53 protein-coding genes, 2 tRNA genes and 1 pseudogene (1 of these 56 cut by a window edge) are annotated in these 57,223 nt (G+C 59.1%); 30 read left to right on the forward strand and 26 right to left on the reverse strand.

The features are described 5' to 3' along the window. The first annotated feature begins 348 nt into the window (after positions 1-348). On the forward strand, positions 349-1,866 hold the full coding sequence (locus tag C5748_RS17805) for a LysM peptidoglycan-binding domain-containing M23 family metallopeptidase (protein ID WP_105743416.1): 1,518 nt from the start codon (positions 349-351) through the stop codon (positions 1,864-1,866). Between the two features lie 65 nt (positions 1,867-1,931). Here the strand turns inward: C5748_RS17805 and C5748_RS17810 are convergent, their stop codons facing one another. Beyond that, a complete protein-coding gene (locus C5748_RS17810) occupies positions 1,932-2,795 on the reverse strand; it encodes an ATP-binding protein (protein WP_105743289.1) in 864 nt (287 codons plus the stop codon). Positions 2,796-2,974: 179 nt separating this feature from the next. Here C5748_RS17810 and yajC point away from each other — a divergent pair, with 179 nt between their 5' ends. The 4 genes from yajC (at position 2,975) to C5748_RS17830 (ending at position 6,915) form a co-directional block, all read left to right on the forward strand. Then, positions 2,975-3,310: a preprotein translocase subunit YajC gene (gene yajC / locus C5748_RS17815; RefSeq protein WP_105743290.1), complete on the forward strand. Its 336-nt coding sequence runs from the start codon at positions 2,975-2,977 to the stop codon at positions 3,308-3,310. An 86-nt stretch (positions 3,311-3,396) separates the two neighbouring features. After that, positions 3,397-5,655 (forward strand): protein translocase subunit SecD, encoded by a 2,259-nt coding sequence (gene secD, locus C5748_RS17820; RefSeq protein WP_105743417.1) that lies wholly within the window; start codon positions 3,397-3,399, stop codon positions 5,653-5,655. 3 nt (positions 5,656-5,658) lie between these two features. Then, complete coding sequence (locus C5748_RS17825) at positions 5,659-6,048, forward strand: Mth938-like domain-containing protein (RefSeq protein WP_105743291.1); 390 nt, start codon at positions 5,659-5,661, stop codon at positions 6,046-6,048. Positions 6,049-6,072: 24 nt separating this feature from the next. Then, positions 6,073-6,915, forward strand: coding sequence for a phytoene/squalene synthase family protein (locus C5748_RS17830; RefSeq protein WP_105743292.1), 843 nt, complete (start codon positions 6,073-6,075; stop codon positions 6,913-6,915). On the opposite strand, the gene trmFO is transcribed toward C5748_RS17830, so the two are convergent. After that, positions 6,916-8,337: a methylenetetrahydrofolate--tRNA-(uracil(54)-C(5))-methyltransferase (FADH(2)-oxidizing) TrmFO gene (gene trmFO, locus C5748_RS17835; protein ID WP_105743418.1), complete on the reverse strand. Its 1,422-nt coding sequence runs from the start codon at positions 8,335-8,337 to the stop codon at positions 6,916-6,918. Positions 8,338-8,404: 67 nt separating this feature from the next. Between trmFO and C5748_RS17840 the strand changes: the two genes are divergently transcribed. Next, a complete protein-coding gene (locus tag C5748_RS17840) occupies positions 8,405-9,040 on the forward strand; it encodes a hypothetical protein (protein ID WP_245581853.1) in 636 nt (211 codons plus the stop codon). Positions 9,041-9,342: 302 nt separating this feature from the next. Here the strand turns inward: C5748_RS17840 and C5748_RS17845 are convergent, their stop codons facing one another. After that, positions 9,343-9,489: a DUF1127 domain-containing protein gene (locus tag C5748_RS17845; protein ID WP_105743293.1), complete on the reverse strand. Its 147-nt coding sequence runs from the start codon at positions 9,487-9,489 to the stop codon at positions 9,343-9,345. Positions 9,490-9,748: 259 nt separating this feature from the next. On the opposite strand from C5748_RS17845, the gene C5748_RS17850 reads away from it, so the two are divergent. The 8 genes and pseudogenes from C5748_RS17850 to C5748_RS17885 all read left to right on the forward strand — a co-directional run. Further along, positions 9,749-10,861, forward strand: a complete 1,113-nt coding sequence (locus C5748_RS17850; RefSeq protein ID WP_105743294.1) for a DUF2157 domain-containing protein — start codon at positions 9,749-9,751, stop codon at positions 10,859-10,861. Beyond that, positions 10,858-11,442, forward strand: a complete 585-nt coding sequence (locus C5748_RS17855; protein ID WP_105743295.1) for a GDYXXLXY domain-containing protein — start codon at positions 10,858-10,860, stop codon at positions 11,440-11,442. Before C5748_RS17850 ends, C5748_RS17855 begins: the two co-directional genes overlap by 4 nt. Positions 11,443-11,573: 131 nt before the next feature. Next, positions 11,574-11,656, forward strand: a tRNA-Leu gene (locus C5748_RS17860). Between the two features lie 94 nt (positions 11,657-11,750). After that, positions 11,751-13,166, forward strand: a complete 1,416-nt coding sequence (gene tig, locus C5748_RS17865) for a trigger factor (RefSeq protein WP_199194828.1) — start codon at positions 11,751-11,753, stop codon at positions 13,164-13,166. Positions 13,167-13,347: 181 nt separating this feature from the next. Continuing rightward, positions 13,348-14,895: an Asp-tRNA(Asn)/Glu-tRNA(Gln) amidotransferase subunit GatB gene (gatB, locus tag C5748_RS17870; protein ID WP_105743297.1), complete on the forward strand. Its 1,548-nt coding sequence runs from the start codon at positions 13,348-13,350 to the stop codon at positions 14,893-14,895. Position 14,896: 1 nt separating this feature from the next. Beyond that, positions 14,897-15,397 carry a GNAT family N-acetyltransferase gene (locus tag C5748_RS17875; protein ID WP_105743298.1) on the forward strand — a complete coding sequence of 167 codons (501 nt, stop codon included), beginning with the start codon at positions 14,897-14,899 and terminating at the stop codon, positions 15,395-15,397. A gap of 149 nt (positions 15,398-15,546) precedes the next feature. After that, the gene (locus C5748_RS17880; RefSeq protein ID WP_105743299.1) at positions 15,547-15,957 is read left to right on the forward strand and encodes an NADH:ubiquinone oxidoreductase subunit NDUFA12; all 411 of its coding nucleotides are present in this window, start codon (positions 15,547-15,549) and stop codon (positions 15,955-15,957) included. A gap of 239 nt (positions 15,958-16,196) precedes the next feature. Beyond that, positions 16,197-16,544 (forward strand): annotated as a pseudogene (locus tag C5748_RS17885) (DUF2155 domain-containing protein); the annotation flags it as partial. Between the two features lie 557 nt (positions 16,545-17,101). Here C5748_RS17885 and aat read toward each other — a convergent pair. From aat to C5748_RS17915, 6 genes are all read right to left on the reverse strand, one after another. Beyond that, entirely contained in the window at positions 17,102-17,683 is a 582-nt protein-coding gene (gene aat, locus C5748_RS17890) for a leucyl/phenylalanyl-tRNA--protein transferase (protein WP_280953492.1), read from the reverse strand. Between the two features lie 38 nt (positions 17,684-17,721). Continuing rightward, a complete protein-coding gene (accC, locus tag C5748_RS17895) occupies positions 17,722-19,083 on the reverse strand; it encodes an acetyl-CoA carboxylase biotin carboxylase subunit (protein WP_105743302.1) in 1,362 nt (453 codons plus the stop codon). A gap of 16 nt (positions 19,084-19,099) precedes the next feature. Then, on the reverse strand, positions 19,100-19,564 hold the full coding sequence (accB, locus tag C5748_RS17900) for an acetyl-CoA carboxylase biotin carboxyl carrier protein (protein WP_105743420.1): 465 nt from the start codon (positions 19,562-19,564) through the stop codon (positions 19,100-19,102). 38 nt (positions 19,565-19,602) lie between these two features. After that, positions 19,603-20,073 (reverse strand): type II 3-dehydroquinate dehydratase, encoded by a 471-nt coding sequence (gene aroQ / locus C5748_RS17905; RefSeq protein ID WP_105743303.1) that lies wholly within the window; start codon positions 20,071-20,073, stop codon positions 19,603-19,605. Between the two features lie 266 nt (positions 20,074-20,339). Continuing rightward, on the reverse strand, positions 20,340-21,155 hold the full coding sequence (locus C5748_RS17910; RefSeq protein WP_105743304.1) for a DsbA family protein: 816 nt from the start codon (positions 21,153-21,155) through the stop codon (positions 20,340-20,342). Between the two features lie 78 nt (positions 21,156-21,233). After that, the gene (locus C5748_RS17915) at positions 21,234-22,646 is read right to left on the reverse strand and encodes a M48 family metalloprotease (RefSeq protein ID WP_105743305.1); all 1,413 of its coding nucleotides are present in this window, start codon (positions 22,644-22,646) and stop codon (positions 21,234-21,236) included. Between the two features lie 144 nt (positions 22,647-22,790). Here C5748_RS17915 and C5748_RS17920 point away from each other — a divergent pair, with 144 nt between their 5' ends. Then, complete coding sequence (locus C5748_RS17920; protein ID WP_105743306.1) at positions 22,791-23,942, forward strand: pyridoxal phosphate-dependent aminotransferase; 1,152 nt, start codon at positions 22,791-22,793, stop codon at positions 23,940-23,942. Positions 23,943-24,023: 81 nt separating this feature from the next. Here the strand turns inward: C5748_RS17920 and C5748_RS17925 are convergent, their stop codons facing one another. Next, on the reverse strand, positions 24,024-26,927 hold the full coding sequence (locus C5748_RS17925; RefSeq protein WP_105743307.1) for an Rne/Rng family ribonuclease: 2,904 nt from the start codon (positions 26,925-26,927) through the stop codon (positions 24,024-24,026). Positions 26,928-27,445: 518 nt separating this feature from the next. Here C5748_RS17925 and C5748_RS28250 point away from each other — a divergent pair. From C5748_RS28250 to prfB, 4 genes are all read left to right on the forward strand, one after another. Then, a complete protein-coding gene (locus tag C5748_RS28250; RefSeq protein WP_158259885.1) occupies positions 27,446-27,619 on the forward strand; it encodes a hypothetical protein in 174 nt (57 codons plus the stop codon). Between the two features lie 28 nt (positions 27,620-27,647). Beyond that, complete coding sequence (locus tag C5748_RS17930; protein WP_425350274.1) at positions 27,648-28,829, forward strand: N-acetylmuramoyl-L-alanine amidase; 1,182 nt, start codon at positions 27,648-27,650, stop codon at positions 28,827-28,829. A 254-nt stretch (positions 28,830-29,083) separates the two neighbouring features. Further along, positions 29,084-31,549: a penicillin-binding protein 1A gene (locus C5748_RS17935; RefSeq protein ID WP_105743309.1), complete on the forward strand. Its 2,466-nt coding sequence runs from the start codon at positions 29,084-29,086 to the stop codon at positions 31,547-31,549. 128 nt (positions 31,550-31,677) lie between these two features. Continuing rightward, a protein-coding gene (gene prfB / locus C5748_RS17940) for a peptide chain release factor 2 (protein WP_105743310.1) occupies positions 31,678-32,806 on the forward strand; the annotation gives its coding sequence in 2 pieces (ribosomal slippage) (positions 31,678-31,746 and positions 31,748-32,806; 1,128 coding nt in all). Between the two features lie 66 nt (positions 32,807-32,872). Here prfB and C5748_RS17945 read toward each other — a convergent pair. From C5748_RS17945 to C5748_RS17955, 3 genes are all read right to left on the reverse strand, one after another. Next, complete coding sequence (locus C5748_RS17945; protein WP_105743311.1) at positions 32,873-34,180, reverse strand: M23 family metallopeptidase; 1,308 nt, start codon at positions 34,178-34,180, stop codon at positions 32,873-32,875. Positions 34,181-34,277: 97 nt separating this feature from the next. Beyond that, positions 34,278-35,120 (reverse strand): ferritin-like domain-containing protein, encoded by an 843-nt coding sequence (locus tag C5748_RS17950; protein WP_105743421.1) that lies wholly within the window; start codon positions 35,118-35,120, stop codon positions 34,278-34,280. 7 nt (positions 35,121-35,127) lie between these two features. Further along, a complete protein-coding gene (locus tag C5748_RS17955; RefSeq protein ID WP_105743312.1) occupies positions 35,128-35,595 on the reverse strand; it encodes a peroxiredoxin in 468 nt (155 codons plus the stop codon). 158 nt (positions 35,596-35,753) lie between these two features. Between C5748_RS17955 and C5748_RS17960 the strand changes: the two genes are divergently transcribed. Beyond that, positions 35,754-39,179, forward strand: a complete 3,426-nt coding sequence (locus tag C5748_RS17960; protein WP_105743313.1) for a YhdP family protein — start codon at positions 35,754-35,756, stop codon at positions 39,177-39,179. Between the two features lie 155 nt (positions 39,180-39,334). On the opposite strand, the gene tyrS is transcribed toward C5748_RS17960, so the two are convergent. After that, positions 39,335-40,588 (reverse strand): tyrosine--tRNA ligase, encoded by a 1,254-nt coding sequence (gene tyrS / locus C5748_RS17965; protein WP_105743314.1) that lies wholly within the window; start codon positions 40,586-40,588, stop codon positions 39,335-39,337. Positions 40,589-40,863: 275 nt separating this feature from the next. Between tyrS and C5748_RS17970 the strand changes: the two genes are divergently transcribed. Further along, positions 40,864-41,991 carry an anhydro-N-acetylmuramic acid kinase gene (locus C5748_RS17970; RefSeq protein WP_105743315.1) on the forward strand — a complete coding sequence of 376 codons (1,128 nt, stop codon included), beginning with the start codon at positions 40,864-40,866 and terminating at the stop codon, positions 41,989-41,991. 9 nt (positions 41,992-42,000) lie between these two features. Here C5748_RS17970 and C5748_RS17975 read toward each other — a convergent pair whose 3' ends face one another. Then, positions 42,001-42,675, reverse strand: coding sequence for an alpha/beta hydrolase (locus C5748_RS17975; RefSeq protein ID WP_105743422.1), 675 nt, complete (start codon positions 42,673-42,675; stop codon positions 42,001-42,003). Between the two features lie 213 nt (positions 42,676-42,888). Between C5748_RS17975 and C5748_RS17980 the strand changes: the two genes are divergently transcribed. From C5748_RS17980 to C5748_RS18005, 6 genes are all read left to right on the forward strand, one after another. Beyond that, a complete protein-coding gene (locus C5748_RS17980) occupies positions 42,889-44,064 on the forward strand; it encodes a cysteine desulfurase family protein (RefSeq protein ID WP_105743316.1) in 1,176 nt (391 codons plus the stop codon). A gap of 157 nt (positions 44,065-44,221) precedes the next feature. Continuing rightward, positions 44,222-45,748, forward strand: coding sequence for a Fe-S cluster assembly protein SufB (gene sufB / locus C5748_RS17985; protein WP_105743317.1), 1,527 nt, complete (start codon positions 44,222-44,224; stop codon positions 45,746-45,748). An 87-nt stretch (positions 45,749-45,835) separates the two neighbouring features. Further along, positions 45,836-46,591 carry a Fe-S cluster assembly ATPase SufC gene (gene sufC / locus C5748_RS17990; protein WP_105743318.1) on the forward strand — a complete coding sequence of 252 codons (756 nt, stop codon included), beginning with the start codon at positions 45,836-45,838 and terminating at the stop codon, positions 46,589-46,591. Positions 46,592-46,602: 11 nt separating this feature from the next. Continuing rightward, on the forward strand, positions 46,603-47,874 hold the full coding sequence (gene sufD / locus C5748_RS17995) for a Fe-S cluster assembly protein SufD (RefSeq protein WP_105743319.1): 1,272 nt from the start codon (positions 46,603-46,605) through the stop codon (positions 47,872-47,874). Between the two features lie 188 nt (positions 47,875-48,062). Then, complete coding sequence (locus tag C5748_RS18000) at positions 48,063-49,304, forward strand: cysteine desulfurase (protein WP_105743320.1); 1,242 nt, start codon at positions 48,063-48,065, stop codon at positions 49,302-49,304. Beyond that, positions 49,301-49,711, forward strand: a complete 411-nt coding sequence (locus C5748_RS18005) for an SUF system Fe-S cluster assembly protein (RefSeq protein ID WP_105743321.1) — start codon at positions 49,301-49,303, stop codon at positions 49,709-49,711. Before C5748_RS18000 ends, C5748_RS18005 begins: the two co-directional genes overlap by 4 nt. A 164-nt stretch (positions 49,712-49,875) precedes the next feature. Here C5748_RS18005 and C5748_RS18010 read toward each other — a convergent pair whose 3' ends face one another. After that, positions 49,876-50,451 (reverse strand): hypothetical protein, encoded by a 576-nt coding sequence (locus C5748_RS18010; RefSeq protein ID WP_105743322.1) that lies wholly within the window; start codon positions 50,449-50,451, stop codon positions 49,876-49,878. A 140-nt stretch (positions 50,452-50,591) separates the two neighbouring features. On the opposite strand from C5748_RS18010, the gene sufA reads away from it, so the two are divergent. Together sufA and C5748_RS18020 are read left to right on the forward strand one after the other, a co-directional pair. After that, positions 50,592-50,972 (forward strand): Fe-S cluster assembly scaffold SufA, encoded by a 381-nt coding sequence (gene sufA / locus C5748_RS18015; RefSeq protein ID WP_105743323.1) that lies wholly within the window; start codon positions 50,592-50,594, stop codon positions 50,970-50,972. A gap of 23 nt (positions 50,973-50,995) precedes the next feature. After that, complete coding sequence (locus C5748_RS18020; protein WP_105743324.1) at positions 50,996-51,319, forward strand: TfoX/Sxy family protein; 324 nt, start codon at positions 50,996-50,998, stop codon at positions 51,317-51,319. Positions 51,320-51,351: 32 nt separating this feature from the next. On the opposite strand, the gene C5748_RS18025 is transcribed toward C5748_RS18020, so the two are convergent. The 3 genes from C5748_RS18025 to C5748_RS18035 form a co-directional block, all read right to left on the reverse strand. Further along, positions 51,352-51,759, reverse strand: a complete 408-nt coding sequence (locus C5748_RS18025) for an NUDIX domain-containing protein (protein WP_105743325.1) — start codon at positions 51,757-51,759, stop codon at positions 51,352-51,354. A 14-nt stretch (positions 51,760-51,773) separates the two neighbouring features. After that, on the reverse strand, positions 51,774-53,300 hold the full coding sequence (locus tag C5748_RS18030; protein ID WP_105743326.1) for a DEAD/DEAH box helicase: 1,527 nt from the start codon (positions 53,298-53,300) through the stop codon (positions 51,774-51,776). A gap of 285 nt (positions 53,301-53,585) precedes the next feature. Next, positions 53,586-54,359: an NAD kinase gene (locus C5748_RS18035; RefSeq protein ID WP_105743327.1), complete on the reverse strand. Its 774-nt coding sequence runs from the start codon at positions 54,357-54,359 to the stop codon at positions 53,586-53,588. A gap of 124 nt (positions 54,360-54,483) precedes the next feature. Between C5748_RS18035 and C5748_RS18040 the strand changes: the two genes are divergently transcribed. After that, positions 54,484-54,559 (forward strand) — tRNA-Thr (locus tag C5748_RS18040). 64 nt (positions 54,560-54,623) lie between these two features. Here C5748_RS18040 and C5748_RS18045 read toward each other — a convergent pair. The 7 genes from C5748_RS18045 to C5748_RS18075 all read right to left on the reverse strand — a co-directional run. Further along, complete coding sequence (locus tag C5748_RS18045; RefSeq protein ID WP_158259886.1) at positions 54,624-55,661, reverse strand: tyrosine-type recombinase/integrase; 1,038 nt, start codon at positions 55,659-55,661, stop codon at positions 54,624-54,626. A 189-nt stretch (positions 55,662-55,850) separates the two neighbouring features. Further along, positions 55,851-56,081: a hypothetical protein gene (locus C5748_RS28605; protein WP_105743329.1), complete on the reverse strand. Its 231-nt coding sequence runs from the start codon at positions 56,079-56,081 to the stop codon at positions 55,851-55,853. Further along, on the reverse strand, positions 56,078-56,311 hold the full coding sequence (locus C5748_RS29510) for a DUF551 domain-containing protein (protein WP_105743330.1): 234 nt from the start codon (positions 56,309-56,311) through the stop codon (positions 56,078-56,080). The genes C5748_RS28605 and C5748_RS29510 overlap by 4 nt, the downstream gene beginning before the upstream one ends. Before the next feature lies 1 nt (position 56,312). Further along, entirely contained in the window at positions 56,313-56,546 is a 234-nt protein-coding gene (locus C5748_RS18060) for a hypothetical protein (RefSeq protein WP_105743331.1), read from the reverse strand. Between the two features lie 4 nt (positions 56,547-56,550). Further along, the gene (locus C5748_RS18065; protein WP_105743332.1) at positions 56,551-56,820 is read right to left on the reverse strand and encodes a hypothetical protein; all 270 of its coding nucleotides are present in this window, start codon (positions 56,818-56,820) and stop codon (positions 56,551-56,553) included. Then, a complete protein-coding gene (locus C5748_RS18070; RefSeq protein WP_105743333.1) occupies positions 56,810-57,163 on the reverse strand; it encodes a hypothetical protein in 354 nt (117 codons plus the stop codon). The genes C5748_RS18065 and C5748_RS18070 overlap by 11 nt, the downstream gene beginning before the upstream one ends. Continuing rightward, positions 57,160-57,223, reverse strand: partial view of a hypothetical protein gene (locus C5748_RS18075; RefSeq protein WP_105743334.1) — the final stretch only. The gene runs 596 nt beyond the window's last position; only the last 64 of its 660 coding nucleotides appear in the window; its start codon lies off the right edge, out of view — the gene reads right to left on this strand; it ends in the stop codon at positions 57,160-57,162. Before C5748_RS18075 ends, C5748_RS18070 begins: the two co-directional genes overlap by 4 nt.

Here is a 57,223-nt window from a genome sequence, read left to right on the forward strand (position 1 = left end):
AAGCAGTTGGACCAGATGCAACTCAAGCTCTCGTCCTCCTGAAGTCCCATCTCTTGTCCCAAAATCCTTCATAACCGCCTATGGCGGTTCCCCGTCAAACCCCCAGCTCTGCTGGGGGTTATTGGCTCTCCCAGCGTATCGGCCCGAAAACCTGTTGCGGTTTCCGAAAAGCACGACGTGCCAGTTTAAACCTTACAGCGTCCTTTATGCATCCCAGAGGACGCATGGCGCTGTTATGGTATCCGTTTGGTGAATCTTTCCGATAAAAATCCAGCGATTTTAACCAGCAAGTAAGATTAACGCGCTTTAATTCACATACTTCAAGTATCGAGTATGGACGGGTTGAACATGCGTTTCAGGGTTTTGGACCAGACGTCCCAGCGGCTTTTGCGGAATGCCGCGATTGTTGTGATCGCCGGATTTGGCGCTGGCTGCAGCGCTGATACGATGCGCTTCACGGACGGCATCTATACGGGATCGACATCCAATCAGCAGTCGGTGATCAACAGGCCGGTATCACAGCCATATCCGCAAGCTGCGGCTCCCGCAAATGGTGGTTATGCCGGCTCCACCAGTCGTGGCGCGGTTACGCCTGTTACGCAGAGCGCGAGCGTTCAGCGCAGCAATTTGCCGCCGGTATCGTCCGCGCCGGTTGCCGGCGCCTCCAATAATACATCCCAGCAGCCGGCGCCGGTTGCGGCTGCGCCCCGCGTTGTTCGCCCGGCTGCAACAGGTCAGCAGGTGGCAGCCGCCGCTCCGGCAGCCATGAGTGCTTCGGGCGAAACCCAAATCATCGTGGAGCCCGGCGAATCACTTTTCGGCATTGCCCGGCGCACAGGCGTTTCGCCCAATGCGATCATGCAGGCGAACGGCATAGAAGACGCCAATAAAATCCAGGCGGGACAGAAGCTGAGAATCCCGGGGCAGGGCGCGGGTGGTGGGGTCATCGCCGCCAACGGGGTGCGGACATCAGGGCCAGCAACAGGCCGGGGTGAGCCTGAGAAGGTTCTGGGGCAATTGCCGCAGACCCCTCAAGCGCCTGGCAGCCGTCCTGCCAACAGCGGTGTGGCGGTCCTGCCGCAGACGCCGACGATCAGGGAAAAGCAGCCGGGCACGACAGCCTCGGCAGCGGCCGCATCGACCACCACCGCGCCGCCGTCGCCCGGCGGCAGCTACTCGGTGCAGAGCGGTGATTCGCTTTACGGAATCTCGCGGAAGACCGGCGTGCCGGTCGACGCCATCAAGAAGGCCAATGGACTGACCAATGGCGCCATCCGCGTCGGCCAATCGCTGGTCATTCCAGGTGCTGCGGGCGGCGCAACGCAGGTGGCCAGCGCCGGCAAGGTCGATCAGGTGAAAACCGGTTCGACGCCTCCGGCGACGCAACCCGTCTCCCAGGGAGCCAAGCCCTATACGCCGCCTGCGACGAGCAACAAGGTCATCGAGGATGCGGAAAAGGACGTGGCCGCAGCGCCGACGTCGACGGGCATTTCGCAGATGCGCTGGCCTGCACGCGGCCGCGTGCTGAGCGGCTTCGGCCAGCGTAATGGCGGCTCCATCAATGACGGCATCGACATCATGGTGCCCGAGGGGACGCCGGTAAAGGCGGCCGAAAACGGCGTCGTCATCTATGCCGGCGACGGGCTGAAGGAGTTCGGCAATACGGTGCTGGTCCGCCATGAAAACGGGCTGGTGACCGTCTATGGCCACAACAGCAAGATTCTGGTCCAGCGCGGACAGAAGGTGCGCCGCGGCGAGGAAATCGCCCGCTCCGGCATGAGCGGCAACGCCAAATCGCCGAAGCTGCATTTCGAGGTCCGCAAGAATTCCTCGCCGGTCAATCCGACGAAATATCTGGAATCGTAATTCCAGCAATCGATCAACGAGAAAAAAGCCCGCATCGTCGCGGGCTTTTTGCTTTTTCGGCTATCTCAGATGGCTTTTCCGAGCCGTCCGGCCAGATCCTGGATGAACTGCCAGGCGACACGGCCGGAACGGTTACCGCGTGTGGTTGCCCATTCCAGCGCTTCCGCACGCAGCCTGGGCTCCTCATAATCGAGGCCGAAATATTTCGCATAGCCATCGACCATCGAGAGGTAATCATCCTGGCTGCATTTATGGAAACCGAGCCAGAGGCCGAAACGATCCGAAAGCGAAACCTTTTCCTCCACCGCCTCCGACGGATTGATCGCGGTCGAGCGTTCGTTCTCGATCATGTCGCGCGGCAGGAGGTGGCGGCGGTTCGAGGTGGCGTAGAAGATCACATTCGACGGACGGCCTTCGACGCCGCCTTCAAGGGCTGCCTTCAGCGATTTGTAGGAGGTGTCGTCATGATCGAAGGAAAGATCATCGCAGAACAGAATGAAACGGTACTCGGCATCCTTGATGCTGCTCATCAGCGCGGGAAGGCTGTTGATGTCCTCGCGGTGGATTTCGATCAGCTTGAGCGGCGGACGGCCGGGGTTTTCCGCGTTGATGGCGGCCTGCACCGCTTTTACCAGGGATGATTTGCCCATGCCGCGCGCGCCCCAGAGGAGCACGTTGTTGGCGGAAAGGCCGTCGGCAAAACGGCGGGTATTGTCGACGAGGATATCGCGGACGTTGTCGACGCCCTGAATGAGCGAGATATCGACGCGATTGACCTTGATGACGGGATCGAGCATCAGGCGTGCGGGATCCCAGACGAAGCAATCGGCAGCGGTCAGATCGGCTGGCTGGGCCGCAGGCGGCGCGATACGCTCCAGGGCGGCGATCAGCCGGTCCAGCTTTTGCGACAGCATATCTTCAGTTGTCATACGGTGCCCCTTGGTCTCTAGCCCTGGATAATCGCGCTTCGGCGCCGATGGCTTATCACGCGCTTTAGGGAGCGAAAAGTGTGCGGCAGTTTTTTGTCCGGTTGCTTTTGAGACGGTAACCATTGTATTGCGCTGAACTAATTATGCTTGCACGATGAATTTCCACGAGGAGTTTTCGCATGTTTGTTACCCCGGCCTACGCTCAAGCCTCCGGCACGCCTTTCGGCCCGGATGTCCTGATGAGCATCCTGCCCTTCATCCTGATCTTCGTGATCATGTATTTCCTCATCATCCGGCCGCAGCGCACGCAGATGAAGAAACGCGAGGAGATGCTGAAGGCCATCCGTCGCGGCGACAGCATCGTGGCCGGTGCGCTGCTCGCCAAGGTGACGAAGGTTGTCGACGACAATGAGCTCGAAGCCGAGATTGCCGAAGGCGTGAAGGTGCGCGTGCTGCGCTCGATGGTCACAGACGTGCGGGTGAAGGGCGAACCCGTCGCCGACAACAAGAAGTGACCGCACGGTTTCATTTTCTTTGAAGGCGCATGCCGCATCCAGGTGAGTTCATCTGGACGCGGCAGCGTCGGACTGATTGGCCCTTGATGCTCTATTTCTCGCGCTGGAAGTCGGTTCTTATCTGGTTGATCGTGGCGGCGGGTGTCATTCTGGCGCTCCCCAACCTGTTCTCGCAGAACCAACTCGCAGCCTTGCCCGACTGGCTGCCGAAGCGCCAGATGGCGCTCGGGCTCGATCTGGCGGGCGGATCACGATTGCTTCTGCAATTGCCGCCCGAGAAAGCCGCCACGACCGATGCGACGATCGCGGTGATGAAGCGGCGCCTTAGCGAGCTTGGTTATGACAATCCGCTGATCGAGAAGCAGGGCAGGGATCAGATCAGGGTCGAGGTTCCCGGTCTTTATGACGCCCAGCTCCTGAAAGATATCCTGAGCCTGGAGGGTAATTTCTCCATTCAACTGGTCGATCAATCGGTGCCGGTGAATCAGGCGATTGCGGGCACCCCACCCGAGGGCTCCGAAATCGTCTATTCCGCCGATGATCCGCCAGTCGGATATCTCGTGCGCAAGGACGCAATCGTCTCCAGCAAGAATATCATCGACGCAGAGGCCGGGGTCGATACCGGCACGCAGGATGGTATCATCACAATAACGCTCGATGCCGCCGGTAATCAGAACTTTGCCGAAACGACGGAAGCCAATATCGGCAAGCCCATAGCCCTGGTCATTGACGATCAGGTGATCTCTGCGCCAGTTATCAGGGAGCGGATAGATGGCGGGCAGCTGCAGATATCAGGTGGTTTCGACATCCAGGCCGCGAGCAATCTTGCCGTGGTGCTGCGTGCCGGCGCGCTTCCTGCTCCCGTGACGGTGCTCGAGGAGCGCACGGTCGGTTCCGGCCTTGGTGAAAACCAGGCCAGCACCGGCGGGATCGCCATCGTCATCGCCGCGCTGCTGGTTGCGGTGTTCATGGTGCTGTCCTACGGCCTTCTCGGGCTCATTGCCGATATCGCGTTGGTGGTCAATGTCGCGCTGATCGTGGCGGCGCTGTCGATCATCGGCGCACCGCTCAGCCTCGCCGGTATCGCCGGCATCGTGCTCACCATCGGCATGGCGGTCGATTCCAGCATATTGATCTATGAGCGCATCCGCGAAGACAGCCGCAACGGCGCTCCGGTCCAGCAGGCGATCGAATCCGGTTTCTCGCGGGCGGTTTCCACGATTGTCGACGCCAATCTGACGACGCTGATCGCGGCGCTGGTGCTGTTCCTGCTGGGCAGCGGCGCGGTGCATGGCTTTGCGCTTACCGTCGCCATCGGCATCGTCACGACGCTCTTCACGACATTCACCTTCACCCGGCTGATGGTTTCGGAATGGTTCCGGGCGGCAAAGCCGACGCGGGTCCCTGGCCGGTTCCTGAGGCTCGTGCCATCACGTACGAACATTCCGTTCATGCGCCTGCGCCGCCTGACGCTCGGCGTCTCGACGCTGGCGAGCATCGCGGTGATCGCTCTTTTCGCCATTTTCGGCATGAATTACGGTATCGATTTCCGCGGCGGGGCGCTGGTCGAGCTTCAGGCGCGGCAGGGAAATGCCGATATCGCCGATATCGAGAACCGCCTGGCGGAGCTCAATATCAGCGAGGCCAAGGTCGAACCGCTCTCGCCCCGTTCGGTGCTGATCACCGTCGGCAGCCAGGAAGGCGGCGAGGATGCCGAGCAGACCGTCGCCGTCAAACTGCGCGGCGAACTGGAGGAGGATTACAGCTTCCAGCGCGTGGACGTGGTCGGGCCGACGGTTTCGTCGCAATTGTCGCGGGCAGGAACGCTTGCCATTATCCTGTCGCTGCTGGCGATCTTCGCCTATGTCTGGCTGCGCTTCCAATGGCAGTTCGCGCTCGGCGCAGTGCTGGCGACGATCCACGACGTCATCCTTCTCGGCGGCGTCTTCATCGTGTTCGGGCTCGAATTCAATCTGTGGAGCGTTGCCGCGATCCTGATCGTGATCGGCTATTCGCTGAACGATACGGTGGTGGTCTATGATCGGGTGCGTGAAAATCTGAAGCAAAACAATGTGGTGTCGCGAACAGCGCTTGTCGACGCCTCGATCAACCAGACGCTGTCGCGCACGATCCTGACCTCGGTCGTAACGCTGCTGGCGCTTATAGCGCTTTATATCTTCGGCGGCGCCGATATGCGTTCGTTTGCGTTGACGCTCGGCATCGGCATCGTCGTTGCGACCTATTCGTCCATCTTCATTGCCGGGCCACTTCTGGTCATCCTGGGCGTGAAGACACGTTCAGGGCCGCAAGGTGGCACGGCGCAGCCAGCCGCGCCGGAAATCTGATCTATGGCTAAGGGCATCGAATTTCGCGACGCGCATTTCCCGGGACGTGTACCGATTGACGCCTATGGCAATGGGGGTTTTCGCTTTGCCGACATGTCGCATCGCGGCTCGATCCTTTGCCTGCCGTCCGGCATCTATGGCTGGGAGCCGGTGACGCCGCCGGTGCCGGGCCTCGGTGATATCGGCAAGATCATGGAGGAGGCGGATCAGATCGAAATCCTGCTGGTGGGAACAGGAACCGATCTGCGCCGGCTGCCGGAAGACCTGCGCGCCGTGTTGCGTGAACATCGTATTTCCGCTGATCCGATGAGCACGGGGGCTGCGGTGCGCACCTATAATGTGCTGCTCGCCGAAGACCGGGCAGTCGCTGCGGCTCTGATCGCTGTCGATTAAGACAGTTTGCTGTAAGCTTTCCCGATGGATGCCAACGAAACCCACTGCATGGATTTTTTGCGCGATGCAGACCGCGACCGCTACCTCTCGGTGCTTTATGCGCCTGAGGAAAAGCGTGGGGGACTTGCCGCGCTCTACGCCTTCAATGCGGAGGTGGCGCGCATCCGCGATCTGGTGCACGATCCGCTGCCCGGCGAGGTGCGGCTGCAATGGTGGCGCGATCTCGTCAACGGTACCGAACATGGTGCGGCGGCGGGGCACCCGATTGCCGCTGCCCTGTTGAAGACGATCGACCATTATCAATTGCCGCGCACGGCATTCGACAATTATTGCGAAGCACGGATATTCGATCTCTATGACGATCCGATGCCGAGCGGCAACGATCTGGAAGGCTATTGCGGCGAGACCGCATCGGCATTGATCCAGCTTGCAGGCCTCGTCCTGGACGGCGAGGCAGCACCGCGCTTCGCCGAGCTTGCCGGGCATGCGGGTGTTGCCCAGGGCGTGACGGGGCTGTTGCGGCTGTTGCCGTTGCACCGCCGGCGAGGCCAGGTTTTCGCGCCGGCGGATTTGCTGAAAGCTGTCGGCGCGAGCCCGGAGGCGCTATTGGCCGGTACCGACAAAGATGCTCTCAATCGGGTCGTGGCGGCGATGGCCGCGCTGGCGCAGGAGCATCTCGCCGCATTCGACAAGGCTAAGGGTGTGCTGCCCGCCGCACTCAAGCCGGCCTATCTGCCGGTTGCGGTCGTACCGGCCTATCTCAAGGCGGTCATGCGCAAAGGGGAAGACGCAGCAACGCAGATTGTCGAGATATCGCCGATACGGCGGCAGTGGATCATGTTTCGCGCGGCTATTGGCGGGGTGTGATCACTCCGCCGCCACAGCCACCGCGGGCAGGCCGAGCCAGGCGCGACAATCGGCAAGCGCGCGGGCGCTCAGTGCGCGTTTCTTGGCGCTGGTCTTTTCCTTGCCGCGCAGGCGCTTTCCCTCGGTTTTCGGTGTTTCAATCGGCGGAAACAGGCCGAAATTGACGTTCATCGGCTGGAAGGAACGCTTGCCCGGTTCGTCCTGGGAAACAAGGTGGCCTCCGGTGATGTGGCCGAGCAGCGCGCCGAACGCCGTCGTTACCGGCGGCAGCGAAGGCTCATTGCCGAAATGTTCGGCGACCGCGAAACGCCCGGCAAGAAGGCCGATGGCTGACGATTCCACATAACCTTCGCAACCGGTGATCTGTCCGGCGAAGCGCAGGCCCGGCCGCGATCTGAGTTGCAGCGATGCGTCGAGCAGCACCGGCGAGTTGAGATAGGTGTTGCGGTGCAGACCGCCAAGCCTTGCGAATTCAGCGTTTTCAAGACCCGGGATAAGCCGGAAGATCGCGGTCTGCGCGCCATATTTCAGCTTGGTCTGGAATCCGACCATATTGTAGAGCGTGCCAAGCGCATTGTCCTGGCGAAGCTGCACCACGGCATAGGCTTTCACCGCAGGATTATGGGCGTCGGTCAGCCCCATCGGCTTCATCGGCCCATGACGCAATGTTTCGGGGCCGCGCTCGGCCATGATCTCGATCGGCAGGCAGCCGTCGAAATAGGGCGTGCCTTCCCATTGCTTGAATTCGGTCTTTTCGCCATCGATCAGCGCCTGGACGAAGGTTTCATACTGCTCCTTCGTCATCGGGCAATTGATGTAGTCCTTGCCGGTGCCGCCCGGTCCCACCTTGTCGTAGCGCGACTGGAACCAGCAGACATTCATGTCGATGCTGTCGAAATGGACGATGGGGGCGATGGCATCGAAGAAGGCCAGCGCATCGGCGCCTGTCTCGGCGCGTATGGCCTCGGCGAGATCGGGCGCGGTCAGCGGGCCGGTCGCAACGATGGTGGCGCCCCAATCGGCGGGCGGCAGGCCGGTGATTTCGCCGCGCTCGATGGTGATCAGCGGATGGGCCTCAAGCTTGGCGGTGACGCCTTGCGAAAAACCGTCACGGTCGACCGCCAGCGCACCGCCGGCGGGCACCTGATGCGCATCGGCGCTCGCCATGATCAGCGATCCGGCCAACCGCATCTCGGCATGCAGCACGCCGACGGCATTGGTTTCGGCGTCATCGGAGCGAAACGAGTTGGAACATACCAGTTCGGCCAGCCCATCCGTCTTGTGCGCATCCGTTCCGCGCACCGGCCGCATCTCATGCAGGACAACAGGAATTCCGGCCTGCGCGATCTGCCAGGCGGCCTCGGAGCCCGCAAGGCCGCCGCCAACGATATGTATCGGCTGTTTCGACATTGAATTCGACATATTTGCTTTTGAAATCGACATGGGCTTCACTTAACGCCTTATCGCTCGGGCTTCAACGGCGAACCGCATGTGCGGTTCTGCCATTTTGCTATTCGTCAGGGGTTATAGAACCAGGAGGCGAACACTGTCTGAACGGGCACGGATCGGGCTGTTTGCCGCGGCGGTGATTTTTGCCGGCGGCGCGGACATTGCGGAAGCACAAGGGGCGAGCTTCAGGGTGTGTCATGGCTATGATTGCTACCGTTCGACGCGCGTAACGCTGACCGCAGGTGATTTGAAAAGAATTGCGGCGGCGATGGCGCAGGGCATGAAATCCGCGGAAGCCGAACGCTCCGCCGTGCGCCGTGCGGTAGCAATCTTCGAAGAACGGAGCACTGCCGTCATCGGCGTTCGCGATAAAGCAAAAATGCAATTCGGCAGGGCGCGTATCAAGGGCCAGATGGATTGTATCGACGAATCCACCAACACCGACCATTTCCTGAAATTCCTGCAGAGCACGGGATGGCTCAGACATCACCGGATGGCGCGCAAGACATCGCGCGGCTTCTTCCTCGACGGGCGGTATCCACATTGGACGGCGGTTCTGAAGGATGAACACGGCGTGCTCTGGGCAGTCGATTCCTGGTTCGAGCCCGGCGGCGGACTACCTGACGTGATGAAGCTGTCGGAATGGAAGCAAAGAGGTGTCGGCGGCCAGCGTTGAGCGAAAAGGGCCTTACAAAAACAACACCCGCCGCGGGAGGAGGTGCGGCGGGTGTCGTTTGGTAAAGGCCGACTGGGAGGAGGAGTGCCGGCCTTCGATCGCTTGGGCCTGGGAGGAGGATAGGCCCTCGCGATATTCTTTATTTTTCGGAGTTAACGGCACTCGCTGTGGGAGGAGGTACAGCGAGTGCCATTAGGTAAGGCCGGCTGGGAGGAGGAGTGCCGGCCTTCGATCGCTCAAGCTCGGGAGGAGGATAAGCTTTCGCGATATTCGTTAAGGCGCTCGACGCGTCGTTTGGTTCCTTAGCGGGCGCCGGACTGGCGAGCCACGTAAGGGATGTCGGCGCGGGAAATGCCGAGGTCGCTCAGTTCGCGGTTCGAAAGGCGGTTCAGTTCGCCGACGGTGTCACGGTAACGGCGCCAATTGCTGTAAGAGCGGATCAGGTTCATGTCAGTCAACCTTCTGTTCGATATCTCGATGATCGCTGTCTCGATCGTTGAACTGGATATAGTCCAGGATTCCCCGGGGTTGCAGACCCAAGTTTGCATAGCTGACCTGCAATTGCTGCAATGCATCATCAATCGATTTTATTTGCTGCGATGCACAAATTCGGAATGACTTTGGGCCCGCCGAATCTTGGCGTTTTTGATCTGCCGATCTTGCGGTAGTGTGTGCCGATTTTGCAGCGGCACGAATCAGGAGTTCAGCGTGGCATTTCCCATCCCTGTCCGGGCCTATATAGCCCGCTGGCAAAAGAAGGGCCTTATCGATGACGATACGGCCGAAGCGCTTCTCTCCGATCTCAAAAGCCAGGGCGGCGGATTTGGCCTCGGCAATACGCTGGCCGTTCTCGGGGCCGTTCTTCTTGGCGTTGCCATCATCACGCTCATCGCCGCCAATTGGGAGGCGATGCCGCGCCTGCTGCGGGTTGCGCTGATCTTCGCGGTGATCTGGGGCGGTTACCTCGGTGGCGCCTGGCGTCAAAGCCGCGGCGATACGGTGTTTTCGCCGGCGCTCTATCTCGTTGCGGCCATCGCTTTCGGTGCCGGGATCGCCCTGATCGGGCAGATGTATCATCTCTCGGGCGATGCGGCGTTTGCCGCGCTGGTCTGGACGGGCGGCGTCATGGTCGCTGCCTTCCTGCTCAGATCGGGGACGCTGGCGATAGCCAGCATGGCGATTGCGGGCTTTTACCTTTTTTCCTTTTTGAGCGACGGTTTTTATCCCGACAGGCAGTATCTGTTGATCGCGCCGTTGCTGGCGGCGCTTGGGGCGGGGCTTGCCTGGTACACGAAAAGCCGTGCCGCGGCGGATCTGGTGGCGTTGTTCCTGATCGCCTTCTTCCTGGTCAGCTATTTCGATTTCGACTCACTCATGGTGCTCTGGCTGACCGCCGCAGTTGGGCTTGCGCTTTTTCTTCTCGACGGCTTTCGTCCTGATCTGTCGGGCAGGATCGGCAGCTTCGGTCCGGCGCTCGCAGCCTATGGCCTTGCGGCAGCCCTGCTGGCGCTGTCGGTGATGCAGTTCGAAGACATCATGCGGGACGCTGCCGGACGGGTTATTTTCGGCGTCGTCATTCTCGGGCTTTCAATTGGCGCGCTGGTGCTTTCGGGACGCAGAAACCCATCCGTGCGGTGGATCGCCTATGTCGCGTTCTCGCTCGAGGTGCTCTATCTGGCCTTCGTGACCGTCGGTACGCTGATCGGCACATCGGGTTTTTTCCTCACCGCAGGTATTCTCCTGCTTCTGCTGGCAGTTTTCGTGGCGCGCATGGAGCGGCGGCTTCATGAAAAGAATCCGAAGGCGGTGGCAAGCATATGAAAAACAAGCGTATATGGCTTTTCGCCCTGGCGACGCTCGCCGCACTTTTCCAGTCCGGCATTCTCTATGCCAGCATAGAGAAGCGCGCCTCGGTCCTGCGTGATGGCAGACAAGTGGTGCTTTTGACGCAACCGGTGGACCCGCGCGATCTGATGCGCGGCGATTACGTCACTCTCGGCTATGCCATTTCCTCAATCAAACGTTCCGATATTACCGGCACGCCCGATAATGGAAATTGGGAAAACGGAAATCCGGATGTCTACGTGACGGTGAAACCGGCGGCAGACGGAAACTGGCAGCTTGCGCGCGCCTCATTCCAGCCGATCGAGGATATCGCCCCCGACGAGGTCATGCTCAAAGGACGGACCCGCTACGCCGCGCCATCGCAGCCCAATGCTCTCGTCAGCGTTGATTATGGCATAGAGCGGTACTATGTTCCGGAGGGTGAAGGCGGCGCCGTCGACGATGCGCAACGGCAGCAGAATATCCAGGCCGTCATCGCCGTTTCCGCATCCGGGCAAGCGCAGATCAAGGCGCTGAAGGAGAACGGGAAACCGCTTTACGAAGAGCCACTGTACTGAAAGTGCGGACATTTGCCGAAAAACGGGAGGCGAGGGCTTATTCTCGCCGAAATGGACGGCTTTTTTCCTTTGAACACTGAAAATTGGATGATATAGAGACGCGCGCTTTCGGGGGTGGTTCAGGCTCAGAAGCGGATGTGGCGAAATTGGTAGACGCACCAGATTTAGGTTCTGGCGGGAGACCGTGGGGGTTCGAGTCCCTCCATCCGCACCAGCGAAAGGCCACGAAGGCAAACAGTTTTTCTCCCGCTTACGAAGGCAAAAGGGCCGGTGACGGCGGGACAATGCAAAGAAGTGAAGGTTTGGACATGCAGGTTACCGAAACGCTCAATGAAGGGCTGAAGCGCGAGATCAAAGTCGTGGTTCCGGCCAAGGATCTCGAGGCGAAGCTTTCCGAGCGCCTCGAGAATGCCCGGTCGCGGGTACGCATCAACGGCTTCCGTCCGGGCAAGGTACCGCCGGCGCATCTGCGCAAGGTCTACGGCAAGTCCTTCATGGCCGAAGTGGTCAATGAGATCCTTACCGATACGCCGCGCTCGGTTCTGTCGGATCGCAACGAGAAATCGGCGACCCAGCCCGAGATCGTCATGAGCGAAGACGAGAAAGAGGCCGAAAAGGTTCTCGACGGCGAGGCCGATTTCGTCTTCTCGCTGAATTACGAAGTCCTGCCGAAGATCGAGGTCAAGGATGTATCGGGCATGTCCGTGACGCGCGAGATCGTCGACGTTTCGGATGAAGAGATCGAGGAGCAGGTCAAGCGCGTCGCCTCGTCCGCCCGCAGTTTTGAGCCGAAGAAGGGCAAGGCCGAAGACGGCGACCGCGTCACCGTCGACTATCTGGGCAAGCTCGACGGCGAGCCTTTCGAGGGCGGCGCCGATACGGACGCACAGCTGGTGCTTGGTTCGGGGCAGTTCATCCCGGGCTTCGAGGAACAACTCGTCGACGTCAAGGCCGGTGACGAAAAGCAGATCAAGGTGACCTTCCCCGAGAATTACGGCGCCGAGAAGCTGGCCGGCAAGGAAGCGACCTTCGACATCACCGTCAAGGAAGTCGCCAAGCCGGGCGAACTCGAACTCAATGATGAGACCGCCAAGCAGCTCGGTATCGAATCGATGGACCGTCTGCGTGAGGTGATCCGCGAGCAGATCGAGAGCCAATACGGCTCCTTCACCCGTCAGAAGGTGAAGCGGCAGATTCTCGATGCACTGGACGGCGAATATCAGTTCGAAGCGCCGCAGAAGCTGGTCGATGCGGAGTTCAACAATATCTGGGCGCAGATCAACAATGATCTGCAGGAAGCCGGACGCACCTTCAAGGATGAAGATACGACCGAGGAAGCCGCGCGTGAGGAATACCGCAAGCTGGCCGAGCGCCGCGTGCGTCTTGGCCTGGTCCTCTCCGAGATCGGCGAAAAGGCCGGTCTCGAAGTGACCGAGGATGAATTGCAGCGCGCCCTTTACGATCAGGTCCGCCGCTATCCGGGTCAGGAACAGCAGATCTACGAATTCTTCCGCCGGACGCCTGACGCCGTTGCCAATCTGCGTGCGCCGATCTTCGAGGAAAAAGTCGTCGATCATCTGCTGTCGACGATCCAGGTGACCGACAAGAAGGTCAGCAAGGAAGAGCTGATGGCCGAGGACGAGGCAGCGGAGACTGACACAAAGCCCGCAAAGAAAGCCGCGCCGAAGAAGAAGGCGGTGGCGAAGAAAAAAGACGCTGAATGATCAGCTCATTCAAATCATCAAAAGGCCGCCCTCGGGGCGGCCTTTTCATTTTGAGAGACATGAGCTTCCTGTAAAAGTTTGGAGGCGGGCAGTACTGCGGCTCAATTGCCGTTTCGGCTCTTGCCTCCGCCGATGCTTTGCACTAGCGAATAAAAGACAAATCCAGCAATGACGAGCCAGCATGACACTCATCGATACGCGCACGCCTGAACCCAAACGTCTTATTTCCGGTGCGACCGGTGAATGGGAAGTGATCGTCGGCCTGGAGGTCCATGCCCAGGTGACGTCGAATTCGAAGCTTTTCTCCGGCGCTTCGACCTCCTTCGGCTCCGAGCCCAATTCCAACGTGTCGCTTGTCGATGCGGCCATGCCGGGCATGCTGCCGGTGATCAATATCGAATGCGTCAGGCAGGCGGTCCGCACCGGGCTCGGCCTCAAGGCGCAGATCAATCTGAAATCGGTGTTCGACCGGAAGAATTATTTCTACCCCGATCTGCCGCAGGGCTACCAGATTTCGCAGTTCAAGCAGCCGATCGTCGGCGAGGGCGTCGTCACGGTTTCGGTCGGACCGGATTCGAAAGGTCAGTTCGAGGATATCGAGGTCGGTGTCGAGCGGCTGCATCTGGAGCAGGATGCGGGCAAGTCGATGCACGACCAGCATCCGACCATGTCCTATGTCGATCTGAACCGCTCGGGCGTGGCGCTGATGGAGATCGTCTCGAAGCCGGATATCCGCTCGTCGGACGAGGCGAGGGCGTATCTGACGAAGTTGCGCACCATCGTGCGCTATCTCGGCACCTGCGACGGCAATATGGATGAAGGTTCGATGCGCGCCGACGTCAATGTCTCCGTGCGCCGCCCTGGTGAACCGTTCGGCACGCGCTGCGAGATCAAGAATGTCAACTCCATCCGCTTCGTCGGCCAGGCGATCGAATATGAGGCACGCCGGCAGATCGCCATTATCGAGGATGGCGGCACGATCGACCAGGAGACGCGCCTGTTCGATCCGGTGAAAGGCGAGACACGTTCGATGCGCTCCAAGGAAGAAGCGCATGACTACCGCTATTTCCCCGATCCCGATCTACTGCCGCTCGAATTCGACCAGGCTTTTGTCGATGATCTGGTGCAGCACCTGCCGGAATTGCCTGACGACAAGAAGGCCCGTTTCATGGCCGACTTCGGCCTGTCGGAGTATAATGCTTCAGTTTTGATTGCAGAGGCGCTGGAGGCAGACTATTTCGAAAAGGTTTTGGAGGCAGCGCAATCTGAAGGCGTGAACGTGAGCGAGCCGCAAGGCGTTGGCCATACAGTGGCTCATGGCATTTCGAATATGATAGTAAATGAACTATTTGGTGCACTTAGAGGCGCCAATCTCGGAATTGACCGCTCCCCGATTTCTCCGAGCCAGCTTGCTTCGATTGTTATTCTGATGCGAAAAGGAACGATCTCAAGCAAGATCGCCAAGGATCTGTTCGAGATCGTCTGGAACGAGGGCGGCGATCCGAAGGTGCTCGTCGAAGAGCGCGGCCTGAAGCAGGTGACGGATACCGGCGCTATCGAAAAAGCGGTGGACGAGGTGATTGCCGCCAACCCTGACAAGGTCGAGCAGGCCCAGGCCAAGCCGGCGCTTGCCGGCTGGTTCGTCGGTCAGGTGATGAAAGCCACGGGCGGCAAGGCCAATCCGCAGGCGGTCAATGAACTGGTGAAGGCAAAGCTGGGTATCGAATGAGATGTGGCTGAGAACCGCTACCAAGGACGATATTCCAGCCGTTCGGGATCTTCTGGTCGCGACATGGCACGCGGCCTTCGACGATGTCCTGGGCGTCGAGACGGTGAATGCCATTACCAATAAATGGCATTCGCTCGATGCGTTGAAGAAGCAATTGTCGAAGCCCTATTCGGAATTCGTTCTCGCCGATGACGGGTCCGACCTCTACGGGATGGCGTTTGCGAGCCAGACCGACCAGACACTCGCCAATCTGCACCAGCTCTATGTAAGGCCGGAAAAGCAGGCGCAGGGTATCGGCACCTTGCTTCTCATCGAAATGGAAAGCGCTTTTCCGAATGCGCGCCGGCTGCGGCTTGATGTGATCGAGAAGAACGGCAAAGCCGTGCAGTTCTACGAAGGCAAGGGATATGCCCGCACCGCCCGTACGGAGAACTGGGGCGATCCGGATTCCGGCATCGCGGTGCTGACGCTCGAAAAGGCACTGGCCGATTGGCCTCTATAGGCCCGATTGCCCCGATCTGCCCATATCAGCGTCAACTTGACCCTTGCCTTGACCGGACGATGCGGCCATAAGCAGGGATATTCTTCTCATCGAACTCTCATGGAAGATCATATTTTCGCGAGAGATAACGGTTTGGATTTGGATGCACCATGAAGAGTTTTCTGCTTCAGTTTTTCACCTGGTGGAACGGCCAGACGCTCGGCACGCGCTTTCATACATGGCGCAAGGGCCAGCATGTCGGCGAAGATGAATTCGGCAATGTCTATTATCAGGGCGGAACCGATTCCGAGGGGCGGACACGCCGCTGGGTGATCTATAAGGGCTATGCCGAGGCATCCGCCATTCCCGCCGGTTGGCATGGCTGGATGCACCATCGTGTCGATACGCCGCCGACGCAAGAGGATTACAAGCCGCGCGAGTGGCAGAAGCCGTTTCAGCCCAATCTGACCGGCACGCCTTATGCCTACAGGCCGAAGGGTTCGATTGCCAATGTGGGCGCCAATCTGGGCGAACGCCCGAAGGTAACGGGCGATTACGACGCCTGGACGCCCGGCAGCTGATTTCGGCAGGGCAGGATGATTTTGCCAGCCGACCGCCTTGATCAGCCACATTCCTGGTTTAAAGATATGCTGGCTTGGTTTAAAGACATGTTGGCGATCGGGTTGCTACAAGACCCACCCATCGAGATTATGCGGAAGCTGATTTGACAATGATCCGCCATGCGACGCGAAGCTTCGGCACCCGGATTTTTTCCGGTTCTGCCGCTATCCTGTGCATTCTGGCTTCTCTCATCGTTCCTGCTGTTGCCGAACGCATATCAAATCCGATCGCCGAGTTTTCCGGCCTCGACAAGATCACCGGACGGATAACCACCTTCGACGTCTATATCGACGAAACGGTGCAGTTCGGGGCTTTGCAGGTCACGCCACGGGTTTGCTATTCGCGCACAGAAGACGAGGCGCCGAAGACCGACAGCTTCATCGAAGTCGATGAGATCACCTTGAACAGGAAAATCCGCCGGATCTTTTCGGGTTGGATGTTCGCCGACAGTCCCGGCCTCAACGCCATCGAGCATCCAGTCTATGACGTCTGGCTAAAGGACTGCAAGCAGAGGTCGGAAGTACCCGCGCCAGGCCGGACGAATTGAGCGCTACTGCCTCATTTCGCTAGATCAGTTCACTTTCAGACGGAAACGATGCGTTCAGGCGTTCCTCAATCTTGACGGCGGCAAACGCCCTATTCCAACCATAGCAACAGCGGCATTGTGGAGGCATGGATTCCTGTGACAAGCACAGGAATGACGGAAATGGGGATTTCGCCCCTATGACAACTGTTCTGCAGCGGAAACGCTGGCGATTGACTACCAACACCTAAACTGCCGTCATTCCTGTGCCCGGGCCTGTGCTTGTCACAGGAATCCCCTCGCCATCTCCACAGTTCCGGCGGTGCAGAATGGTGTATGGCTAGAGTCTGTCAGGACTAGCTTGAAACAGCTTCCACCTGGCCGTCATTCTCGGGCTTGTCCCGAGAATCTACCGCAGTCTGATCTGTTCGTACGGTAATTGCTTTTCTTTTTACTTATGGCAGATTCTCGGGACAAGCCCGAGAATGACGACGAGACAAGACCCCTTGTCGTATCAACGATTCAATTAATCCATGACAGACTCTAGACGATTCCATCAAAACAGGAACGCTTTAGATCAGTTAGAAACGCGCCAGGCCGAGCAGTGCTTCCTCCAGCATCCGCTCATATTTCTTTCGCGGCACTTCGATTGCTCCGAAGCGCTCCAGATGCGATGTGGTGAACTGCGTGTCCAGCAGGATGAAGCCGCGCTCGATCAGGTGCTCGGCGAGAAAGGCAAGGCAGACCTTCGAGGCATCGCGTTCCCTCGAAAACATGCTTTCTCCGAAAAACGCCCGGCCGAGCGTCACGCCGTAGAGCCCGCCAACCAAATTGTCCTCGCGCCAGGCTTCGACGGTATGGCAGTGCCCGCGCTGAAAGAGAGCAGCATAGGCCTCGCGAATCGGTTGGTTGATCCATGTGCGCGCGCGTTTGCCGGTTCCGCTTGCGCAGCCTTCGATAACACCGTTGAAATCGGTGTCGAACCGGATCTCGAAGCGACCCTGCCGGATGGTTTTTTTCAGGCTGCGCGGAAGATGGAAGTGGTCGAGCGGTATAACGCCGCGCTTTTCCGGCCTGACCCAGAAAACTTCCGGGTCATCGGCATCTTCGGCCATCGGAAAAACGCCGGTGGCATAGGCGCGCAAAAGGAGATCTGGCGAAATATGATCGTCGTTCGCAGGCGTCCTCCGCGCCACCCCAGTCAGTCTCCCAAATTATCGGCGGCCTGGCTGGCGAGATATTTCTCAAGCCAGTGGATATCGTAATCACCATTGGCGATATCAGGGTTGCCGATCAAGTCTTGAAACAGCGGCAGGGTCGTCTTGATGCCGTCGACGACGAATTCATCGAGTGCACGGCGCAAACGCATCATGCATTCCACGCGATTGCGGCCATGCACGATCAGCTTGCCGATCAGGCTGTCATAATAGGGCGGGATCCTGTAGCCGGAATAGACGCCCGAATCGACGCGAATGCCGAGGCCGCCCGGCGTGTGAAAATGCGTGATGACACCGGGCGAGGGCGTGAAGGTGCGCGGGTCCTCGGCATTGATGCGGCATTCGATGGCATGGCCCGAGAAACGGATATCCTTCTGCGTTACGGACAATCCGGCGCCGGAAGCGATACGGATCTGCTCATGCACGAGATCGATGCCGGTGATCGCCTCGGTCACGGGATGTTCGACCTGCAGGCGCGTGTTCATTTCGATGAAATAGAACTCGCCGTTCTCATAGAGGAACTCGATCGTGCCTGCGCCACGGTAGCCAAGCTCGGCGCAGGCATTGGCGACGATCATGCCGATCTTGTCGCGGGCCTCGGCGTTGAGCGCCGGCGAGTTCGCCTCTTCCCAGACCTTCTGGTGGCGGCGTTGCAGCGAACAGTCGCGCTCGCCCAGATGCACGGCATTGCCGGCGCCATCGCCCATCACTTGAACTTCGATGTGGCGCGGCTTTTCCAGATATTTCTCGATATAGACGGCGTCATCGCCGAAGGCTGCGCCTGCCTCGGAGCGGGCGGTGGAGAGCGCTACGGAAAGCTCTTCGAGCGAGCGCGCCACCTTCATGCCGCGGCCGCCACCGCCGGCAGACGCCTTGATGATGACGGGATAACCGATCTCGGCGGCGATGCGAGCTGCTTCGGTATCGTCGGTGACGCCGCCGTCCGATCCGGGAACGACCGGGATACCCAGGCGCTTGGCGGTCCGCTTGGCTTCGATCTTGTCGCCCATAATGCGGATGTGCGCGGCGGTCGGACCGATGAACGTTATGTCATGCGCTTCGAGGATTTCGGCGAATTTGGCATTTTCCGAAAGGAAGCCATAGCCGGGATGGATGGCATCCGCGCCGGTGATCTCGCAGGCGGCGACGATCTGATGGATGTTCAGATAGCTGTCGCGCGAGGGTGGCGGTCCGATGCACACGCTTTCGTCGGCAAGGCGCACATGCATCGCATCGGCATCGGCGGTCGAGTGCACCGCCACCGTCTGGATGCCGAGCTCCTTGCAGGCACGCAGCACCCTGAGAGCGATTTCGCCGCGATTGGCGATGAGGATTTTCTGAAACATCGTGTCCTATCCGCCCTTATTCGATGACGACCAGCGGCTCGCCAAATTCGACGGGCTGGCTGTCTTCGATAAGGATGGCCGTCACTGTTCCCGAACGGGGGGCCGGGATCTGGTTCATCGTCTTCATTGCCTCGATGATCATCAGGGTCTGGCCATCCGTGACCTTCTGGCCGACTTCGATAAAGGGCCGGGCACCGGGCGCAGGCGACAGATAGGCTGTGCCGACCATGGGCGAGGGAACGGCATTCTTGGAGACGTCTGCGGGCTTGGCCGCTTCCGCCGCGGCAGGGGCTGCCAGCGGAGCCGGGGCGGCGGCCATTTGAGCCTGCGGGGCCGTTCCGTGAACGACGGTGATCTGCCGCGAAACGCGAATGCGCAGATCGCCCTGCTCGACCTCGATATCGGTCAGGTCTGTCTGGTTCAGTATCTCCGCAAGATCACGGATGATCTCCTTGTCGATACCTGCGTTTCTGTTTGCCATCTTCCTGGCCCCTTTACCGCTTTGCCCGTTATTGTTCGTCATGTCTGGGTTTTTCCGGCCTGGGCATCGTCTCGTCCGGCGAATGCCGCAAGCGCGCGCAGCCCCATCACGTATCCGTCCGCGCCGAAGCCGCAGAGGACACCTCTGGCGACGGCCGAGACGAACGAATTGTGCCGGAAGGCTTCCCGTGCATGAATGTTTGAAAGATGCACCTCGACGACCGTGACCTTCGCGGCGCGGATCGCATCTTGAAGCGCGATCGATGTATGCGTGTAGGCGGCAGGATTGATCAGGACCAATGCGCCGCGCTCTCCGGCTTCCTGTATCCAGGTCACCAGATCGCCCTCATGGTTCGATTGCCGGAACTCCAGGCCGAAGCCCAGCGCCGCCGCTTCCTGGCGGCAAGCGGCTTCGATATCGGCCAGCGTTGCGGCGCCATAGATCCCAGGCTCACGCTTTCCCAGCATGTTGAGATTGGGGCCATTGAGGACAAAAATCGTTTGGGTCATTCCTGGTTACTGTACGGCCTGATCTACGCGTGAAGGATTGCCGGCATTCCGGGATATCGAATGAGGATGCGCATCCCATATAGAGGGGATGCACGCAAGGTAAAAGCCTGAAAATGGCGGAGAAAGCAGGATTCCAACCTGTTTCCCCACCGAATTTTCGATCATTTTACAGCGCCGTGCATTCTTCAGGACGCACAGCGCTGTCAGTTATTGAATCTGCGCATGCCGTCACCCCGAAGCCGGTTCCCACTTTCGGGCGACATGCTTTAGCCATTGGCATCGCGCTGTTCGGCGATTTTCTGAGCAAGCCCATCGAGCCCGATCGCACCTGGAACAACTTCCTCGCCGATGATGTAGGAAGGCGTGCCGGTGATGTTGAGCGCGTTGGCGATCTGGTAATTGTCCTGGAAGGCCGTTGCGATTTCCGGCGCCTGCATCTTTTCACGCAATTGTGTTTCATCCGCGCCGAGCTTTACCGCCGTATCGATGGCCGTCTGTTCCGTGGCGCGGCCCTGCTGGCCGAGAAGCGCTCGGTGGAATTCGAGATATTTGCCGGGCATCAGCGACTGGAAGGCTTTCGCGACCATATGGGCCTTGACCGAATCCGGGCCGAGGATCGGGAACTCCTTCATGACGAAACGGACATTCGGGTCGCTTTTCAAGAGCGCATCCATGTCGGGCAGGGCGTGCTTGCAGTAACCGCAATTGTAATCGAAGAACTCGACGACCGTGACGTCACCATCGGGATTGCCGAAAACCGCATCCATCGGCGAGCTGAACAGCTTGTCGGCATTGGCGGTGATCGCCGCACGTTGCCCGGTCCGGGCCGCCGCCGCCTGCTTCGTCTCGAGCGCATTTTGCACGTCGAGCATGATTTCCGGATTGCTGATCAGATAATCCTTGACGATCGCCTCGATGGCCGAGCGGTCGGGAGCGGTATTTGCTGTCTGTGTCGAGGCCATTTGCACCGGAGCTTCGGAAATATCCTGAGATGTGCGTGCGGTCCCTGCATGATAGCCCAGGAAAAGGGCGCCGAGCCCGACCACGCCGCTGGCGATCGTTATGGTGATTGCGTTCTTCATCGTTTTTCCAATCCGGGGCCGATGTTCAAAATATCTGTCTGTTGTATTGATCAACGAGGCGCGTTGCCAGACAAGAACTCAGGGTCGCGGCTTTTTGCTGTTGATGATATCCTGCGCGCGGACCCATTCCGGCGAGCCGCGCTTCAGTTTCTGTTGTGCTCGTGTGGCGAAGATTCTGGCCTCCTGGATGTTACCAGAATAATAATGCATGTCTGCCGTCGCGAGTTCGGCTTCTCCGATATCACCCATCTGTCCATAGGCTTGCGCGAGATACCCGTAGCCGGCCGGGAACTCGGGATCGCGGGCTATGCCCGCCTTGAGCTCGCGAATGGCGGAAGGCATGTTGCTCCGCGCGCCCGTCAGCATCAGTGCGCGGCCATAGCTCATCCGGATCAGGCTGGATTTGTGCGGATCGAGTGCTGCGGCACGCTGGAAGGCTTTGGCTGCGCCCGCCGCATCATTGGCTTTCAGGAGAATTTCACCGCGCATCTCCTGAAAATACGGGTTTTTCGGCTGCTCCTTGATGAGCGTGTCTATCTTCGGCAGGGCGGCTTTGGAAGATCCGTTGAGAAAAGTGGAGATCGCATTGCCATAACGCGCGGCGACGCCACGCGGATTGTTGCGGAAGAGGCGCGAAACACCCCCCGGACCAGCGGTATAGGCGGCGATCTTCGCCCGCATCATGTCATGGCGCAGCTGCAGCGCTTCTGGATCCTTCTTGTCGAAATAGCGGCTTTCATGGGCAAGCGTTTCCAGATTGGCAATACGCTCGCGCGGCATTGGATGGCTGATGCGATAGGGATCGACCCGCGTTCCCGTCAGCGACAAGGCGTTGGCGAAGCGCTCGAATGTCGACAGCATGCCCTTTGCCGATTGGCCGGTCCGCTCGAGATAGGTGATGGCGGAGCGATCGGCGGTGATCTCTTCGGTGCGCTGATAGCTCAAAAGATTGCGCATCGCCATTTCCGTGCCGCCAAGCGCGATGCCGCCGCCCGCACCGGCAACAGAGCGATTGCCGGACGCTGCTCCCGCCGCGGTGGCGCCCATGCCCAACAACATCCCGATGACGGCCATGGTCTGCGCGCGGCGCAACTGTTCGCGCAGGCGATGTTGGTGCCCGCCCGCCAGATGGCCGGATTCATGCGCGATGACGCCGATGACTTCGTTCGGCGTTTCGGCCTGGAGGAGCGTACCTGTGTTGATGAAGATGCGCCTGCCGTCGACAAAGGCGTTGAAGCTGTCGTTGTTGACCAGAACGATGCGGATGCCGCGGCTCTTGAGGCCCGCTACCTTGAAGATCGGCGTCGCATATTCGGAAATGAGCGCTTCGATTTCGGCATCGCGGACGATCGGCAGCGATTTGGACTGCGCGGAAGCCTGGACGACGGGCAACAACCCGACGGCTGCAGCCGTCACGGCGGCGACGAGCTTTCGCGGTATGGCTAAAAACGGACGGGGGACGGAAGATGTCGAAATAGCTGTAAGGCCCATGGTTCGGATCATTGGGTTCGGATCACAGAGTCGGATGGCTGAAGCATCTTATAGCGCGAATGTTGTGAAGCACATAGTAATCGGGCAATTGTGCGGCGTGGACCGGCGGCGGGGATTCGCCGGTTTCTATTCCGGAGGTATGTTTTGACCGCATTTTCACGCCGCAGCGCCGTCGAGCCGTTCCATGCGATGGATGTCCTGGCGCAGGCGAACCGCAGGCGTTCCGCCGGCCATCCGGTGATTTCCATGGCCGTCGGCCAGCCGGCCGATCCGGCTCCCGCTGCCGTACGCGAAGCGGCCGAACGGGCATTGCGTGACGGGCGGATCGGTTACACCGATGCGCTTGGACTGGCGGTTCTGCGCGAGGCGATTTCCGGTCACTATCACGATCATTATGGTGTGAGTGTCGATCCCGCACGCATTGCCGTGACGACAGGGTCATCGGCTGCCTTCAATCTGGCGTTCCTCGTCTATTTCGATCCGGGGGACCGGGTGGCGATCACCCGCCCGGGCTATCCCGCCTATCGCAATATTCTTGGCGCGCTCGGCCTGGACGTCGTCGAAATCGCAACCGGCGGCAGCGCTGATGCTTCGCTGACGGCGGACGCCTTGCGCGCCGCGCATGCGGAAAAGCCGCTGAAGGGCGTGCTTTTCGCAAGTCCGGCCAATCCGACGGGAGCGGTCATCGCGCCTGATGCGCTACGCGATATCGTCGAAACGGCGCGGGAGCTCGGCATCAGGGTCATTTCCGACGAGATCTATCACCGGCTTTGCTATGATAGTGAAGATGTCAGCGCGTTATCGTTTGCCGACGATGTCACCGTGATCAATTCCTTTTCCAAATATTACTGCATGACCGGCTGGCGCATCGGCTGGATGGTGCTGCCGGAAAATGCCGTGCGGCCCATAGAGCGGATGGCGCAGAGCCTCTATATCTCTGCGCCCGAGCTTTCCCAGATCGCGGCGGTCGAAGCCTTCGGCGCAACGGCGCAATTGGAGGCGGTCAAATCGCGTTACCGCCGCAGCCGGGATATTTTGATGCGGCGCCTGCCGCAGATCGGCCTGACGCTGGCCGCGCCGATGGATGGCGCGTTCTATGCCTATTGCGATGTCTCACGCTTCACCAATGACAGCATGGATTTTGCCCGGCGGATGATCGCCGAGACGAATGTGGCGGCGACACCCGGCCATGATTTCGATCCGGTCGAAGGGCATCGCACGATGCGGTTTTCCTATGCCGGCAAGGTCGAGGACATGGAAGAAGCTCTGGAAAGGCTGGCAAACTGGCTGCCGTGACGCCGGCTGCCATAACCGGAAAACATAAACAAAAACCGGCGTTTCCGCCGGTTTTTGCATTTTCTATCTAGCTACGGATTCTCAAAAGAAACCCTTTTTCTGCCACCAGCCGGCACGTTTCGGCTTGGGCTTGTCTTTTTCCTCGGCAGAGTTTGACGTAACGACCGGCTTGCTCGGCTCTGGCGGTGTGATGGCCGGTTCGGTCGGGACGGGTGTCTCCTCCGCCTTTTCCTCTGGCTTTTCTTCGCTCCGGGGCGCTTCCGCCGTCACATCGCTCTTAACGGCTTCGGGGACCTCTGCCACAGGGACGACCTTCTTCCGGCTCTTGCGAGCCGGCTTGGCCGGTTTTTCCTGCGGGGCGGGTTCTTCGGCTAGCGGCGCGTCGAGATCCTCGACAGCCTCCGCAACCACTACTTCTTCCACCGGCTTTGCCTTGGGCGTGCGCCGGCGAACCGGCTTCTTGACGGGCTTGCCCTCGACGGTTGCAGCGGCTTCGGCGTCTTCCTCGGCGGCGGGCAGAGCAGCAGCGGGCACTTCGTCTGGAACCGGCGTCAGGTCGGCAACCGGAGCGGTCGCGCCTTCATCCGTTTTGCTGCGCGCTTCACCATCGGACGAGGCTTCGATGTTATCGTTGGTCTCGTCGTCATTGCGGCGGTTCTTGCGTCCGCCACGACGGCCACGGCGGCGTTTCTTCCGGCGCTCTTCCTCGGCTGCCTCGGCCGACAGATCGGCCTGCTCGCCATCTTCCTGCGATATGTCGCCGGCTTCGCCAACGACGCGTTCGTCGCCGGATGCTGCATCGGCGGCGACAGCGTTTTCCTGGCTGTCACGGTCGCGGCCACCGCGACGACGACGACGGCGGCGGCGTTTGCGTCCGCTCTCGTCGGAATGTTCATCCTTTGCGGCCGAAGTGTCGTCAGCTTCGAATTCCTCGTCCTCGGCAGGAATGTCCGGTTCGTCCAGCGGCTCTTCATCAATGGTGAGGTCGGGATAGGGCAGGGTGACCGGTGCGGGGCTCACAGGGCCGAGCGCAGGCGTTCCCTTGTCGATGGCAAGATGTTGCGAACCGACGCTGTCATCGGCCTCGATATCGATCGTCAGGCCAAAGCGGAGTTCCAGGTCAGCAAGGTTCTTACGCTTGTGGTTGAGCACATAGAGCGCGGTCGAAACCGGCGTGCGCACGATGATATTGTTCTGCGAATGACGCAGCAGATATTCCTCGATGGAACGAATGACATGCAGCGCCACGGAGGAGGCGGAGCGGATATAGCCGGTCCCGCCGCAATGGGCGCAGACCTGCATCGTGCTTTCGAGAACCGATGCGCGGATACGCTGACGCGACATTTCGAGCAGGCCGAAATGTGAAATGCGTCCGACCTGGATGCGGGCGCGATCGTCCTTCAGGCAATCCTTCATCCGTTTTTCAACGGCGCGGTTGTTGCGCTTTTCCTCCATGTCGATGAAGTCGATCACGACCAAACCGGCCAGATCGCGCAGGCGCAATTGCCGCGCCACTTCCTCGGCTGCTTCCAGATTGGTCTGGAGCGCGGTGTCCTCAATGGAGTGTTCACGGGTCGAGCGGCCGGAATTGACGTCGATGGCGACGAGCGCTTCCGTCTGATTGATGATGATGTAGCCGCCGGATTTCAGCGTGACCTGTGGCTGCAGCATACGGTCGAGCTGCGCTTCGATGCCGTTGCGGGCGAATATCGGCACCTGATCGCGATAGGGCTGCACCACCTTGGCATGGCTCGGCATGAGCATGCGCATGAAATCCTTGGCCTCGCGATAGCCATCTTCACCGGCGACGAGGATCTCGCCGATATCCTTGTTGTAGAGATCGCGGATCGAACGCTTGATCAGGCTGCCTTCCTCGTAGACGAGGGCGGGCGCGGTCGATTGCAGCGTCAAAGCGCGGACATTTTCCCAAAGCCGCATGAGATATTCATAATCGCGCTTGACCTCCGCCTTGGTGCGGTTGGCGCCGGCTGTACGCAGGATCACGCCCATGCCCTTCGGCACTTCGAGTTCCTTGACGATTTCCTTCAGGCGCTTGCGGTCCACCGGGCTGGTGATCTTGCGGGAAATGCCGCCGCCGCGTGCCGTGTTGGGCATCAGCACCGAATAACGCCCGGCGAGCGACAGATAGGTCGTCAGCGCGGCGCCCTTGTTGCCGCGCTCTTCCTTGACCACCTGGACCAGCAAGATCTGGCGACGCTTGACGACTTCCTGGATCTTGTACTGACGACGCTGGGTACGCTGGTGGGTCGGCACTTCCTCTAGCGCGTCTTCGGCGCCGACCGATTCGACGATATCGGATTCGTCATGCGATCCATCATTGTCGTCGTCGGCATCCTTGCGGCGGCGTCTCGACGATGGGCGTTTGGCGCGCTCACGAGACGAGGGGGCTTCATCCGAGGTATCCGCTTCGTCCTCCGCCAGGTCGACGCTATCAGGTATATCTTCGGAGATGACGTCGCCTTCGACCGCAGCGGCGATCGTCGTGCCTTCCGGACCGTCGTCATCCTCCTCGTCCGAGCTTGCCTGGTATGGAGCGCCGTCTTCGCCGTCTTCGGCTTTCAAGCCTTCATCTTCGGACCGGCTACGCTTTCCGCGACGCTTGCCGCGGCGAGACTTGTCGCCGCCTCGCTCGCTGCGGCCGCCATTGCCTTCGTCGTCCTCGTCCTCTTCGCTCGCAGCCTGGGCTTCGGCTTCGAGGAGGGCGATACGGTCTGCCACCGGGATCTGATAGTAGTCGGGGTGGATTTCACTGAAGGCAAGGAATCCATGGCGATTGCCGCCATATTCGACAAAAGCGGCCTGAAGCGAAGGTTCTACACGTGTCACACGCGCCAGATAGATATTTCCCTTGAGCTGCTTCTTGTGCTCGGATTCGAAGTCGAATTCTTCAATACGGTTGCCGCGAACCACGACAACGCGGGTCTCCTCCTGGTGGGAGGCATCGATAAGCATTTTGTTTGACATTATTGTTTTTCCCTCCGGCGTAAGGGCGCACGACGAAAGGTCTCGTGGACGCTTCCATAGCGTCCGACCGCATTTCTCTGCGCTTGCCGGATAATTTGGGGCTCGCCGGGACAGTCAGGTCAGCCTTCACGCGCAACTGCCTGTCGGCGATCGCGGTATTTAGGCTGGTACTGGTCAATTCTGCATGACCCATAACTGTTCCGAACGAAACGACCTCATATATGGCCCGGAAACGCCGGACCGACCTTTATGCTCTCATGGAGCAGATGAAGGCGTCTGATCGGCGCTTCATCTTTTTACTGAGCGGAGATGATAAAGATGTTCACCTTCCGCCAAATTCTGTGCCGGTTACCGGACGGCGTTCAGACCGTCCTTGCCGTTCCCTCGCAAAACCTGTGCAACAGATCCCGATCTTTCGAGCGTTGCCGGAATTGATTCCGACGGCAAATTTGTAACCCGACTTCGCTTTTATGACCTGATATGGTCAATGACAAGGCCGAATGTTGCAGAGACGGGGAATGCCGTCGACGGCATGGGCGATGATACCAGACGGGAAAGGCTTCATTAACCGTGACGCATTACTTCTCGTTTACGAATTGCGCTACGATAAGGGTGTGTCGGACGGGCTTGCAGCCGAACAAAAGGGATATGCCGGCATTATTCGTGACGTTGGAGAAAATGAAGATTTTTAGCCGATTTTGGCATTTGCCGGCCGCCTTTTTGCCTTTTCTGCTTGCGCTGACCGTTGTCGCGCAGGCGAGCGGCACGCTTTCGGCCCTGACTTTCCGGATGGCCGGCGACGAATTGCGCACGCGAATCGTCGTCATGTTCGACCGCGAGCCGGAATTATCGACGCTTCTCCTGCAGCATCCGCACCGGCTGGTGATCGATCTTCCCAAGGCGAGTTTCGGTTTCGACAAGAAATCCCTTGAGCCGCGGGGGCTCGTAACACATGTGCGTTACGGTCTGATCGGCGAAGACAGGTCGCGGATGATCCTGGCGCTGCGGGGGCCTTTCAAGGTCGAAGGGTTGCGGGTCCTGAAAAATGAAAACGCGCCGGGCTACCGTATGGTGGCCGATATGGTTGCGACATCCGACCGGGAATTCGCGGAGGCCATCAAGGCGCAGAATGCCAGTACTGGCTCGACGCAAGCTGCATCGAAGGGCGACCGTCTCGGCAAGAACGAGGATCCCGTGCCGCCACATGTCTTCACCGTCATGATCGATCCGGGCCATGGCGGCATCGATGCTGGAGCGGAAAGCCGCAGCGGGATCAAGGAGAAGGATGTGACGCTGGCCTTCGCGCGGGATCTGCGCGACGTCCTTTCCAGGAATACCGGCATGCGGGTGCTGATGACCCGCGACGACGACACGTTCCTGCGGCTTGGCGAGCGGGTACGCATCGCGCGGCAACATGAAGCCGATCTCTTCATCTCGATCCATGCCGATACGATCAATCTGCACAATGTTCGCGGCGCGACCGTCTATACCATCTCGGACAAGGCGTCGGACAGTGTGGCCCGCGCCATGGCTGAGCGTGAAAACAAGTCGGACGCGATTGCCGGTGTCGTCCAGGAGGAGCCGCCCGAGGTGACCGACATCCTGCTCGACCTCACGCGCCGCGAAACGCATGCCTTTTCGCTTAATTTCGCGAGCAAGGTGGTTCATGCGCTTCAGGGCGAGGTCAACCTCATCAACAATCCGCACCGCTCGGCCGGATTTCAGGTCCTGCGGGCGCCCGATGTGCCGTCCGTTCTGGTCGAGATGGGTTATCTGTCGAATCGTGAAGACGAAAAGCTGATCACCGATCCGGCATGGCGAGCGCGTCTCGCCGGCAGGCTAGCCGAGGCGATCAAGAGTTTTGCAGTGTTGAAGACCGGCCATGTTGCCACCAAAGGGTGAGCTTCCGATGCAACACAACGTTCTATTTCGCGTGGCGAATCCCCTGTTATCGTGCTTAAATCTTGAATTACGGCGAAATGACCTTGCCTTTGTCGCATTTGGTTGGTCAGTAGCCTTAATGCGGGGAGGCAATATGCGAGGCGGCATATGGCGTTGTTTCGTAGAATGTGCTCCTGCTCACATGCCGCAACGAGCATTCGTTTCGGCGCGCGAATTGACACACGGATAATCTGAAGGCAGGAATCCGAACACACATGATACGGCTTATCGGATATTTCTTCGGAATCGGCGCGGTGCTCTTCCTGCTGGTTGCAGGTGGAATTGCCCTCTATGTCGGCAATATCAACAAGGATGTGCCGAATTACGAGGTTCTTGCGAAATACGAGCCTCCGGTGACGACCCGTATTCACGCCGCGGATGGCAGCCTGATGGCCGAGTTTGCCAGGGAGCGGCGTCTCTATCTTCCAATTCAGGTCATTCCTGATCGCGTCAAGGCGGCGTTCATTTCCGCTGAAGACAAGAATTTCTACGAGCACCCCGGCATAGACCCCAGCGGACTTGCGCGCGCGGTGATCACCAATCTGCGGAATATAGGCACGGGCCGCCGTCCGGTCGGCGCCTCGACGATCACCCAGCAGGTGGCGAAGAACTTCCTGCTTTCGTCGAACCAGACCTACGACCGCAAGATCAAGGAAGCGATCCTGGCGCTGCGCATCGAGCAGGCCTATTCGAAAGACCGCATCCTGGAATTGTATCTCAACGAGATTTTCTTCGGCCTCGGCGCCTACGGCATCGCCGGTGCAGCACTCACCTATTTCGACAAAGCGGTGCCGGAACTGACCATTTCGGAGGTGGCCTATCTCGCGGCCCTGCCAAAGGGACCATCAAACTATCATCCCTTCCGCCAGACAGGGCGCGCTATCGGGCGCCGCAACTGGGTCATCGACCGCATGGTGGAAAACGGCTACGTGACAGAGGAAGAGGGGACTGCGGCAAAGGCGGAACCACTCGGTGTCACGCCGCGCGCCAACGGCAATTATCTCTTCGCTTCCGAATATTTCACCGAGGAAGTGCGCCGCCAGATCATCGCGAAATACGGTGTCGACGCGCTCTATGAGGGTGGTCTTTCGGTACGCACGACGCTCGATCCGAAGCTTCAGGTCATGGCGCGCGCCTCGCTGCACAGGGGCCTCATCAAATATGACGAGAACAGGGGATATCGCGGCCCGGTGAAGCATATCGAGATCGGCGGCGACTGGGGCGTGCCGCTGAGCGAGATCGAAGCTTTCAAGGATGTGCCGGAGTGGCAGTTGGCGGTCGTGCTCGACGTCAGCAGGGAAGGCGCCGATATCGGCCTCCAGCCATCGCACGAGATTTCCGGTGCGCTCAGCAAGGAGCGTAAGAAAGGTTTCATCGCGGCTGCCGACATGAAATGGGCCATGCGGCTTCTCAGCGAAGATGACAAGCGGAGTTCTGTCAAATCGCCGGAGGGCGTACTGAATGTCGGTGACGTCGTCTATGTCGAGAAGAAAGACGGAAGCGACAGCGCCTACAGACTGCGCCAGCCGCCGAAAGTAGAAGGTGCGGTGGTCGCCATGGATCCGCATACCGGGCGCGTACTCGCGATGGTCGGCGGCTTCTCCTATTCGGAATCGGAATTCAATCGCGCCACGCAGGCCTATCGCCAGCCCGGCTCGTCCTTCAAGCCGTTCGTCTATGCCGCCGCGCTCGACAATGGCTATACGCCGGCATCCGTTGTCCTGGATGGCCCGATCGAGGTGGATCAGGGCGGTTCACTCGGTATCTGGGCTCCCAAGAACTATTCGGGAAAGTTCGCCGGTCCGTCGACGCTTCGCTACGGTATCGAGCAGTCGCGCAATCTGATGACCGTGCGGCTTGCCAAGGATATGGGCATGAAGCTGGTCGCCGAATATGCCGAGCGGTTCGGCCTCTACGACAAGATGCTGCCGGTCCTCGCCATGTCGCTCGGTTCGGGCGAGACGACCGTGCTGCGCATGGTCACCGCCTATTCGATCATCGCCAATGGCGGGCGCAGCATCGTGCCGTCGATGATCGACCGTATTCAGGATCGCTATGGCAAGACGGTCTTCAAACATGATGAGCGCAAATGCGACAGCTGCACCGCGACGGCCTGGGTCAACCAGCCGGAGCCGGAACTGATCGACGATCGCGATCAGGTTCTCGATCCGATGACGGCCTATCAGATCACCTCGATGATGGAAGGCGTGGTCCAGCGCGGCACGGCACAGATCCTGAAGAGCCTCGACCGTCCGCTTGCCGGCAAGACCGGAACCACCAATGACGAAAAGGATGCCTGGTTCGTCGGCTTTACGCCCGATCTCGTGGTCGGCGTCTTCATGGGCTTCGATACGCCGGCGCCGCTTGGCCACGGCTTTACCGGCGGCGGACTTGCCGCGCCGGTGTTCAAGGACTTCATGCAGCAGGCATTGGTCGACAAGCCGAAGGCTGATTTCCGCGTGCCGGAAGGCATGAAACTGATCGCCATCAACCGCCGCAGCGGAATGCGCGCCGATCCGGGCGGGGCGGATGTTTTCATGGAAGCATTCAAGCCAGGCACCGGCCCCGCCGATTCCTATTCCGTCATCGGCATGGACAGCTTCCGTGAAGGGGCTCCGGTACGGCCGCAATCGCCGCAGGCAACCCGCGCGATCACATCGGGTTCCGGCGGGCTTTACTGAAAAATTCCGGCCAGGGTCAGGAGCAGACCAACAGGTTTTGTCCCTGGAGCCTTTACACGCGGCGGGCCCGTCACTATGTTCCGCCGCAACCTCAATCCGCAAATATGACCTGAAGGAACGGATAGCGAATGCGAGCCGAAATCGAGACGCTTGTCGACGAAATCAAGCAGGGCGTAGGCCTGCTGAGGAGGCATCTTTGACTGGGATCAATCCCTGAAAAGGCTGGGATATCTCAACCAGCAAGCCGAAGATCCCAATCTGTGGAATGACGCGCAGGAAGCCCAGAAGCTGATGCGCGAGCGTCAGCAGCTCGAGGACAGCATCGCGGAAATCCACCGCCTGATGCAGTCGCTGGATGAAAGCGTCGAACTCATTGCCCTCGGTGAAGAAGAGGGCGACAAATCCATCGTCGCGGAAGCCGAGGAAGCCATCCGCAGCTTGAAGCGCGACATCGACAAGCGCCAGATCGATACGCTGCTGTCGGGCGAGGCCGATGCCAACGACGCCTATCTCGAAGTGCATTCTGGAGCCGGCGGCACCGAGAGCCAGGATTGGACCTCGATGCTCCTACGCATGTATACGCGCTGGGCCGAGCGCCGCGGCATGAAGGTCGACGTGCTCGAGGTGCATGATGGCGAAGAGGCGGGCATCAAATCCGCGACCATCCAGGTCAAGGGGCACAATGCTTATGGCCTGCTCAAGACCGAATCGGGCGTGCACAGACTTGTGCGCATATCGCCTTACGATTCCAATGCCAGGCGCCATACGTCTTTCGCCAGCATCTGGGTCTATCCCGTCATCGACGACAATATCGAGGTGGCCGTAACGGAAGCAGATGTGCGCATCGACACCTACCGGGCTTCCGGCGCCGGCGGTCAGCACATCAACACGACCGATTCGGCGGTACGCATCACGCATATCGCGACGGGCATCGTCGTGCAGTGTCAGGCCGAACGATCACAGCACAAGAACCGTGCCACGGCGTGGTCGATGTTGCGCGCGCGTCTCTATGAGGAAGAGCTGAAAAAGCGTGAGGAAGCAGCCGACGCCGTTGCCGCTTCCAAGACGGATATCGGCTGGGGGCATCAGATACGCTCCTATGTGCTGCAACCCTATCAGCTGGTGAAGGATCTGCGCACGGGCGTGGAAAGCACCAGCCCGCAAGACGTTCTCGATGGTTCGCTCGACCCATTCATGGAAGCAGCCCTTGCGCATCGCGTCCATGGCGGCGACGTACAGGTCGAGAATATCGCCTGATACATGAAAAGGCCGACTTCGGTCGGGCTTTTTATTTCCATGATGTCGGTAGCGCGAGCGCTTGTTTCAGAGCAGCTTTTCGATTTGGCGGCCCGTCTTCAGGAAATTCGCCGGATTGACGGCCTTGCCGTTGCGGCGGACTTCATAATGCAGATGCGGGCCTGTCGAACGCCCGGTGCTGCCGGCCGCTCCGATGACCGTGCCGAACGAGACTTTCTGGTTTTCACTCACCAGAACCCGGCTCAGATGGGCATAACGGCTGGTGAAGCCGTTGCCATGATCGATCTCCACCATGTTTCCATAGCCGCCATTGCGGCCTGCCTTGGTGACGATGCCGCCGGCCGTCGCCGTCACGCGCTGTCCGATATGTGCGCGAAAATCGATGCCGGCATGAAAAGCCGGCGTTCCGAGCAGCGGGTCGCGTCTCACGCCGAAAAGGCTGGTGACGGGCATTCCGGGCGCGGGATTGGCGAGCGGCAGGGTGCGAACCCTTTTTTTTAGCCGGTCGAGCCGGTCCAATGCCGAATCGAGATCCTGTAGCCGCATCTCGAAATTCTCGACGCTTTCAGCCGGCGAATCCGGTGTGATGAGAGGCCCGCCCATGCCCGTCTCGTCATTCCGATCCTCGACCTTCAGCCCGGCCGCATTGAGCGTATCGGTGATATTGTCGGCCGTTTCAAAGGCGCTTTCCGTCAGATTGCGGACCTTGTGGATCTGTTCGGTCTCTATCTGATGCAGCGAGCGGTTGATGGTTCGAAAAATCTTTTCGGCTTTCTCAGCCGCCGATTCGCCTGAAAGCCCTTCCGATGGGCGCAGTGAATTGGTTTCGGTTTTGGCGGGACCGGTTGGCCCGGTGATGATCGGATCGATGCCGACAAAAACCGCGTCGGCCGGATCATCCGTCGGCAGGAGTTGGGTCTGCTGCTCTAATGCCTCTGGTTTTGCCTGCGGTACGGGCACGCCGCCTGCACGTTTCAACAGGGGAGCCAGCCGTCCGCTGCGCCGGCTCAGCGTCTTTTGCCGCTCGATCAGATCGGCGACCTTGTTTTCCATCGCCCGCTGGTCGAGCAACTGGCGGCTGGTGATCCTGTCCACCTGCGCGCGCAGCGTCGATATCCTGTCTTCATAGAGCTGCTGCATGCGTGCCTGGCGGGCGACGCTCGCCCCGATCAGATCGTCACGTATGACCAAATAGGATGTCGCAAGCAGGTATCCGATCGCAGCAGCGGCGCAGAGCGAACCGCCTATGGCGAGCACCCAGGGACGAATGGTGAAATGGCTGATCGCATCACCACGCGCTATGATGATCGTATGCGGCTCTTTTCGCTTTCCGAAAATAGGGAGGCGGCTTTCATCAGTCACGGGTCTAGCCATACTTCAATGAATGAGAATTTGTGTGATCATTACACTCCGTTAGGGTTAATAAAGCATTGCGTCCAGTACCGGCAGCCCCCCTAAAATTCAGGCGATATCAGGTGGAAAGGGAAGAGAGTGCGCGATAGAAAGACGGCGTGAGACCGGCTTCGGCGCGGGCCAGATCGTTGAAGGGTGGTTTCAGGTCGCCGCGGAAATTGACCCTCACCAGTTCCTGGAAACGTGCGACCGGATCAACCCTGTTGCGCGCGCAGAAGAAGCGGAACCATTTCGCGCCGACGGCGACATGCCTTTTCTCATCATTGTAGATGATGTCGAGAATGGCGACGGTGTCGGTATCGCCGGTTTCCAGCATCTTATCGATCAGGGAAGGCGTGACGTCGAGGCCACGCGCTTCCAGAATGAGCGGCACAACGGCTAGCCGTGCTTCAAGGTTGTTCCGCGTCTGATGAGCCGCCTGCCATAGCCCGTCATGGGCCGGGAGATCGCCATAATCGGCGTTCAGGGCGCGCAGGCGGTTGCGCAGGAGCGTGAAATGACGCGCCTCGTCGTCCGCCACTCTCATCCAGCCGTCGAAGAAGCTGCGCGGTACCGGTTGCCCCGCGAAGCGGGCGACGATGTCGAGCGCAAGATCGATGGCATTGAGCTCGATATGCGCCAATGCGTGCATGAGCGCGATGCGGCCGGCCTGCGTATTGAGCGACCGCTTCTTGAGCATGCGCGGTGGCACGAGCTGCGGCTTTTGCGGTCTGCCGGGCCTTTCCGGGATGGGGGGATCGAGGGGGCTGCGCACTGAAAGCGTGCGCGCGAACCAGCGAGTGGCCGTTTCGCGCGTCAGGCGGACCTTGAGATCAAGGTCGTCCGCGAGGATCGCCCGGATGGCGCCGCCGCGCAGACTTGTCCCTCCGCTGGCCTCCACAGGTTTTCCTTCGGAATTCATCGACATATCACAGGGCTTTTGCTGCTTGCAGCACTTCGGCGGCGTGTCCGGGGACTTTCACCTTGCGCCAGACACGGGCGATCCTGCCGTCGGCGCCGATCAGGAAGGTGGTTCGCTCGACGCCCATATATTTGCGTCCATACATGCTCTTTTCCGCCCATACGCCATAGGCCTGAAGCACCGTCTTCTCCTCGTCCGCGGCGAGATCGACGCTCAGCTGGTGTTTTGTCTTGAACTTGTCGTGCTTCTTGACGCTGTCGGGCGACATGCCGATGACGGTCGCGCCGATCTCGTCGAAATCGCTCTTCAACCCGGAGAATTCTATGGCCTCCTGCGTGCAACCGCTGGTATCATCCTTGGGATAGAAGTAGAGGATGACCGGCTTGCCCCTGAGGGCCGAAAGCGAAAGTGTTCCGCCGCCATCTCGGGGAAGGGAAAAATCGGGTGCGTTGTCGCCAATATCAGGGGCAGCCATATCAATGCCTTTCTTTTGTGGATGTGCGTAGCGTGTTTGATGGTCGCCTCGACAGCGGGGCGCCGTCAGGCTCTATCTTCTGAACGGGTGCAATATATGATGATTGCGGGAATCGTCCATGGTGTCCCGGCAAGGTTCTGATCTATCGGCATGGGAATTTGACTGCGAAGCCCGAAAAAATCCGCTTCAACAAGCGCGATATAAAAGAGTTGCACCTTTATCCCTCGGCTTGCGAACAGGCGGCGCCTCCTGTTCACGGTCCGCGCAAGCGCTCGCTTGTCTGGCTGACCTGCCGTTCCATGCTGTCGATCCTGATTCTCATCGGTATTCTGGCCGCAGCGAGCTTTGCGCTGTTACGCGGCGGCATCAGCGGCGAAATGCTGACGCGGGAGGCGCAAACGGCACTTCAGTCGGTTGTCGGCAGTGATGCGGTAGCCTCGCTTTCCGGCGCCCGCATTGCGCTTGACCAGAACCACCGCATTGCGCTTGGCGCCGAAGACGTCTCCATCTCAAACCGCGAAAGCGGCTTTTCCGTCGATGGAATTCGATCGGTTCGCCTCGGCCTGGCGCCGATGGCGCTTTTGGCGGGAGAAGTCCGCGTCGTGCAGGTGGAAGTCGACGGTGCGGATATAAAGCTGCCGGAAACGAAGCGGGGGCTTCTTGCCTCGCTGCCGCGCGATTCCCGCGGATTGATCAATTTGGGCGCGACTTCGCAATTGTTGTTCGACGTGATGACACAGGGTGTGGCGCTTCTCGATCAACGTTCGACGCGTTCGATCGTCGTCTTGAATACATCCATTCGCTTCAAACTCATGGATGAAGAAAAAACGCTGGATGTCAAAAAGGCGAGCCTGACCGAGAAGAATGGAAGAATAGCGCTGCAGGGAACCTTCAACTGGGAGGGCGAGGCGATCGCGCTGAGCGGCGAGGTGGTGCGCGACGGTGATGGCGGCATTTCCGTCTTCAGCATGAACATCGACGGCATTCCGCTGCATATCGATCCTCCGCCGGAGATCACGGAGGAGCTTGCCGGAGGACGGGTCAACCCAGCCCTTTTCCGGTTTCGCGGCGATGCAAATCTGCGGTTGACCGGCAAAGCCGATGCCGGAGAGCCGGTGCAGATCACCGGCCGGCTGGGCGTCGCGGACGGCAAGATGGATCTTGGCCGCAATGAAGACGTCCCGGCTGGCGCGGTTCTGAATTTCGAGCAGGTAGCGGGTAGTGGAAAGATCGAACTTCAACCGTCGACATTGTCGCTTGGCGGAATGGAGGCGCAGTTCGACGGCGCTATCGGCCCGGAGCCGGCGGATGCCTCGGCGGAGCCTGGCTATCGTTTCGAGATCGTCACCAGTTCTGCGATCTCCGCACCGCAAAATTCAACGGAACCGGCCTTGCCGTTCGGCGTCCGTATCGCGGGCCGCTATCTTGCTGACAAGAATCGTCTTGATTTCAATGATTTGAATGTAAAGACCTCGGGCGGTGAACTCTATGGCCAGGGCCGCATGACCTTCGGCAATGGGACGCCGGAGACGATTTTCGTGCTGCGGATTCCTGAAATGCCAGTGGCGCACGCCAAACAGCTCTGGCCGATCGATGTGGCGGATGGCGCCCGCTTGTGGGTGCTCGCCAATCTCTATGGCGGCAAGCTGACGAACAGCCAGATCGATATCGCGTTTCCCGGCGGACGTTTCAACGGTCCGGGAAGGCCGCCGCCACTGACGCAGGACGAGATAAAAGCCGATTTCTTCATCACGGAAACGCGTTTCGACGTGGTCGGCGATCTGCCGCCGGTGCGCGATGCGACCGGCGCCGTTACCGTTCGCGGAGCACACACCACGGTGACGCTCGAAAAAGGCACGGCCTATACGCCCAGCAACAGGCGGGCGGATGTCTCCAACGGCACTTTGATCATTCCATGGGGGCCGCAACGGCCGGTGTTGGCGGATCTGGATATCACGGTGAAGGGGGATGCGGCGGCCATTGCCGAGATCATCAACTACAAGCCGATCGACGCGCTGAAGCATGCGCCGTTCACGCCGGAGGAAGTGGCCGGTGACGTCTCGTCGCGCATTTTCGTGACGTTTCCGGTGACCAAAAATGCTCCCGCCGGCAGCCTCAAATGGAACGCCGACATCGATTTTTCGGATCTCGACATCAGCAGACCGATCGATGGCCAGACTGTAACGGATGCCAAGGGCACCTTGCACATCACGCCCGCTGTCGCGCTGATCAAGGCGAACGCCAGATTGAACGGCATTCCGGCGACGATCGGCATTACCGCGCCAATCGGCGACAAGACGGTCAAACGGCAGCAGACGGTGAGACTTGAAATCGACGACAAGATACGCGCCAGCGTGTTGCCCGGGCTTAACAGCATTTTTTCGGGCACGATGTATGTGGATTTGGGAATGCCCGTGGGCAATCAGCGTTCCGTGACCGCCGATTTGACCAAAACGGAAATCAACGTTCCCTGGGTCGGTTGGAAAAAAGGCGCGGGCGTTCCTGCGAAGGCCACGCTGACGCTTGTGGCGGACAAGCTGAATGATGATGATATTCAGATCAAGAATCTCGACATATCAGGCGATGCCTTCCGTCTGCAGGGCGATCTCTCGCTTTCCAAGGGGGATCTGCGCGCGGCGACATTCAGGCAGGTGCGCTTCAACCGATCGGATGATATGGCGGTCAAGATCAGCAGGATCAGCGGCGGCGGCTATTGGGCCGACATCAACGGTTCTTCCTTCGATGGGCGCGCGCTTCTCAAGCAGGTTACCTCGAATGGCAGCACCATGGACGCAGATGGAAGCAGCAAGACCCGTACCGTGGTCAATGCCGAGCTTGATCGGATAACCGGCTTCAATTCCGAAACGCTGCACAATGTGTCGGTGTCTTATGAAGGTGCCGGCTCGAGTGTTTCCAGCCTGTCGATCAACGCGAAAACCTCTTCCGGCAAGGCTTTCACCGCGACGAGCAGTGCTCAGAGCGGCGCCAAATCCGTTTCGCTCCAGTCTTCGGATGCGGGAGCGATGCTGCGCTTCTTCGATTATTACGACAAGATGCAGGGTGGGGCAATCAACGTCAATCTGACGGCGCAGGGCGATGGGCCATTGCGCGGGCAGGTTGCCGCAAGGGATTTTGCCATCGTCAACGAGCCGCGCCTGTCGAAGATCGTCTCGAGCCCGCCGCCGAGCGGCGGCACCAGCCTCAATCAGGCGGTCCGCAAGGATATCGATGTCTCCCGCGTCCAGTTCGACCGCGGTTATGTCCAGATCGAAAAAGGCAAAGGCTATGTCTCATTGGAACGCGGCGTAGTCCGCGGTCCGCTTATTGGTACGACTTTTCAGGGAATGCTCTACGACAAGAACGGAAATATGTCGATTACGGGAACATTCATGCCCGCCTATGGACTAAACCGGCTCTTCGGCGAATTGCCCATTCTCGGCATATTTCTCGGCAACGGACGGGATCGCGGCCTGATCGGCATCACTTACAAGCTCACCGGCAGCGCCAAGCAGCCGCAAATCATCATTAACCCGATCTCCGTCATGGCGCCGGGCATTTTCCGCTCGATCTTCGAGTTCCAGTGATTTCCATCCGTCATTCTCGGGCTTGTCCCGAGAATCTGCGACATGAAAAGAAACGCAATTACCGTTCTGGCAGATCATGCCGCCGTAGATTCTCGGGACAAGCCCGAGAATGACGGTGGAGGGGAGTTCGAGGAGGACGAGTGGTGGAAACGCCCTCAAACCGGCCGGACGAGAACGATTCTCTTCTTTCCGAATTGAACTCTAAAGGCGCCAGTCTCGCTTTCAATCTCACTATACGGGAGCTTTGTATCCGGATCTTTGATGATCTCACCATTTATACGAATGGCTCCCTCAGCAAATTTGCGCCGCATTTCCGATTTGGAGGAAAACAAACCAGTCGCAAATGCAATGACTTGAGCAGATCGCTTTTCCCAATCTGCCTTTAATAGATCTACGGTCGGCAGTGATTCGGTCGTAGCGCCTTTCTCGAAGAACGCTTCCGCCGCTTGCTTGGCCTCTTCGGCAGCCTTGCGGCCATGCAGAAGTGCGGTCACTTCCGTGGCCAATATCTTCTTCGTCTCGTTGATTTCAGTGCCACCTAGCGCCGAAAGCCGCGCGATCTCGTTGAGCGGCAATGTCGTGTAGAGCTTCAGGAAGCGCTCGACATCGGCATCTTCGGTGTTGCGCCAGTATTGCCAGAAATCATAGGGGCTGACGAGATCGGCATTGAGCCAGACCGCGCCCGACATGGATTTGCCCATCTTGGCGCCGGATGCGGTGGTCAGCAGCGGCGATGTCAGCGCATAGAACTGGGCATCGAGCATACGGTGGCCGAGATCGATGCCGTTGACGATATTGCCCCATTGATCCGAACCGCCCATCTGCAGCTTGACATCGAAGCGCTGGTGCAGCTCGACGAAATCATAGGCCTGGAGGATCATGTAGTTGAATTCGAGGAACGACAGCGATTGCTCGCGGTCGAGACGCTGCTTGACCGAATCGAATGAGAGCATGCGGTTGACCGAGAAATGGCGACCGACATCGCGCAGGAATTCGAGATAGTTCAAATCGCGCAGCCAGTCGGCATTGTTGACCATGATGGCGTCCTTCGGACCGTCTCCAAAGGTCAGATATTGGCTGAAGCAGCGCTTGATGCCGGCGATGTTGTTCTCAATGGTTTCGGGCGTCATCAACTGACGCGCCTCATCCTTGAAGGAGGGGTCGCCGACCATGCCTGTGCCGCCGCCCATCAGCGCGACGGGGCGGTGGCCGGTCTGCTGCATCCAATGGAGCATCATGATCTGGATGAGGCCGCCGACGTGCAGGCTCGAGGCCGTGGGATCGAAGCCGATATAGCCGGTGACGATCTCCTTCTGGAACAGCGTGTCGAGGCCGGATTCATCAGAAATCTGATGGATAAAACCGCGCTCGGAAAGCGTGCGAAGAAAATCGGATTTAAAGCCGGACATCGTCCTTTTTCCTGTCTTGTCTGAAAGTGCGCGCCTAGCTGTCGCGCTAGCTGTATTGAATGGGGCTGGTGCCCCGATTCTGAAATTCGTATCATTCGATATCGATCTCGCGATGAATTTCAGAATCGAAAGGACACCAGCAACTTTTTGATTCTAGTGTCGTTTCGATTTCGAAATTCGCTCTCGAGGCCGATATCAAAACTATGCGAATTTCGAAATCACGACACTAGGGCGCTTTAACATCATTCCGGGTCGAATCACAAGAAAGCAGCGTCGTGGCAGATATAAAACGGGCGATCGGGCTGATGAGCGGCACCTCGATGGATGGAATCGATATCGCGCTGATCAGGACCGACGGACATTCCTTCGTGGAACGAGGGCCGTCATCGAGCGTCGCCTATTCGGATGGGTTCCGCACCCGGCTGAAGCAAGGGCTTGTCGACGCCCGCGCCATCCGCTTGCGTGAAGAACGCCCCGGCATCCTGGCGCTCCTGGAGCGGGATCTGACGCTTCACCACGCCATCGCCGTGCATGATTTCCTGCATATCCACGGGATCGAGCACGAAGCGGTCGACCTCATCGGTTTTCATGGCCAGACGGTGCTGCACCGTCCCGACGAGGGGTTGACGGTGCAGATCGGCGACGGTCCGCTTCTGGCGACCGAAGCCGGCATTCCGGTCATTCATGACATGCGCGCCAATGACATGGCGCATGGCGGGCAGGGGGCGCCACTGATCCCCGCCTATCACGCCGCTCTTGCCACTGGCCTTACAAACAAATGCGAAGCCCCGGTGGTCTTCGTCAATATCGGCGGCATCTCGAACCTGACCTATGTGGGTGCGGACGGGACGCTTGCCGCCTTCGACAGCGGCCCCGGCAACATGCTGATCGACCAATGGGTGGAGGCGCATACAGGGGCCGCTTTTGATGCGGACGGCGCGATTGCTGGGAGCGGTGTCGTGGACGAGGTGTTGGCGCGGCGATATCTGGCGCATGCGTTTTTCACCGCCAATGTGCGCCGTTCGCTCGACCGGGGCGATTTTCTGCCGCCGGAAAAGGGCGAGATATCGCTTGCCGACGGCGCACGGACGCTGGCCTTTGTCAGCGCCGCGGCGATTTTGAAGTCCGCCGCGCATCTGTCGCAAAGGCCGAAAACCTATGTGGTGAGCGGCGGCGGGCGCAAGAACACCGCCATCATGAAGACGCTGGAGGAACTGGCGGCCGGGCAAGGCGCTGATGTGGTGAGTGCTGAGGCTGTGGGACTGGAGGGCGATGCCATGGAGGCGGAGGCCTGGGCCTATCTCGCGGTACGCTCATTCAAGGGATTGCCGCTCAGCTATCCCTCGACAACGGGCTGTGATGCCCCCGTCAGCGGGGGCATCCTGGCGCATCCCGGCGCGTGATCGAGATGATCAGCGCAGCCGCTTCGGCTTTGCCTCGACCAGTTCGCCATTCAGCCGCCGATCGAGATAATCGGAGCACTCGGTGATGAGTTCGTCGCCCATCCCGGTGAAGAAATGGTTGGCGCCGGGGAGCGTCTTCTGCGTGATGGTGATGCCCTTCTGGGTCTTCAATTTGTCGACCAGGACCTGGACATCCTTCGGCGGCGCCACCTTATCCTGATCGCCATGGATGATGAGACCGGAGGACGGGCAGGGTGCGAGGAAGGAGAAATCATAGGTATTGGGCTGCGGCGCGACCGAAATGAAACCTTCTATCTCCGGGCGGCGCATCAAAAGCTGCATGCCGATCCATGAGCCGAAGGAATAGCCGGCGACCCAGCAGGTCTTGGAATCGGGATGCAGCGACTGCACCCAGTCGAGCGCGCCAGCCGCATCGGACAATTCGCCTGAACCATGGTCGAATTCGCCCTGGCTGCGGCCGATGCCGCGGAAATTGAAGCGCAGCGTGGTGAAATTGCGCTGCTGGAACATATAGAACAGATCGTAGACGATCTTGTTGTTCATCGTGCCGCCGAACTGCGGGTGCGGGTGAAGGACGATGGCGATCGGAGCATTCTTTTCGCTGGAAGGCTGATATCGGCCCTCGAGGCGTCCGGCTGGTCCGTTGAAAATGACTTCAGGCATGTGTACTCCACTCTTGGCCGCATCGTCGGGAGATTCTGTCTGCGCGGTCTTGACGGGTCCGCGCATCACTCATAAAACCGACTTTAGAACATTTCAAAACTGAACATGCTGTCCAGTAGGAGTGGCTTAATAGGCTGTTCCGGGTTCGAATTTCAAGAAAATAGCGTTTGTGATAGCGTGGTGACGACGAAGCGAAGGAAAGAGCTGCAGGATATGAGCGCCAGCCGCATCTATCTTGACTACAATGCAAGCGCGCCGCTGCTCAATGCAGCGCGTGACGCTGTCGTGGCTGCTCTTTCCATCACCGGAAATCCTTCCTCGGTGCATCAGGAGGGACGTGCGGCGCGTGCCCTCGTCGAAGCCGCACGCAGGGAGGTGGCGTCCCTGGTCAATGCCCGGCCAGATCATGTGTTCTTCACCTCCGGGGCCACCGAGGCGGCATCGATGCTGCTGACGTCGCATTACACGATGGGGCGAGCCAGTTTGCGGCTTTCGCAGCTTTATGTCGGGGCGACGGAACACCCTTGTATTCTTTCCGGCGGCCAGTTCGCAGCCGAGCGTGTTTGCGTTGTGCCTGTCGATGCGAATGGGTTGCTGGATCTCGCCGCGCTGAAGGCCGTGCTTGCGGCGCACGACAGATCGGAGGGGCTGCCGCTCGTCGCGGTGCAGGCGGCCAACAATGAAACCGGAATCATCCAGCCGATTGCTGAAGTGGCGGGAATCGTCAAGGATGCGGGCGGTCTTCTGGTGGTCGATGCAGTGCAGGCCGCAGGACGTATTCCACTCGATATTACAAAAACTTGCGGTGATTATCTCATCCTTTCATCGCACAAGATCGGCGGGCCGAAAGGCGTTGGTGCCATCATTGCCCAATCCGATCTGGTCATGCCGCGGGCGCTGGTTCGCGGCGGCGGACAGGAAAAGGGCCATCGTGCCGGCACGGAAGCCTTGCCGCTGATCGCCGGCTTCGGCGCGGCGGCGAAAGTGGCGCGCGCGAGGCTCGATGCCGGGGGGTGGCCGGCGGATGCGCGTAACATGATGGAAGCCGGTATCAGGCGCATCGCGGCCGATGCGATCATCTATGGCGCCGATGCTCCGAGGCTGCCCAACACCATTTTCTTCTCGCTTGCCGGGATGAAGGCGGAAACCGTGCAGATCGCCTTCGATCTTGCGGGGATAGCACTTTCGGCCGGATCCGCCTGCTCGTCGGGAAAGGTCGGCGCGAGCCATGTGCTGGCGGCGATGGGTTATGAGGAAAATGTCGGCGGGCTGCGGGTATCGGTTGCGCCTGACATGGACGAGAACGAAGTCGGCCGTTTTCTGGATGTCCTGCGGATGATCGTGGAGCGCCGTGATCGCGCAAAAGTGAATCCGGGCAAAGCGGCATGAAATATAAGCATGCCGTATCAAAACGGCGTGTGGGTTGTTTGAATTTCCGGCACGTCCGGTTTTAAAAGCGCGAAAGCGCACTACATATAGACAGTAAATTGCTGTCTTGACGTTTCGAACTGTCGGGCCTTGACCCCGACTTGGATGGAGAACGCCAATGCCTGCTGTGCAGGAAACGATCGAACAGGTCCGCAATATCGATGTGGACCAGTATAAATACGGTTTTGAAACCTTTATCGAGACCGACAAAGCTCCCAAAGGGCTCAGCGAAGACATCATCCGTTTCATTTCGGCCAAGAAGAACGAGCCGGAATGGATGCTGGAGTGGCGTCTTGAAGCCTATCGGCGCTGGCTGACGCTTGAAGAGCCGACCTGGGCGCGCGTCAACTACCCGAAGATCGACTTCCAGGATCTCTATTATTATTCGGCGCCGAAGAATCAGCCGGGTCCGTCGTCTCTTGAAGACGTGGATCCTGAACTTCTCGCGACCTATGCCAAGCTCGGCATTCCGCTGAAGGAGCAGGAAATTTTGGCGGGCGTTCGCAAGGTTGGCGAGCCCAGCCCGTCAGACGATGGAGAGGCTTCGGACAATGTCTATAATTCGGGTCGTGTCGCCGTCGACGCGGTGTTCGACAGCGTGTCCGTCGTCACCACCTTCAAGAAGGAACTGGCCAAGGCCGGCGTGATCTTCTGCTCGATCTCCGAGGCGATCCGCGAGCATCCGGACTTGGTGCGCAAATATCTGGCGTCGGTGGTGCCGACCTCGGATAATTTCTATGCGACGCTCAATTCGGCCGTCTTCACCGACGGGTCCTTCGTCTATGTGCCGAAGGGTGTTCGCTGCCCGATGGAGCTCTCCACCTATTTCCGTATCAACGAGCGCGATACCGGACAGTTCGAGCGCACGCTGATCATCGCCGAGGAGGGGGCTTACGTCTCCTATCTCGAAGGTTGCACCGCGCCGCAGCGCGACGAGAATCAGCTTCATGCGGCCGTCGTCGAGCTGATCGCGCTGGACGATGCCGAAATCAAATACTCGACCGTCCAGAACTGGTATCCGGGTGACAAGGACGGCAAGGGCGGCATCTACAACTTCGTCACCAAGCGCGGCGATTGCCGCGGCAAGAACTCGAAGATCTCGTGGACGCAGGTCGAGACCGGCTCGGCGATCACCTGGAAATATCCGTCCTGCATCCTGCGCGGCGACAATTCGCGCGGCGAGTTCTATTCGATCGCCGTTTCGAACGGGCACCAGCAGATCGATTCGGGCACCAAGATGATCCATCTGGGCAAGAACACGTCGAGCCGCATCATTTCGAAGGGTATTTCGGCGGGCAATTCCAGCAATACCTATCGCGGCCAGGTCTCGGCCCACCGCAAGGCGACGAATGCGCGCAATTTCACCCAGTGCGATTCGCTGCTGATCGGCAATGATTGCGGCGCGCATACGGTGCCTTACATCGAGGCGAAGAACGCCACCGCGCAGTTCGAGCATGAGGCGACGACATCGAAGATCTCCGAGGATGCGCTGTTCTACGTCATGCAGCGCGGCATTCCGGAGGAAGAGGCGATCGCGCTCATCGTCAACGGCTTCGTCAAGGAAGTCATCCAGGAACTGCCGATGGAATTCGCCGTCGAGGCACAGAAGCTGATCGGCATCTCGCTTGAGGGCAGCGTCGGCTGATCGCCGGCGCGCCTCTCGCCGCTGCCCAGATGATTTTCTCTTTTCCCGGAGCCGATTTTCTCCGGTCCGTAAACAAGGTTGGATGAAATGCTAGAAATCAAGAACCTCCATGCGCGCATCGCCGAAGACGGCACGGAAATCATCCGTGGCCTGAACCTGTCTGTGAAGGCCGGCGAAGTCGCTGCGATCATGGGCCCGAACGGTTCGGGCAAATCGACGCTTTCCTACATCCTCGCCGGTCGCGAGGACTATGAGGTGACGGAAGGCGACATTCTCTACAATGGCGAATCGATTCTCGGCCTCGACCCGGCGGAACGCGCGGCGAAGGGCATCTTCCTGGCATTCCAATATCCGATGGAGATCCCCGGCGTCGCCACGATGGAATTCCTCAAGGTGGCCATAAACGCGCAGCGCAGGGGGCGCGGCGAGGACGAGCTGAAGATTCCGGAACTGCTGAAGCGCGTGAAGGAAGCGGCAGGCCTCCTGTCGATGGATATGGCGATGCTGAAGCGTCCGCTCAATGTCGGCTTCTCCGGCGGCGAGAAGAAGCGTGCCGAGATCCTGCAGATGAAGCTGCTCGAACCGAAGCTCTGCGTGCTCGATGAAACCGATTCAGGCCTCGACATCGACGCCTTGAAGATCGTTTCGGAAGGCGTGAACGCGCTTCGTTCACCGGATCGCGCCATTGTCGTGATCACGCACTATCAGCGTCTTCTCGATTATATCGTGCCTGATAGCGTGCATGTTCTCTACAAGGGCCGCGTCATCAAGTCGGGCGACAAGACCCTGGCGCAGCGTCTGGAAGAAAACGGTTATGCCGAAATCATCGGCGAAGCGGCTTGAGGACAGCGGTGATGAACATCCACACCTCACAACCAAGAACGCCGGCGGAAACGGCACTGATCGACGCTTTCAGCGAGCGGGTCGGTGATCTGCCCGGTAATGCCGATGTCGCCATTGCGCGCGACACGGCGATCGAGGCGCTGAAGATCCAGGGGCTGCCGTCACGGCGCATCGAAAGCTGGCACTACACCGATTTTCGCACCCTGTTCCGTTCGGTCGCTCCATTCGACGCTGCGGCTGGTTCGCAGCCTGTCGCGCCCTTGATCGCGGGTTCGACTGTTGCGGCCGTTTCGAACGGCACTGCCATGTCGGCGGGACAAGCCGATGGCGTCACGTTTGAAAAACTGAGCGAAAAGCTTGTCGATGGTACATTCGCGCCGGCGCTTGCAACGCGTAGCACGGATGATCTGATCGGCCAGATCAACGCCGCCTATGTGACTGATGGCTGGCATGTCGACATCGCCGATGGCGCAGAACTCGAAGCGCCTCTCGAATTGCAGAATTTGCAGCAATCGGGGCAGGGCCATGTGCGTTTTCCAGTTCGGGCCGGCAGGCAAGCCAAGGCGACCATCATCGAGCGCCAGAGCGGCGGCGAGGGCGAGGCATTTTCCTCCTCCATCAGCCATCTGACGGTGGCCGATGGCGCCGAGATCATCTGGATCATCCTGCGCCAGCACGGCGATACATCTGTTCAACTCGGGCAGTTCAACGCCTGGCTCGGCAAGGATGCCAAGCTCACGCTTTTCATCGTCAATGCAGGCGGCAAGCTGGTGCGCCAGGAAGTGCACGTGCTGGCAAAGGGTGAGGGCTCGGATTTCCAGCTGCGCGGCATCAATCTGCTGGGCGGCGACAGCCATACCGATGTCACCATGACCGTCGGTCATGTCGTGGAAAACACCACATCGACCGAGATCGTGCGCAATGTCGTCACTGGCCGGGCGCGCGGCGTCTTCCAGGGCATGATCCGCGTCGCCAAGATCGCGCAGAAGACCGATGCGCGCATGGCATGCAACACGCTGCTTCTCTCCGACGATGGCGAATTCGACGCCAAGCCGGAGCTTGAGATCTTCGCCGATGACGTGGCCTGCGGCCATGGCGCGACGGTGGCGGAAATTTCTCAGGACCATCTGTTCTACCTGATGGCGCGCGGCATACCCGAGAAGGAGGCACGCGGACTTCTGGTGAAGGCGTTTGTGGCCGAGGTCATCGAGGAACTGGAAAACGAGACGCTGGTCGAGGCGTTGGAAGACATATTGGAAGACTGGCTTTCGGCGCACGGGTGAGGGGTAGTGCGCTGACCCTCGTCCTTCGAGGGTCGCTTCGCTCCCACCTCAGGATGAGGGTCAGGAGATTCGCTTCCGTCTCAAGATGAAGGGTAGCGGGGCTAGGCCCTCATCCTGAGGTGCGACGTGGAGCGAAGCGGAACGGAGCCTCGAAGGACGAGGGCCGGATTCCAGGAAACGGATCGAACATGGACCAAAAAGTCGAGAATGCCCCCTACGACATAGAAGCAGTCCGCCGTGACTTTCCCATTCTTTCGCGGGAAGTCCATGGCAAGCCGCTCGTCTATCTCGACAATGGCGCGTCGGCGCAAAAGCCGCAGGCCGTCATCGATGCGGTGAGTTACGCCTATTCCAACGAATATGCCAATGTTCATCGCGGCCTGCATTTCCTGTCGAATGCGGCAACCGATGCCTATGAGAAGGCGCGCGGCAGCGTGCGCCACTTTCTCAATGCCGTTTCCGTGGATGAGATCGTCTTCACCAAATCGGCGACCGAGGCGATCAACACCGTCGCCTATGGCTATGGAATGCCCAATATCGGCGAGGGCGACGAGATCGTCCTTTCGATCATGGAGCATCATTCCAATATCGTGCCGTGGCATTTCATCCGCGAAAGGCAAGGGGCGAAGCTGGTTTTCGCGCCTGTTGACGATGAGGGCGTGTTCCACATCGAGGAATTCGAGAAGCGGCTAACGGAGCGCACAAAACTCGTCGCCATCACCCATATGTCGAACATGCTGGGCACGGTGACGCCGATCAAACGGATCGTCGAGATTGCACACGCGCGGGGCATTCCGGTCCTGGTCGATGGCAGCCAGGGTGCGGTGCATCTGCCCGTCGATGTGCAGGATCTGGGCTGCGACTGGTATGTCTTCACCGGCCATAAGGTCTATGGGCCTTCGGGTATCGGGGTTCTTTATGGCCGCGCCGAAATGCTGGAAAAGATGCGCCCGTTCCAAGGCGGCGGCGAAATGATCGAGGAGGTGACGGAGGAAACCGTCACCTACAATCATCCGCCACATCGTTTCGAAGCGGGCACGCCGCCGATCGTTCAGGCGATCGGTCTTGGCGTGGCGCTTGATTATATGGAGCGGATCGGCCGGCAGGCCATTTTCGCGCATGAGGAAAGCTTGCGCGATTATGCCCACGAACAGCTGGGCAAGGTCAATTCACTGCGCATTTTCGGCAATGCGCCCGACAAGGGGGCGATCATATCCTTCGAGCTGCAAGGAATCCACGCCCATGACGTGTCGATGGTGATCGACCGGGCAGGGGTGGCGGTGCGGGCCGGAACCCATTGCGCGCAGCCGCTTCTCAAACGGTTCGGCGTCACCTCGACATGCCGCGCTTCCTTCGCCATGTATAATACAAAGGCCGAAGTCGATGCGCTCGCAGAGGCGCTGGAAAAGGCCAGAAAGTTTTTCGGATGACGAGCATGGAAGATAAAGCTGACATGACTGAGACTGACGCGCCGGAAACGACAAGCGAGGCGGAGCAGGTTTTCTCCGCTTCCGCCATTCCACAAGAAGAACTGGCGCGGCTGACCGACGATATCATTGCGGCGCTCAAGACGGTGTACGATCCGGAGATCCCGGCCGACATCTACGAACTCGGGCTCATCTACAAGATCGATATCGAGGACGACAGGACCGTCAAGATCGATATGACGCTGACAGCGCCCGGCTGCCCCGTTGCCGGCGAAATGCCGGGCTGGGTGCAAAACGCCGTCGGCACCGTCGAGGGCGTATCGCATGTCGAGGTCACCATGACGTTCGATCCGCCATGGACGCCCGACCGGATGTCGGAAGAAGCGCAGGTCGCGGTCGGCTGGTATTGATTGCTTGCCGAGTGTGCCCGATTACGACGTCTCGTAATTTAGTTCAATCATCTAGCCTTTACACCATTTTGGACTGCCGGAACTGCGGAGATGCCTCAACGAGGCCGCTTTCGCACCGGTTGGAACATGGTGGTTGACACGGTAAAGATTGAACGCGAACCTCTCTATGGCGTTTCGCAACGCTCGGGCACGCTTTCCTCCAGCGGCTTTTGCGATGGGGTCAGCGATCCAGTCATGATCGACATGGGCTGATAAGGCGGAATTTCCTGCATTGCGGGATTTGCCATCCGGATCGTGTAGCAGCCGGTGAACACCTCCTCCTTGCCATCATTGGATATGGATTTGACGGCGAGCGGCAGGCTCCAGTAGATCGAGCCGGCGGCACCTTCGGGTTCTGTCCTGCCGAGGGCGACGGTGACGGATTTGGTGTTTTCATAACCCTTGGCATATTTTTCGAAGTCGGGCTCGCGTCCTTCCTCGGAATAATAGCCGTAGGCGCGGGCGTATTCCTGGCGATTGACGGCGTTGTAATAGGAACGGATCAGCGCCTCGGGCGAACTGCGGTCGTCCAGATAACCGGAAAGCGGGCCGGCGGCTTCTTCCTGAACTGCGGAATTGTTCTGCGCGTCGGGCGCCGGTGTTTCCTGTGCGAGGACCGGGTATTGCAGGGCCATGAATAGAATGGCCGCAAACCTCAGGGCCGGAACCTGCGAAATGCCGGCATTGATGCGTTTCGCCATTTCTTCCTCCTGAACAGGCGGCTAGGCCATGACCCTAGTTGGTCTCTTGCGGCAATGGTGTTACAACACTACCTATAATTCAAGGCAGGGCGATGATCTTTTGAGGATCATGCCCGAGAGTCGAACAGACGAGGCATAAAATGGGTCGTTTTGCAGTCATCACCGTTTCCGACGCCGCCGCTGCCCGCGTGCGCGAGATCGTGGGCAATCGCGAGGGTGCGCAAGGCATCCGCGTCGGCGTGAAAAAGGGCGGTTGCGCCGGCATGGAATATACGATCGATCTGGTGACCGAGGCCAAGCCGGGCGACGACGTTGTCGAGAAGGACAGTGCGAAAGTGTTCGTTGCGCCGGAGGCTGCGCTGTTCCTGCTGGGAACGCAGATGGATTTCGAGACCACGATGCTGCGTACCGGATTCGTCTTCAACAATCCGAACCAGACATCCGCTTGCGGCTGTGGCGAATCGGTGGAATTGCAGGCCGCTTCACCCGAGGCCCTGCAGCAGGCACAGAACGCGGCCTGACACACTCATCCTGAGAGACCGCCATGGATGATGACGATATCCGCGATCTTTTCTCGTCGCTCGGACCAATCGTCATCAAGCGGCTCTTCGGCGGCAAAGGCATCTATCACGATGGCCTTATCATCGCCATCGAATACCGCGACGAAATCCTCCTGAAAGCCGACGAGATCAGCGCTCCTTTTTTCGAGGAGGCGGGATGCGTGCAGTGGACCTATGCCGGCAAGAACCGGTCAAAGCCGGTCGCCATGCCCTATTGGAGCATCCCGGGCGACGCGCTCGATGATCCCGATATCATGGCTGAATGGGCCCGCCGCGCCTATGAAGCGGCGATGCGAAGCCGGAAGTAGTTCAACCCGGGAAATTTTCGGCCCGGAAATATTCAGCTAAGACCACGCTCGGATAAAAACTGGACCGCATGGCGCGTCGGAAGTGTTACGCGATCCGGCATTTCGGCCAGCCTGAACCAACCGATGCCGCCATGTTTGTCAGGCTCGAGTAGTTTCGGTTCGCCAGTGAACCGATCGGCATGAAATATAGGGGAGAACCAGTGCTGCTGTTCGTCATGGAAGAGCTGTTCACTCATTCCGATGACGGAAAGGGAAATGGCATCGAGGCCGGTTTCCTCCAGCGCCTCGCGCCGGGCAGCCATTTCTGCCGTTTCCAGAAAATCAACTTTGCCGCCCGGGATACCCCAAATGCCTGCTTCAGGAGATTTCTTGCGCTGAAGCAGCAGGATGCGGCCTTCTTTCAAAAAGACGATGCCACATCCGACTCCAGGCCGCTGCATAGGCGAAACGGCCCTTAAATCTTGGCGTCGATCAGCATGAAAGCGGGAATATCGTCGCCGAAACCGACGGGTGCCGGTTCGTCGTCGCGGTCACGGTGATCGCGCTTGCGATGGTCTTGGCGATGATCCTGGCTCGCGCCTTGATCCTGCTGCGACTTGCCACGCCGCTCCACATTGCTTTTCTTGATTGTTTCGCGTTTTGGTTTTTCCGCACGCTGCACAACTTCCGCCTGATGAGGCGCTTCATCCTCGGAAAGGCCGGGGGCGTCGACCTGGGGCAATGCCGCATCGTCCTGCCGGCTCGCCTGGCGGGAACGACCGCCCGGGGTTTTGCGGTCGCTGCTCTTACCGCGGGCACTGCGGCCACGGCGCGGTGCCTCTTCGGTATCGTCGGATGGCGCAAGGGTGGAAAGATCGCCGCCGAACCATTCGATATCATTACCGATCAGCTTTACGATCGATGCGAGATATTTTGCGTCGGCGGGAGTGACGAGGGTGAATGCCTTGCCGGAGCGCCCGGCACGACCGGTGCGGCCGATCCGGTGGACGTAGTCCTCCGAATGGATGGGCACGTCAAAATTGAAGACGTGGCTCACATCCGGGATATCGAGACCGCGTGCGGCGACATCGGAAGCAACCAGGAATTTGAGCTTGCCTTCCTTGAAGCTGGCCAGCATGGCCATGCGCGCGCGCTGATCCATGTCGCCATGCAACGCGCCGGCGTCGAAATCATGCTTGACCAGCGAGCGGAAGAGCTCAGAGACATCCTTCTTGCGGTTGCAGAAGATGATGGCGTTCTTCAGTCCATCGCTTTCGGCGCGGATGAGATCGCGCAATGCGGCGCGCTTTTCCCAATCCTTCTTGCCGGATTTGACCAGGCGCTGCGTCACGGTTTTTGCCGTCGTCACTGCCTTCTCCACCTCGATGCGGATGGGGGAGTGCAGGAATTGCTCCGTCAGCTTGGTGATCTCCGGCGGCATGGTGGCCGAGAAGAAGAGCGTTTGGCGGGTAAAGGGGATCAGCTTGCAGATGCGCTCGATATCGGGAATGAAGCCCATGTCGAGCATGCGGTCGGCCTCGTCGATGACGAGAATCTCGACGCCCGTCAGAAGCAGCTTGCCACGCTCGAAATGATCGAGCATGCGGCCCGGCGTGGCGATCAGCACATCGGCGCCGCGCTCCAGCTTGCGCTCCTGTTCCTCGAAGGAGACGCCGCCGATCAGAAGCGCCACATTGAGGCGGTGGTTCTTGCCGTATTTGACGAAGTTTTCCTCGACCTGCGCGGCGAGCTCGCGCGTCGGCTCAAGGATGAGCGTGCGCGGCATCCGTGCACGGGCGCGCCCTTTCTCCAGAAGCGTCAGCATCGGCAGGACGAAGGATGCGGTCTTGCCGGTTCCCGTCTGTGCGATGCCAAGAACATCCTTGCGTTCCAGCGCGTGGGGAATGGCTCCGGCCTGAATGGGGGTCGGTGTGGTATAGCCCGCGGTTTCGACAGCGGCGAGCACTTTCGGAGACAGGCCGAGATCGGCAAAGGTGGTCAATGGAGGCGTAGCTCTCTTGTTGGAAGTTTTTATCACGCCAATCCTGTCAAGGCGACAATCTCAAAGCAGTGACAGAGCTGTCAAAAGCAGTGACAGAGCTGCTGCAGACAAGAAAATCGCCAATCGATACGCTCAGCGTTTACTTGCAGGAACGCGTTACGTCGCAACAGCGAAAAAGTCAACCGAAATGGGCCAAACTTTCCGAAAATACCCGCCATTGGCGAATAAGTTGTAAAAGCGGAGTTCCAGTTTGGAAACATTCCACTATCGACGCGCATTCGACCTTCAATAGAGGAATTGTTCGGTGAGAATTCGCTCGTTCCAGGAATGGTCCTTGTCGAACAGAATGGTGGCGGTTTTATCAGGCGCCTCGCTGATGATCACGGAGGAAACGGATTTGACTTCCGTATGGTCGGCCACGGCATTTACCGGCCGCTTGTCACCTTCCAGAATGTCTAGACGCACCGTCACATCCTTCGGCAGGAGCGCCCCGCGCCAGCGCCGGGGACGGAAAGGACTGACCGGCGTCAGGGCGAGAAGCGGTGAATCGAGCGGCAGGATTGGCCCCTGCGCCGACAGATTGTAAGCGGTCGATCCGGCGGGCGTCGCCACCATCACGCCGTCGCAGATCAGTTCTTCCAGCCTGACCGTGTCGTCTATGCTGATCCTGATCTTGGCCGCCTGATAGGATTGCCGCAGGAGCGATACCTCGTTGATCGCCAAAGCGATAACTGTGCCCCACAGCTCTGATTCCGCCTGCATCATCAGCGGCCTTATGGTTTCGGCATGGGCCGCCTCGATGCGTTCGCGCAGGCCCTCCTCATGATAGGCATTCATGAGGAAACCGACGGAGCCGCGGTTCATGCCGTAGATAGGCTTTCCGGAATTCATGAAATCATGCAGCGTCTGGAGCATGAGGCCATCGCCGCCGAGCGCCACGATCACGTCGGCATTCTCCGGTTTCTCCTGGCCGTAGAGCACAGCCAGACGGCGGGCGGCCTCCACCGATTCCTCTGCGTCCGACGATATGAAGGAAAAGGCGTTGATCTTCCGGTTCATGTTTTTCCGTGGGACAGGTTTCGCGGAGTGTATTGGCTATCACAGAGAAATCTCCGTGACCATTCCTCCTCCCATACGAATTTTTATTTTACAGATCGATCGATTATGCTAATTCGGCGTCAGTGCCCTTGTAGCTCAGTTGGTAGAGCACCTGATTTGTAATCAGGGGGTCGGGAGTTCGAGTCTCTCCGGGGGCACCAAAAATCAATGACTTAGCAGCTTTTTCAAAATTGCCGTTTACAGGTCTGGATCGCCGTTTACAGTTTATTCCTCAACTGTTCTCTTTTCCAGTTTGGAAATCACGGTGTCGCCGGCCAGATAATGAGCCCGAATGATGCGCTCCGCTTCCGTTTCTGAGTGGCCGGACGCCTCCGCGATTTCCTTGAATGAAGCACCGCTTCGATAGGCGAGGGTGCAGAACGTGCCGCGCAGATCATGGAACGTTTTTCCGCTGATTTTCGCCTTCGCCACCATTTTGCGCCATGCGCCCTTGAACCCGGTTTTCCATGGCTTGCCTGATGCCGTAGTGAGTATCGTGGTGGCGGGAACCTCCCGCTTTTCATTCTCGGTTTTTGCAGCATCAAGAACGGCCTTCAGTTCCTTCGCGATCTTAATTCTGACGTTTCGCCGGGTCTTTGATTGCCGCAGTCGGATATGCTGCCCGTCATATGCGCTCCATGAGAGCCGCAACAAGTCTCCCTGCCGCTGCCCGGTCCAAAGCGCCAGCATCAGCGCGCGAACCATATATTCGGGCGCGATGGTCTTGAACGTGGCGATTTCCTTATCCGTCCAGATTTCCTCTCGTCGCGTTCCCTCGGCAAGCTCCTCGACGCGCTCAACAGGGTTGCGCGTGATCCATTCCCTATCCAGGGCAAATGAGAGCATCCGCCGCAGGACCGCCATTATCAGGTCGGCCCGGCGAGGGGTCGCGGCATATCGGTCGCGGAAGGTGACAAATTCTGATCGCATCCCAACATCCCCCACGATTGACAGCGGGAGATCGTGGAACTCGGCTTCAATTTCTATCATGTGGCGCTCGTAGTCAGAGCGCGAACGATCAGCGAGGCCGAGAAATGCTTGTGATTTCCGATATTCGCGAATGAGCCATCGAATTGTACGAATGTCGCTCGTTTTTGTGTCTTCTCTATCTCGCGTCAGACGGATGAATTCTTCGGTGAATCGGCGCGTATCTGGCTCTGCGTCGATCTTTGGACCGCCCCTCCATGCGTAATAGTGGATTCGAACGGTCCCATCGCTGAGCTTTCGTTTTACCTTATGAATGCCCACGAGCTTTGTCCGCATTGCGATGCCTCTTCCACTGCTCAAGTGCAGAAGGGGCGGCGTCAGGGATGGCGTCAAGCCGTGGCACCCTGTGATTATCGGGGAAAACGAGGATAGAACCATCCGGTTCAAGCTTAACGGAAACGCCATGCTCGCGAGCGATCAATGCGGCGTTCGCCAATTCAGCCTTGGTGAACCGGAGGGGCTTGGTCATTCGTTGCCGCCCTTCTCTTGGCGCAGGGCTTCGCGACCGGCTTCGAGTCGATCCATGCGCGCGATCAGCTTGTCTATTTTGCCTTCTAATCGTTCGGCTGTTGTTTGCGCGCCGCCCTTGCAGTGACATTCAGCATTATCGCCGTATACGGCTCGGCTCCAGCATCCGGGGACGAGATAGCGGCCACCCGGGACTTCACGGTCTATAATCCATCGGCATCGACTCACTCCCCACCTTCCTTTCCTGCTTGGCGGGGTGCTGGAGGCAACGGCATCCAGTGGGTGGGCTGGATTGCGAAGGTCAAAAACCATCCATCAACCGTCCTCGGAAAATCAGGATCGGCTTGCGCCCACTGCGCTACGGCATAGTAATGTTCGCCAGAGCTAAAGGAGCCCTTGGCATAGGCAAGGATTTGAGTCCCATCCCTCGGAGCCGTCTCTATCGGTTGCCGGTCCATATCACTCGCCCTTTCCGGCGCGGGAACTGTCAGTTACAGCGCCGCGATATACAGCCCACTTGTCCCAATGAATTGAGCTTTCGCGACCGGTCTCTTTTTCCATCCAGAAAAAATGGGAGCCATCAGCATTGAGCAGTAGGTGATAGCCGTCCGGCATCTTCTGAATGCCAAGCGTATGGTCCATCACCTCGCAACCATTCTCTAGGTAATAGTCGAAATCATCGGGGTGCGGCATATCACTAGCCCTCCTTTGCAAGCGGCGATGCGGCGAGCATGGCGCGCCATAGTGTTGACTGTTTACGTTCTGGATCATCCAGAAATGCGTTAATGCCGCCAGTCAACATGTCTAGCGTCGGCTCCTCCACCGCTGCGTAGACTTCGGAGATGGCGGCTTCGGCTGTCTTTTGCGACACTCTCTGTCTAATCGCCATTGACGGATCGGACCATGCGTACGGATCAATCCGCCGTGCCACGCGCTCTACCAACTCCTGATGTGTCTTAGGCGTCATGGCTGGCTCCGTGGCCTTTGAGGGTAGCGATAAGGAGGGCGATTGGGACGCTGGGTGCGTTGTTGACTGAGACTTCAACGCCGGTTTCATCGCACTCGATTTCGGCGTGATGAAGTTTGCCGCCTATCATTGTCCCGATGTTGACGAATGCCCCCGGCAGCAGTCGTTCCGCTAGCGCTATGGCCGCGTCGATGGATTCCGTTAACCGATATGAGTCGAGGTCGTACTTCTCATGAAGGTGTGCCTCTCCGTCGCTGATAAACGTGCGGACGATGGCCAGATCTATATCCTTATCCGGCCCCGTCGCCGCTTCCAGCTTTGCAATTAGGTCAGCGTATTTCATGATTTCTCGCTCTCCTTCTGCGCGAGGGCGGCGTCCACGCCGTCAGCGAAGAGATATTCG

This window comes from Phyllobacterium phragmitis, from assembly GCF_002980495.1.
Taxonomy (GTDB): domain Bacteria; phylum Pseudomonadota; class Alphaproteobacteria; order Rhizobiales; family Rhizobiaceae; genus Paramesorhizobium; species Paramesorhizobium phragmitis.

Bases quoted from the DNA above. Each gene is read 5' to 3' on its own strand.
- sufC (WP_105743318.1), top strand. From the start codon at position 45,836: ATGCTAGAAATCAAGAACCTCCATGCGCGCATCGCCGAAGACGGCACG.
- C5748_RS18005 (WP_105743321.1), top strand. From the start codon at position 49,301: ATGACGAGCATGGAAGATAAAGCTGACATGACTGAGACTGACGCGCCG.
- sufB (WP_105743317.1), top strand. From the start codon at position 44,222: ATGCCTGCTGTGCAGGAAACGATCGAACAGGTCCGCAATATCGATGTG.
- C5748_RS29510 (WP_105743330.1), bottom strand. From the start codon at position 56,311: ATGGACCGGCAACCGATAGAGACGGCTCCGAGGGATGGGACTCAAATC.
- C5748_RS17855 (WP_105743295.1), top strand. From the start codon at position 10,858: ATGAAAAACAAGCGTATATGGCTTTTCGCCCTGGCGACGCTCGCCGCA.
- C5748_RS18070 (WP_105743333.1), bottom strand. From the start codon at position 57,163: ATGAAATACGCTGACCTAATTGCAAAGCTGGAAGCGGCGACGGGGCCG.
- C5748_RS18060 (WP_105743331.1), bottom strand. From the start codon at position 56,546: ATGCCGCACCCCGATGATTTCGACTATTACCTAGAGAATGGTTGCGAG.
- sufD (WP_105743319.1), top strand. From the start codon at position 46,603: ATGAACATCCACACCTCACAACCAAGAACGCCGGCGGAAACGGCACTG.
- C5748_RS17805 (WP_105743416.1), top strand. From the start codon at position 349: ATGCGTTTCAGGGTTTTGGACCAGACGTCCCAGCGGCTTTTGCGGAAT.
- C5748_RS17975 (WP_105743422.1), bottom strand. From the start codon at position 42,675: ATGCCTGAAGTCATTTTCAACGGACCAGCCGGACGCCTCGAGGGCCGA.
- accC (WP_105743302.1), bottom strand. From the start codon at position 19,083: ATGTTTCAGAAAATCCTCATCGCCAATCGCGGCGAAATCGCTCTCAGG.
- C5748_RS17980 (WP_105743316.1), top strand. From the start codon at position 42,889: ATGAGCGCCAGCCGCATCTATCTTGACTACAATGCAAGCGCGCCGCTG.
- yajC (WP_105743290.1), top strand. From the start codon at position 2,975: ATGTTTGTTACCCCGGCCTACGCTCAAGCCTCCGGCACGCCTTTCGGC.
- aroQ (WP_105743303.1), bottom strand. From the start codon at position 20,073: ATGACCCAAACGATTTTTGTCCTCAATGGCCCCAATCTCAACATGCTG.
- accB (WP_105743420.1), bottom strand. From the start codon at position 19,564: ATGGCAAACAGAAACGCAGGTATCGACAAGGAGATCATCCGTGATCTT.
- C5748_RS17845 (WP_105743293.1), bottom strand. From the start codon at position 9,489: ATGAACCTGATCCGCTCTTACAGCAATTGGCGCCGTTACCGTGACACC.
- C5748_RS18035 (WP_105743327.1), bottom strand. From the start codon at position 54,359: ATGAACCGGAAGATCAACGCCTTTTCCTTCATATCGTCGGACGCAGAG.
- C5748_RS18010 (WP_105743322.1), bottom strand. From the start codon at position 50,451: ATGGCGAAACGCATCAATGCCGGCATTTCGCAGGTTCCGGCCCTGAGG.
- C5748_RS17825 (WP_105743291.1), top strand. From the start codon at position 5,659: ATGGCTAAGGGCATCGAATTTCGCGACGCGCATTTCCCGGGACGTGTA.
- C5748_RS17875 (WP_105743298.1), top strand. From the start codon at position 14,897: ATGTGGCTGAGAACCGCTACCAAGGACGATATTCCAGCCGTTCGGGAT.
- C5748_RS17935 (WP_105743309.1), top strand. From the start codon at position 29,084: ATGATACGGCTTATCGGATATTTCTTCGGAATCGGCGCGGTGCTCTTC.
- C5748_RS18000 (WP_105743320.1), top strand. From the start codon at position 48,063: ATGGACCAAAAAGTCGAGAATGCCCCCTACGACATAGAAGCAGTCCGC.
- C5748_RS17915 (WP_105743305.1), bottom strand. From the start codon at position 22,646: ATGGGCCTTACAGCTATTTCGACATCTTCCGTCCCCCGTCCGTTTTTA.
- C5748_RS17955 (WP_105743312.1), bottom strand. From the start codon at position 35,595: ATGGCTGCCCCTGATATTGGCGACAACGCACCCGATTTTTCCCTTCCC.
- C5748_RS17945 (WP_105743311.1), bottom strand. From the start codon at position 34,180: ATGGCTAGACCCGTGACTGATGAAAGCCGCCTCCCTATTTTCGGAAAG.
- tyrS (WP_105743314.1), bottom strand. From the start codon at position 40,588: ATGTCCGGCTTTAAATCCGATTTTCTTCGCACGCTTTCCGAGCGCGGT.
- C5748_RS17950 (WP_105743421.1), bottom strand. From the start codon at position 35,120: ATGAATTCCGAAGGAAAACCTGTGGAGGCCAGCGGAGGGACAAGTCTG.
- secD (WP_105743417.1), top strand. From the start codon at position 3,397: ATGCTCTATTTCTCGCGCTGGAAGTCGGTTCTTATCTGGTTGATCGTG.
- C5748_RS17840 (WP_245581853.1), top strand. From the start codon at position 8,405: ATGTGCGGTTCTGCCATTTTGCTATTCGTCAGGGGTTATAGAACCAGG.
- C5748_RS17880 (WP_105743299.1), top strand. From the start codon at position 15,547: ATGAAGAGTTTTCTGCTTCAGTTTTTCACCTGGTGGAACGGCCAGACG.
- C5748_RS17830 (WP_105743292.1), top strand. From the start codon at position 6,073: ATGGATGCCAACGAAACCCACTGCATGGATTTTTTGCGCGATGCAGAC.
- sufA (WP_105743323.1), top strand. From the start codon at position 50,592: ATGGGTCGTTTTGCAGTCATCACCGTTTCCGACGCCGCCGCTGCCCGC.
- C5748_RS18065 (WP_105743332.1), bottom strand. From the start codon at position 56,820: ATGACGCCTAAGACACATCAGGAGTTGGTAGAGCGCGTGGCACGGCGG.
- C5748_RS18020 (WP_105743324.1), top strand. From the start codon at position 50,996: ATGGATGATGACGATATCCGCGATCTTTTCTCGTCGCTCGGACCAATC.
- C5748_RS17810 (WP_105743289.1), bottom strand. From the start codon at position 2,795: ATGACAACTGAAGATATGCTGTCGCAAAAGCTGGACCGGCTGATCGCC.
- C5748_RS18045 (WP_158259886.1), bottom strand. From the start codon at position 55,661: ATGCGGACAAAGCTCGTGGGCATTCATAAGGTAAAACGAAAGCTCAGC.
- trmFO (WP_105743418.1), bottom strand. From the start codon at position 8,337: ATGTCGAATTCAATGTCGAAACAGCCGATACATATCGTTGGCGGCGGC.
- C5748_RS17925 (WP_105743307.1), bottom strand. From the start codon at position 26,927: ATGTCAAACAAAATGCTTATCGATGCCTCCCACCAGGAGGAGACCCGC.
- gatB (WP_105743297.1), top strand. From the start codon at position 13,348: ATGACACTCATCGATACGCGCACGCCTGAACCCAAACGTCTTATTTCC.
- tig (WP_199194828.1), top strand. From the start codon at position 11,751: ATGCAGGTTACCGAAACGCTCAATGAAGGGCTGAAGCGCGAGATCAAA.
- C5748_RS18025 (WP_105743325.1), bottom strand. From the start codon at position 51,759: ATGCAGCGGCCTGGAGTCGGATGTGGCATCGTCTTTTTGAAAGAAGGC.
- C5748_RS17910 (WP_105743304.1), bottom strand. From the start codon at position 21,155: ATGAAGAACGCAATCACCATAACGATCGCCAGCGGCGTGGTCGGGCTC.
- C5748_RS28250 (WP_158259885.1), top strand. From the start codon at position 27,446: ATGCCGTCGACGGCATGGGCGATGATACCAGACGGGAAAGGCTTCATT.